Genomic DNA, 57,671 nt, shown 5'->3' with positions numbered 1-57,671 from the left:
CACGTCTTTTGGCAGCCGGCGGCGGTATAGCGCAGGGTTCGCCACCAAATGTGTTTACGACAGACAACGTTAGCGGTTCTACGGGAACGGGAGCTGGTTCTGGAACTGCCCGTCAACCCGACAGGACCAGTTTCCAGTCGCTGTTTGGAAATTTTAACATTTCTTATAAAAATATGTTTTTCCTAGACGGATCTTACCGTTCCGACTGGTACTCGCAACTTTATTTTAACGAGGGTTCCCGTTTATTTCTGACCTATCCCTCTGTGGGCATTTCGGCAATATTGACGGAGGCTTTACCTATAAAATCCGATATAATGTCCTACTTAAAAGTACGGGCCAACTTTTCACAGGTCGGAAATCCACCCCGTCTTTACGAAGGAGGGCCACAGGTGTATCAGATTGCCACAGGAAGTATCAATCAGAATACCCCATTACGGTATGCGCTACGTCCGGAACGTACGGATGCATGGGAGGCTGGATTCAATTTCAAGTTTCTGAAAGACAAAATTAATTTAGATGTCACCTTTTACAATACGAATACCTACGATCAGATTTTTACGATTGGACAGTCTGCCACAAGTGGCGGAAATCAGTCCTTTTTGTTAAACGCTGGACGCGTGAATAATAGGGGTATAGAGGCCAGCCTTGGATATACTGGTACGCTAGGTGCCGTGAACTGGAATAGTAATGCTGTTTTTACACTGAACAGGAACACTGCAAAAGAACTATATTCGACCGTCGGAGCGGATGGACAGCGTATCTCAACAGATACAATTAATATAGCAGGGGCGGGAAGTTATCAGCAAAAGATAGCTGTTGGTGGCAATATGAGCGCAATTTATATTACATCAAAACTGGCAGCGGATCAAAATGGCTACCTTTCCTTGAATCCCGGTGTGTCTGTGGACAATCGCGGATATTTTTATGCAGGAAATGCAGATCCACGCCACACGATCGGTTTCAACAACAGCTTCGGATATAAAAATTTTAATCTAAGTTTCTTGATTTTTGGACGTTTTGGTGGTGTCGGCGTATCTGCTACGCAGGCCATGCTTGATGCCTATGGCGTTTCGCAGACAACTGCTGAAGCACGCGATCTTGGCCATGTGCTGGTTAACGGTGCTCCATATGCAAATGTAGAACAATATTACACACAGATGGGAAGTGGGACAAATGGCGTCTTGGCTTATTATGTATATAGTGCCACAAACATACGCCTGCGTGAAATTGCTTTTGGTTATACGATACCCAAGCAGTATTTGGGTAAATGGATAAAAAGTATAAATGCCTCCATTATCGGTAATAATCTGTTTATGCTCTACAACAAGGCTCCATTTGACCCGGAGAGCACACCTTCATCAGGAACATACTTTCAGGGGCTTGATTATTTCAGGCAGCCCAGTTTGAGAAGTCTCGGGTTTAGTATCAAAGCACAATTCTAAATTTAAAATGATGATGAAAACATATAATAATTCAAAGAAAGAAGGAAGACTTTCGTGGAAAGCAGTTCAATGGTTATTACCACTCTTGATTGGTGTACTTCTTGTTTCATGTACGAAGGATTTTGAAAAATATAATACCAATCCGAATGCTTTACCGGCAAACGAGATCAATCGGGACAATGTGTATCTGGGTGGTTTTTTTAAACAGATGGAAGAAAGTGTGATTCCTGTTGGCGGGGCTGGTACCGATGCGGCAAATTCGTATCAGCTGATTGAAAACCTCGTCGGCGATATCTTTGGCGGGTATCATGGCATGGCAAATCGTTATAATGCAGCTGGTGACCATACTACCTATAATTTCAATGCTGTAAACTGGAATAGCGCACCTTTTAACCAATACTATACGAAGATCGTAAGAAATTACGATACCATAGCACGATATGCTGTAGCAAGTCCCGATGTTCTTGCGGTGGCGAAAATTATTAAAGTGCAAGCTGCACATCGTACAGTGGATATGTTTGGTGCAATACCATATTTTAACACAGGTACGGTATTAGGTGCTTTGGGCTCGGCCTATGACCCTATGGACAAGATATACCAATCTTTTTTTAATGATCTGGATTCTGCTGTTGTGGCGTTAAAACCTTTCGCAGAAATCGGCGCAACGCCTTTACGCTTCTTTGATGCAGTATATCGTGGAGATTATAGGCTGTGGATCCGTTTTGCCAACTCATTGAAACTTAGACTGGCCATGCGAATGGTTTATGTCGATCCCACCAAAGCAAAAAAATATGCAGAAGAGGCAATGCAGGACGAGTATGGTGTTATTACCGAAAATACTGACAATGCAACGATGCAGGGGATAGAAGGGACAACTTATAATAACCCATTACAAACCCTATCGGAAGCTTACAATGAAACGCGGCTCAGTGCGATTATGGAATCTTATCTGACAGGTTATGCAGATCCCCGTTTGTCACGGCTGTTTATGCCATCGACTCGCACCGGTGATCCAGCTGGTCGATTCCGTGGCATCCGGTTGGGGATTAATATGCCAGATAATTCGCTCTATAAACCTTTTTCTGTCGTGCGATCAGATTTTAATATAATCTGGATGCCAGCAGCTGAAGTATTCTTCCTCCGTGCCGAAGGGGCAATGCGGGGATGGAATATGAAAGGTACTGTGCAACAGCTTTATGAAGACGGCATACGTAAGTCCTTCGACCAGTGGGGGGTTACAGGTGCAGATACTTATATGCAGAACAATGACCGCCGGCCTTCACCTTATCAGGATCCTGTTGGGGGAAATAGTGTCGGAGCAGGGGCGGGGTTATTACCTACACTTACCATCGCCTGGCAGAATGACGTGAGCGAAGAACAAATGCTCGAGCGTATTATAACCCAGAAATGGATTGCGATGTACCCGAATGGTCAGGAGGCTTGGTCTGAGTACCGTCGGACAGGTTATCCAAAGTTATTTCCTGTGGTGCTAAACGAAAGTGGGGGAACGGTCAATACGGCTATACAGGTTAGACGCCTGCCTTACCCAACGAGCGAGTACCAGACTAATCAGTCTAATGTAACGCAGGGAATCGCTCTTTTGGGCGGGCCAGACAACGGCGGTACTAGGCTTTGGTGGGATCGCAAAGGAAATTAAATGAACTTGTTATTCACTATTCAAATAACACATATTATGAACAGAATCTATCAACATATAAGGAGCTGGTCTAGTTGGATGATCTTCTTGGGGGCAATCACTTGCATGATTTCAGCTTGTAAGCAGGAGCAGCAGGAATTTGACAATCTTATTTTTATCAGGCAGATTGCAAACAGCCCAACGCTCACATTGGCCCTGGACAGTGGCAGTGGCACTGTGGCACTCACCGTTGGATCTTCTTACAGCATGGATGCTACGGAGGATATTAGCGTAGAGATTCTTGGGCAAGAGTACCTAAATGAATTTAATAAAAAAAATTTTACAGAATATCAGCTTGTTCCTAAATCGGCGGTCGAACTATCGAGTCCCTCTGTGACCATCGCAGGCGGGACCGCATTGGGAAAGGAAAATGTAATGGTAACGGTGAAAGAATGGCCTGAGTACATCGATGGGGTACAATACGTGGTTCCGGTAAAGATTAATCCGGGTCGGAGCCAGGTATTGTCCGGTTCTGATGTCGCACTGGTGCTGGTGACCAAAACAACAGTCGGATTTGCGGCGCAGAATGCTGCATTCCCGATTCCGGTAGCGCTCTTCGGTCCAGAGGCCAATGGAAAAGCGTACGATAACTTCACCTTTGAAGGTCGCTTTAATATGACGCAAGCATTGGCTGTACCAGGAAATTGGCGGGCGGATATCTTTAATGGCAGCGGGTTACAATTTCTTGTTTTTGCAGATGGTAAGATTGACGTCCGTTTTCCAAACTCAGCATTTATGACGACAACGGCGACCGCCACACTGAATACCTGGTACCATTTTGCCATTACTTATGCCAGTGGTGTTGTTACCTTATATATCAATGGCATAATGGCCGGACAGACACCTTATCCAGGATTGAAGCTGAGTGATTGTGCAATTACACCCTATGCGACAGGAACTGGTACAATGGTAAGTGAATTTAGAATATGGAACACACTTCGAACGGCAAAGCAATTGCGGTCTTTTGTCTGTGCAGTAAACCCTTCCGACCCGGGTCTGCTGGGGTACTGGAAGCTTAACGATGGAAATGGAAATGAGGCGATGGATAGTTCAGGAAAGAATAATCAACTGACCTCGTCGACAGACATCTCCTGGGTACCAGGAGTACGCTGTCCACAGTAATTTCTGAATATGAATAGAAATTTGATCTTGCGTAAAAAATTGTGATATGAAAAGAAATATTAAAATCATTGTATTGTCGCTGTCTTGCTGTGTGTTTTTTCAGTATTGTAGCAAACAGAATATGGCGGAGCCGATTGTATTTGCTGAAACACAGCCGGTCATTGGCAGTGATGTCTACTATGAAGGTTTGCGCGCTTATAAAAAAAGCGACCATGCGATTTGTTTTGGCTGGTGGGGCGGGAGCGGTGCAGGTGGAATAGGCCCTGATATGTCGACCCGTTATCTGGGGCTACCGGATAGTATGGATATTGTAAGCTTGTGGGGTGGTCTGCCCAAAGATGAGGCCAACTGGGAAGAACTGCGTTACTGTCAGCGCGTAAAGGGGACACGCTTTGTTTTGCCTACGTTTGGATCTGGAGTGGACCAGATAAGAAAGAAAAATTTTCCTGAAATGGAAGTGCTGCAAAGTATTGACAGCGTGGCCAAATCTATAGCTGATACTGTCAGAAAATATGGATTAGATGGATTTGATCTGGATTATGAACCTAGTTATGGGGATGGTGGTATATTTGGGCATGGTCCCAAAGATGAGGGGGGGGATATTTATACCCAGCGACTTTTTAAAGCACTTTCACAATACATGGGGCCAAAATCAACAACAGGTAAGCTGTTAATTATAGATGGCGAAAATGAAAAAGGTATTGAGCCTTACATTGATTATTTAGTGCAACAAGCTTATAACTCGAAAAGTTATCAGGCACTCCAAAGCCGCTATGAATACTATGGTTTTAATGGTGTGTTGCCTTCAAAGAAATTTGTGGTGACAGAGAATATGCAACAGTACAGTGCGAAAGGCGTGGCATTTATGTTGGACGGTGCTGACATTGGAAGTGTATTGGGTATGGCGAGCTGGAATCCGATGCAGGGTAGAAAGGGCGGTTTTGGAGCATTTATTATAGAGTCCGATGCGAAGTCCCGTCCGCCAGAGTCTTATTACTATCTGCGTCGCGGGATTCAGATTCAAAATCCCGCAGTCCAATAATCTAAATCTAACAGCTGTTGTTAATAGGATCCTTTAACAATATTTAAACGTTGGTCTTCAGGATCGACAAGATCTGCTGGACAATTATAATCAAGACTATCAGTCAAGCTATATCGCTTTTCCGGCCAATAGCTTTGTGTGAGGGTATATTTTGCCAGATGCTATCGCGATAATTGGATGTAATTATTTGCATAAAAATTCAAAACCCCGCTCTACCGGGGTTTTGAACTTACTTAAAAATAAACATATAATCTGATTCCTCGATTATTATATAAGTAAAAACGATTGGAATGCGAACTTGTCCCGAAAAAAAAAATAATTTTTTAATTTTCTTCTTTTATATAACACATTTAAATCTTGAGGAGAAACTATTCTTTTTGTAAATGACTTCAAAAGTAGGCTTGCCGCGCTGTAAACTCACAGTAAGGTATTTTTTTGCCATCGGTATATTGAATCTGATCGACTACTTGATCTACCATTTGTTATGCTGTTATTTTACAACAAATAAAATGATTGTCGATATAATGGGATGTTTTAGAAAAGTCCAGAGGCTCCGTTATAACGGAGCCTCTGGACTTTTCTACTATAACATAATAAAAAAGGTTTTTTATAAAAAATGTTCCAAAAGCTGTTCAAATCGCGTCATAGACAATTTAAACTGAATCATTCACACATATAACTTAAGAATTTTTGGCAAGGACATCTCCAGGTCCATCATTTTCTATAAATTACACTTTCATATGATAAAGACGGTTAACTTCATAAAATGTCCCGTAAAATATAAAATAATTGTTAGTTGAACACTAGTAATGGTACCAATCTTTTTATGATGCTTCTGCACGCACGTAAACGGCATTCGCTGCTAACCGTTTCTGTAATGGAATAGATAATCGACTTTTCCACTGCGGGTCCTTAAAATTGTGGAAATTTGCAGAAAACGGATCACTTGCCATAAAATGTGTATCTTATTAAAAAGGAGCTCCTTTATTTTTGGATCATTGAGGAAGAGCCAAAGGCAATGGTTATTGATAATAAATAATGGAATGGAATTTATTGTCAAGGTTACATTTACGTACTTTTCAAGTCACGCATTGCTAACATAAATTGGAGAATGGCCTTCACAAGATATGAATGCAGAAACTTTTCAGAATTATGTCAAAGACTAAGTTTCATGTTAAATTTTGTTTCAGAGTACTGTACTTACGAGAATATATATTGTTTATTTTGATATGAAAGCCCATTAGTCCCGCTTAAGCGGGACCTTTGAACTTCAATTATGAAAAATCATGAAAGTTTTTTATAAAAACCTGTCCAATTTGTCTTAGGAGAACAATTTGAACATAATTGTTTATAGGAGAAGATAATGATGTGGGCAATAACGACTCCCGATCTTTATAAGCAATCCTTCATTGTAATATTATAAAACGTTTGTAGGCACAAAATGTCCCTGAAAAATAAAATAATAATATGATTTGTTCAACAAACTAACTTTTTAAGATTTTTATGGAGTTGACAGAGTTTAAAGAATAGGCATCTCTTAGCTTTTTGTTGGTGATGTTGTGCACCCTGTATTGATGGTTATAGTAGGGGCAGTTGTGAGTTATGTGACAAGCCGGTTGCTGAGCAACGGAATGATTTGCAAATAGAGGTTACATGATAATAAATACAGCTGTCTCGGCTGTCAGAGACAGCTGTATTTTAATCAATATATAGCGAACGATTGCATTGAATCAATTTCAGATCTATAATTATTTTTTATATTTTCTTTTAACTATGATTGAACCACCTTGTTCTTTAAATTCCAGATCATTTACTTCCGTTATAAATTTGAGGACTTCCGATAAAGGACTTTGTCTACTTATCTCGCCATAGAGTGCAGATTCTTCAATATCATCCGAAAGCTTGAAATTAATACCATACCAGTTTGATAGTTCATTGCTCACCTCAGCGAAAGATTTTCCTGTTAAATTGAAATATCCATTCTTCCAATCTAGTTCCAATTCAGGTTCTTTCAGAGTAACAACTTGACCGCCTTCCTCTTCTTTATATTGTTGATTGGGTTTCAATACTGTTTGTAAATTTTCGGTAATCTGCTTTCCCAAAGGAACTTTACTTTTCTGCAAAGCAATCATTCCTTCTAGAAGTGTAGCCTTAAAATGTCCAGTAGTGCCTCCTGCGCTAAATTTAGTCCCCAGCACTGCTATTGAGAATGTGGCTGTTTTTACAAAAAAAGGAATTGATTTCTCTTTCTTTTTTTGTGTTGATATTTCAAAGTACCCTTCGCCCATGAGTAGTACATCTCTAAATGAGTCGTTAAATGCAACAGGATAGGTAATAGATGAATTTGCATTTAACCATACTTTACTACCATCAGACAATATAATATTTATGACTCCTCCTGCTCCAGTTTTAACAGTATTGTAAACCGCTGATGAGGCTTTGTTTTTAGCTAAGTACTCGATTGCACCATCATTATGCTTTACGATCTGATAAAAATGGGTCTTTAAAGTATCGTTGGGTAGCAGGTCCTCCATTTTAATTTCCCGATTATCCTCTAATAAAATCCTAGTATTTTTGTTCTCAAGCGGCATGGCGTCAATAATAGAAGTTTCTGGAGATTGCAATAGGAAATAAGTTCCTATTCCTATAGCGAACAACAGTGTTGCTGCAATACTCATTCTCCGTATATATAATATTCGGATGTTAGATTTTATGTTAGGAATTACCTCTATACGGTTGTCCAGTTCAGAAAGTATGTTTTCTAATATGTCGTCAGCTAATGGTTCCCTTCTTTCTTTTAATGTATCATACCACAGCTCAACTAGTTCCGATTCTTGTTCATCACAATTTTCTTCTCTATATTTTTGTAAAAGTGTCTGAATGCTTTTCATAGTTGATCCTTTTATGCCAGTGCGTTTAAAAAAAATGAGCCTTCCACTATACATTGGGCAACCAATGTGAAAAGAAACCATATGGTATACTGTGACAAGCGCTCTCTTAATTCTTTTAATACTAGTGAGAGCCTGTTTCTCACGGTTTTTTCAGCTATTCCTAGCTCTGCAGCCACTTCATCAGTTTTTCTGTCTTCCAGTATCCGTAGGCGGAAAATCTCTTTACCCTGAGGTATGCTTTCACTGATCAATTCAAATATACGTTCAAGAAAAGAGTCATGCATTGCGTTATGGTCAGTTCCTTCTGTATACTGTTCCTGCTTTTCTGCAAATTGCTGATACTTCATTACATGTTGCTGATGGAGAAAATAATCTATAATCTGGTTCTTAAGCGCACGATGGATGTAGCCGGAAAAATTTTCGATGCTGTTTGCAGCGGCTCTCCCGGTCCAAATTTTAGAAAAAAGTTCCTGCAGAATATCGTCGACCAGCTCCCTGTCACCAAGACGGCGAAAAGCTACCGTATAAAGTGAGCGCTTATATCTATCATATAATGTAGTGAAAGCAAAAGCATCACCAGTGGCCATTTCCGCCAGCAGCTCGCTATCGGTTTTCAGTGAACAATTGTCTCTTTGCATAGAGGCTTACAATCTAGTTGGTTAAGTCGTAAATATAATGCATATTGGCGAAATATAAGAAAAAAAATAGGATTCTAAAGTGTCATTAATCAATAACCCTCTCCTTATCACAAAAAACATAATAGAAATGACTCATGAAAACTTATCATTGCATTGAAAACCAGATAGCTTCTTTAAGAAATAATGTGAGTTTATTTGTGAAATAAATAAGACGAATCTAAATACATTTTTTTATTATAGTTAATAATGGTCATAAAAAGATTTAGATCTTCTATTTCTAAGATGCCAAATAATAAGGAATGTTTTTTCTTCTTCCGGAAGGATTGTATTGAAATAACTTAAATTTAGAAATGGATGCAATAAACTGAATAAGGACAGTCATTAATTTCATTAGACTCAAAAAAGGAGGTGAGCAATGCTCTTTAAAAAGCAATAGTTTCAAACGAATGTGTAATACTCATTTTCGATATACATATTGAAAGATCATTTGTGGGAAAACAATACCAAATTGACCAGGTCGTTAAAAAATTGGTAAAAAATATCTAATAAAAATGTATCAGCTGAGTAGTCAGATGAACTGTGACACTGAATCAGATTTTTATGAGACTTAGGTGAATGATCTTTATTAAAAATACAGCCATATTTTATTCTTTAAAAAAGCACATGGGAATATATTGCAACTCTAAAAGCTCTGATTGGGGATGGTTCCGTGATGGAATTTAATCAATTAATTTCAAGATATCTTTTGAATCATCTAATGGTAATATCCTTAATTCATATAATCGTAATGGTTTAATCTCCATAGCTGCTATCCCCCTTTTTTTAATGATATCTTGTCGATTGAAAAAAATTGTATTGAAATAGTTACTTCGAATAAAGAAAGTGCTGACAGCAAGCTCTAACACTAATTTTTCTCTAAAATTATTAATCTCTCTCTACAAGCACCTGCCGGAACTTGGTTTTTCTCCTCTTATTGTGTGAAAGAATATCGATCAACCTCACAGCAATTAAGGGACATTCACATTATTGAACCGTCCTTACCTTATATCTGTTCGCAAAAACTGAACTCATACTGTTTTGAGCCGATAATAAATTGATATATATGTATTTACAGACCGATGAACAAACCATAGCTGATTTAAAGCTATTTGGAAAACAAAACGAAGAAGGTATTTATGATAACTATAACCATGTCCATACTCGAGGAGGGGAAGTCTTATTGGAACAACTATTCCGAAATCCATTAGCCGATCCTGACAAAATCAATCAACGGATACAGATTATTGCTCATTTTGCAACTAACGATTTGAAATTTCTCTTTAGTACCTCATTATTTGATGTTGTCGAAAAGTACTTGGCGGATTCCGCAGAACAAGCGACAGTTGCAACTGGCCGTTCTATTCTTGGTGAAAAGGAAATACAAAATGGGGTATATGCAATTATAGATTTGCTGCACAAAACAAAGGACTTTATTGAAAAGGACGTCATCAAAGCGGCCTTGGCATATAGTGAAGAGCGGGGAGCCATTGCACAGTTGTTAGCAGATGACGCTTTATTACCAGCACTCCGTGAAGAGAGTAAAGGAAAGCTTTCTTATGGTGCTGTGACTGCCTATGATAGATTATTCCGCAAAAATCAACGACAATCACTAAAGAAGTTACTTGGTCATCTTTATTACCTAGATGTTTACTTGTCGGTTGCACAAACCGCAATAAAAAGGAAATTTGTTTTTCCCACGATTACTACAAGTAAGAGTAGTCAACTTAAATTGGAAGGAGTATACCATCCGACTTTAAAGAATCCGGTGGCTAATGACTTTCACATGGATAATTCGAAAAATATGGTTTTCCTTACCGGAGCTAATATGGCAGGCAAGTCGACAATGCTTCGCACGGTCAGTACTGCACTATATATTGCTCATGTTGGATTTCCTGTTGCTGCAAGTGCTATGGAATTTTCTGTTTTGGATGGATTATATACAACGATCAATTTGCCAGATAATTTAGGGATGGGCGCGAGTCATTTTTATGCGGAAGTATTGCGGGTAAAGAAAATTGCGGTAGAGCTTAGTAAAGGGAAAGCGCTTTTCGTCTTATTTGATGAATTGTTTCGAGGTACAAATGTCAAAGATGCACATGAAGCGACTGTGGCCATCATGTCTAAATTTTCAGATCATTATAATAGTTTATTCATCATTTCCTCTCATATCATTGAAGCGGGTGATATACTTCGACAAAAACACAATATCGGTTTCCAATATCTACCAACAAGGATGGTTGGAAAGGTACCCGAGTATACTTACACATTAGAAAATGGTATCACAGACGATCGTCACGGGATGATTATCATCCAAAATGAAAAGATTTTAGAAATCCTACGTGATGGAATAAAGGAAACAGTATAAACGATATTAATTGAATATAACCCTTTTAGTAATTAAATAATGAATTTTAAGATAGATAAGCAAACCTTAGATGAACTCAACCTGTTAGGAAGATTTCAGAAAGATTCTGTATACAACCTTTTTAATCACGTGAAGACCGCTGGCGGGGCTTTGCTGTTTGACCAGATGTTTAATAACCCACTCACCGATGTAGATGCAATCAATAAGCGTTGTCACATCTTTCAGTTTTTTCAATCTGAAAAGATCCAGTTCCACTTTGATGGTGCCATTGTGAAAACGATGGATGAATATATTGATAGTTCATCCAACAGTAATAAACTAATGGTATTTGCTACCATGTTCACAAAAAAAATGCTAGCTAGCCTAACACGCGATGATCGTTATAAAAAGGCCTTGGCAGGCCTGCAGGCGGTAATTATTACTCTTGATAAATGTCATAAATTTGTTCAATCTATCCCAGATACCGCACATCCGTTTCAAGAAGATCTCAATAAAATGAAGGTTATATTTTCAAATAGTTTGATTTTAAAACTTTGTTCTATAGATATCTATCAACCTATCACTGTCGGTACTTTAGCATATTATGACCATTTATTAAAAGGAATTTTGCATTCTGAAATGTCATCTATTTTATCGTTTATATACGAGGTAGATGTTTATGTAGCTGTTAGTGGTGTTGCGACGCGAAAGAACTTCAGTTATGGGAAAGCATTACCAGCGAGCGAGAATATATTTCAGGCTTCAGATCTTAGGCATCCTTGTTTGCAAAACGCTATAGGGAATAGTATCACCATGAATGCGGGCAGCAATGTGCTCTTTCTTACAGGGGCAAACATGGCCGGGAAATCGACATTAATGAAGTCGATTGGTATTTGTATGTATCTCGCACATATGGGATTCCCCGTTGCGGCAAATGGTCTGGAATTTAATGTAAGAGATGGGCTTTATTCTTCCATCAATGTCGCCGATAATATTGGTCTTGGCTATAGTCATTTTTATGCAGAAGTGGTAAGGGTTAAACAGGCGGCAGAAGCGACCGCAAATGGCCAACGCCTTTTGCTCTTATTTGATGAATTGTTTAAGGGAACCAATGTAAAAGATGCATATGAAGGTACTTTGGCCGTAACACAAGGCTTTGCTGCATACCATTCTAGCCTATTTGTCGTTTCTACACACATTATTGAAGTAGGTGAAGCACTCAAAGATCTACCTAACGTTCGTTTTGTCTATATGCCTACTGTGATGGACGAAAATCGGCCGCGATATACTTACAGATTGGAACAAGGAATCACAGAGGACAGGCAAGGTATGTTGATCATCAAAAATGAGGGAATCTTCGAATTGCTTTCCAATTCAGGAGTTAGCAGTTGAGCTTTATAGAAAAAATTTATTTATAAGAATTTAATATACTATGAAATTTATTTGTATTAAGACCAACTGTTTTATTGGTTGTATATTATTATTGTGTGGATGGTTTCATGCTACAGGCGCTATCATAGCGACAGATACGACAATAAGGGTAAATGTGTTTGGTAATTGTGATCAATGTAAAGCAAGGATTGAAAAGGCGATTTCAGGCCAAGGTCTTAAAGAGGCTGCTTGGGATCAACAGTCGAAGTCGCTATTACTACAGTTCGATCCTCAGGTATTTGCATTGGAAGCGGCGATTCAACGTCTACTTGATGCAGGACACGATGTTGCTGGGTTCAAATCTAAAAATGAAATCTATGAAAAAATTAAGGGCTGCTGCAATTATAGGGGCAAAGACAATCACGGAGATTCTCATGAACACAATCATGATCATATTATTAAAGGACAAATATTACAAGAAACTGAAAATGGTAGATTCAGACCCATTCAAGCCGCAAATGTATTTTGGATGGAAGACCCATCAAAGGTTATACGTTCTGATCAAACCGGCCGTTTTCAAATTTTACATCATAAAGGCTTTAAAAGTCTCATTGTAACTCATTCAGGCTTGCAGCCCGATACAATCGTTATTTCTGATTTGCACGCACCGATTATGGTGTTGGCTAAAGGCCATGTTCTCGCCGAAGTAACGGTCTCTGCCCGAAATAGCAGTACTTTTATCAATAAGATGAAAGCCAGTCGTATAGAAACTATTACTAGCAAAGAATTAACAAAGGGAGCTTGCTGTGATCTTGCTGAAAGTTTTGAAACCAATGCGTCGGTTGATGTCGTGTCTACAGATGCCGTTACCGGCGGCAAGCAGATTCAAATGTTGGGTCTCAGCGGTATTTATACCCAACTGACAGTTGAAAATCTTCCCGGTCCACGGGGATTGGCGACTCCTCTAGGGCTTAATAGTATTGCTGGTGCATGGATAGAGTCAATCGAACTGAGTAAAGGTATTGGTTCTGTCGTAAATGGTTTCGAAAATATTGCAGGACAGATTAACGTAGAACTCAAAAAACCAGATCTTTCTGAACGCTTATTTTTGAATGCTTATGCAAATAGTTCCGGTCGTTCGGATCTCAACCTTAGTCTTGCCCACCGTTTCAATGAACGCTGGTCTGGAGGCTTATTGCTTCATGATAATTTTATGTATAACAAGAATATTAATTTCAGTGAAAATGGTTTCCGTGACGTCCCTGTGGGTAATTTGTTTTCCGGAGTGAGCCGTTGGAAATATGAAGATGGTAAAGGCTTCTATCTTCATTTTGGAATTAAGTTTCTAAGTGATAACCGCACTGGAGGACAGGTTGATTTTGATCCTAAAACTGATAAGCTGACTAAAAATAGATATGGATTAAACTTTGATATTGAACGGTATGAAGCTTTTACTAAGATAGGTTATTTATTTCCAAACAATGAATATCGCAGTATCGGCTTACAATTGTCCGGTACAGTTTTCAATCAGAAATCATATTTTGGCCTTCGTACGTATGATGCTAAACAGAATAATGGTTATGCGAATCTTATTTATCAAGATTTGATCGGGGATTCTCCCAGTCATAAGTATCGAACAGGATTGAGTCTCTTATACGATCGGTATGATGAAGATTTTCGTATGATGGAAACAACAAGTATAGCGCATTTTAAGCGCGCGGAGATAGTGCCAGGGGGATTTGTAGAATATACCTTTAGTCCAAATGAAAAATTTGATGCTGTCCTTGGTTTACGTGGTGATTACAACAGTCTGTATGGTTGGTTTGCTACGCCACGAGGCCATATTCGCTATCAGCCTGTTTCTGGCACGACACTGCGCTTAAGCAGTGGTCGTGGCCAACGTACAGCAAATATATTCGCAGAAAATACTGCTGCACTTGCTAGTTCTCGCATGGTGAATATCCTTGTCGCAAATAGCAATGAAAAGGCATACGGCTTACTTCCTGAGGTAGCCTGGAATACTGGATTCAGTTTTGACCAGTCCTTCAGGATATTCGACCGCGAAGCATCTTATAGTATCGAATTGTTCCGGAATACCTTTACAAATCAAGTGGTCGTTGATTACGAAAATCCGAGAGAGCTCGCCTTTTATAACCTCAAAGGAAAATCCTTTTCAAACAGTATGCAGACCGAACTAAAATTTATGCCTATGCCGCATTTCGAAGCGCGCATGGCTTATCGATTCTTTGATGTAAAAACGACTTACGGCGATCAATTGCTTGAGCGTCCGCTGCTCGCTAAGCATCGTGGTTTTTTAAATCTTGCCTACAGTACACACGGAACCGGCTGGAGTTTCGATTACACGTTGAGTGCAACGGGACAAAAGCGTTTACCTTCCACAGCATCAAACCCGCTCGAATATCAATTACCTGATTATTCCAGGGCTTTTGTGACGATGAATGCACAGGTAAGCAAAATTTTTGGAAAAGAACGTCCATTTACCTTTTACGTTGGTGGTGAAAATCTCACTAATTTTTTTCAGCCAAATCCAGTGCTGGCTGCAGATCAGCCATTTAGTAGTTTTTTCGATACGTCATTGCTTTGGGGGCCAATTACTGGGAGATTGTTTTATGCAGGTGTACGTTACAGCATCCAATGATCACTCACGCAGGGATGTTTCTGAAGAAAATATAACAGTTCGAAGGGACATCTAAGGAAATAATCCGTCTTCAATTATAAAAGGAAACTATTGAGTTTGTTGATCATCTTAAATTATAAAAAAATATGATATTAAAAGTAGAGCAATTGTCACATCGTTATGGTAGTTCCTGGGCTGTACGAGATTTAAATTTGGAGATTTCAGGTGCAGGAATCATCGGACTATTAGGATCTAATGGTGCCGGTAAATCGACAACCATGAATATTATTTGCGGTGTCTTGAATCCCACTAAGGGTAAGATTTTGATCAACGGAATAGATTTAAGCAAAGATCCAGTTGCTGCTAAGCGCAACATTGGATTTTTACCCCAGACTCTTCCATTATATACCGATCTTACTGTTGATGAATATTTAATCTATACCGCACAGCTTCGTTTAGTTGCTAAAGATAAAGTCAAAAAAGCAGTCGAAGAAGTGAAGGAACGATGTGGTATTGCGCATATGAGTTCACGTCTTATCCGCAATCTTTCCGGAGGTTATCGTCAACGCGTGGGTATAGCTCAAGCCATTATTCACAAACCTCGTTTGGTGGTGATGGACGAACCTACCAATGGGCTCGATCCTAATCAGATCATTGAGGTGCGCAAGCTGATCCGTGAACTGGGGCAGGAGCATACAGTTTTACTTTCATCGCACGTACTCTCGGAAATAAATTTGCTGTGTCGCGATGTTATCATGATCGAGTCTGGCCAAATTGTATTCTCAGATAGTATGCGGGCATTTAATAATTATGCAAGCTCATCTGCCATCTTGCTGCTGATGGAAAATCCTCCGGCAGAGCAAGAGCTGCTTAATATCCCCGGAGTCCGAATGGTTGAAAATTTGGCAGATGATCGATTTAGATTGGAATTTGAAGGTGGTGACGATGTGATTGAAAGAGTAATGTCCGCAGGATTAGCAGGAGGTTGGTGCATCCGCGAAATTGGATTCGACAAAAGCTCTCTAGACGATATTTTTAACAAATTGTCACATATCAATTAAATAGTAAATCAATATGGTTTTTCATATAACAAAAAACGAACTACGTAACCTTTTTTATTCTCCAATCTCCTGGTTCGTGATGATATTGATCCTTGTATTGTGTTCAGTCAGTTATGGCTATATGATTGAGGCTATCGCGGAGGCACAAGAATCATCAATTCACCGCAATCCTAATTGGTCGGGGTTTAATAATATGCACGGCACATTATTTGTTTTTTCGGGAAGTCATCCTGATTCGGTATTTAATTTGGTGGTTAGTAAGTTGCTCTTCCTTTTTCCTTTACTTTCCATGACGATTATTAGCCGGGAGTTTAACAATGGCACACATGGTTTATTATATTCGTCTCCTATTAAATTATGGCAGCTGGTACTGGGTAAATATTTGGGCATTGTTCTATTCGCTTTCTTATTAGTCCTGATTATAAGCGTGACATTTATTGCGGCGGGCTTAAATGCAGATAATGTAGACTATGGTCTGCTTTTCACAGCAGCTTTGGGTTATTTTTTGATGTGCTGTACTTTTGCAGCGATAGGTATGTTTATGTCCAGCCTAACCTCGTACTATATTATCTCTGCCATCCTTACCTTAATAACACTTGTTATTTTTAGTCGTCTCGGTGAGCTTTGGCAAGATGTTGATATTGTTCGCGATATCACCTATTCGATATCCTTGATTGGTGTAATAGATAAATTTCTCTTTGGGCTGATTACCACAAAAGATGTTGCCTATTATCTGATCGTAATTTCAATGTTCGTGCTTCTTACCATTTTCAGATTACAAAGTAATAGAAATGCGCAGCACTGGTCTAAATCTGCCATCAAGTATGTTTCAGTGATCATGGTCGGTTTGGGACTGGGTTATGTAACCTCGCGGCCTAAGTTAATTGGTTATTGGGATAATACACAGGTTAAAATCAGTACCATCGATTCAAAAGCCCAGGTAGCACTCAAAAGGCTTAATAAGGGGCCATTGGAAGTTACATTATACACCAATCTCATGGATGACTATGTCGATTATGGAATGCCGGCTACACGCAATGCCGGTTATTTAGATAAATTTTGGTCCAAATATCAGCGATTCAAACGGGATATCGATTTTAAGTATGAATATTATTACGATTACAATCCTGTATACGATAACTTGACATTAGCACCGGCCAAGAACTATTTTATTGATAAATATCCGGGCAAAAGTCTAAAAGAAATTGCCATTGAGAAAGCTGCAGCGCGTGATTTTGATATTGATATGTTCAAAACGCCAGAAGAGATGCGCAAACAGATCGATTTGGATCCGGAAGGATATAGCTTGGTCATGAAACTCAAATATGACGGGCGTACCGCGACGCTTCGCACATTTAAATCACAGGGCGTATGGCCAAAGGAAGATAAGATCATCGTGGCGGTTAACCAATTGGTAGATGGGTATCATCCTAAACTTGCGTTTGTCACTGGACATCTCGAACGTTCTGTTTTCAAAACAGGAGAGCGTGAATATACGGAACATACCCGCTATTTAGCATCACCACATACGCTTGTAAATCTTGGCTTTACAGTTGATAGCTTATCGTTGGAAAAAGATTCGATACCCTCCGACTTAGCAGCCTTGGTGCTAGCCGATCCCAAAGTTGAGCTTTCTGAAACAGAGTTTGCAAAATTAGAACGGTATATCGAAAATGGTGGAAATATGATTATTACGGGCGAACCAGGTAAACAACAGGTGCTGAATCCGTTGCTTCAAAAATTAGGAGTGCAGTTGATGTCAGGACAGCTTTTACAGCCTTCGGAAGATGAAACAGCCGATAAAATTCGCTGTCAGTTACCCGGAATACACGAGGATATTACTTTTCTTATGGATGGAGCTACCGGCATTTCTTATAACAATGAAGGTCAGTTTAAGATTACACCGATGGCTAAGACAAGAGCAGGTAAGACCTGGATTAGTCGATCAAAAAATGTTTTTGATTCAATAGCACCTGTTTTTAGACCTGAGCTGGGTGATATAGACAGTAGTATGTCTACGCTAGTTTTGCTTACGCGTGAGAAGAACGGACGTGAACAACGTATTCTTGTGGCTGGTGATGCGGATTTCCTCAGCAACGATGATATTGGGAAAAGTCTAAGTCATTTGGTCCCAGGGATATATCATAGTATGACCGATGGCCGTAATGATATTCAAATTGGTAGGCGCGAATCAATCGACAATAAATTGTCCATTAGTCTCGCGACTGCACAAGTTCAAAAGATAATTATGGTGTGGATACTACCTTCATTGATGCTTCTGCTCGGTACAGTTATCCTAGTACGGCGAAAAAGAAAGTAGGCTTTCTAATAAGACAATTAAGGAATAATAAATGTTTTGACACTTTAATTTCATAACTGATGACACTAAGGAATATTTTAGTTTTTACAGGAATTTTTATAATTCCAATAATAACACTTGCTCAAGAAAAAGTGGTTACAAAAAAAAAGCCTGTGCTGATTTCTGGGCAGATGGGTACCGATGCCTTTGAAGGTTCAAAAATATACTTAAAGTATAAAGGAAATAAAAGAAGCAGTAAAATTGACTCGGCATCGATCGTGGATAGGACTTTCAGCCTTTCTGCAGATGTTACAAACGTGCAAAAAGCTTCGCTTTATCTCGATCATACCGGAAAGCAGGGATTTGAAAAAACTATTGCCTCCTCCAATACCAATAAGGACAATATGTTTCCCTTATTGCTTGCCCCAGAGGAGAATTTTACCATTTCTATTAAAGAATCGCTTGGAGAAGCCAGGATCATTGCTTCTGAGATAAATAAACAACGCACGGATTACATTGATTTTATACTAAGCCGAAGTCCTAATAGAACGAAACAAGAGAGTTTGACGGCACAGCGTCTTTATATACGCCAATTTCCTGAATCATATTTTTCGTTAGATGCTTTGGGCGCTATGCTTGTCAGTCAAATAGTTCCAAGAGATACTTTATATGAAATGATGGATTTGTTAGAAGCAAAATCTGCTTATAAAAATGTGGATGAATATGTTATCCTTTATGTCAGTCTTAAGGCAGATAAAGTTAAGAATGATACAGGGAAGATTGCGGCCGGATTCGAATTACCCAAGTCTGATGGGCAGATCGTGAAACTAGATGACTATAAAGGAAAATATGTATTGGTTGATTTTTGGGCGAGCTGGTGCGGTCCATGTCGTGCTGAAAACCCCAATTTGGTTAAAGCTTACGAACAGCTGCATTCCGAAGGGCTGGAAATCCTTGGTATCTCCATTGATAAAGATCGCACAGCATGGCTGAAAGCTGTGCAAGAGGATGCTCTGCCCTGGACTCAGGTTATTGATAAAAAAGATGGTAAGACCGTTAGTGATCTGTACAATGTGTTTGCTATACCCGCCAATTTTTTGATTGATCCTACAGGCAAGATCGTAGCTCGAAATCTCCGTGGAGAGGATTTGGTTAAGCAGTTGAAAAAATTTCTTAATGACTAATTATTTGTTGATATGATTTTTAAAATAGCAAAAAACGAGCTGCGTAATCTTTTTTACTCACCTATCGCTTGGGTATTGGTCGTCATTTTCTTTGGACAATGTGCGATTGTATATTCCTCTATGCTTGAGTCTTTTGCAAGACAGCAAAGTGCATTTTTACGACTTGATGCGAATTGGACAGGTTTTAATCGGCCGTTGACTTATGATATATTTTTCCTTTACAAAGATGCGGTTTTTAACCAAGTTGGACAAAATCTCTATCTGTTTATACCTTTGTTGACAATGGGGCTGATTAGCCGGGAATTTAATAAAGGAACACTTACCTTGCTAAACTCCTCACCCCTGAAATTGTGGCAACTTGTCTTTGGGAAGTTTTTGGCAACGGTCTGTTTCGGCTTATTGTTAATAGGCATTTTGGGATTTATTTTTTTTATCGCTGGATTTAATATCCAGCATATAGATTATGGCATGCTATTGGCCAGTGCACTGGGCTTCTTACTGCTTATCTGTGCTTATGCTTCGATTGGTTTGTTTATGTCAAGTCTGACATCTAATTATATTGTTTCAGTTCTTGCCACCTTTATTATGTTATTTATCTTAAGCCGTATTGGCGAGATGTGGCAGGAGAAAGATTTTATACGTGACCTCACCTACTTTCTCTCGATGCAAGGGCATACGGCAAAGTTCAATCAGGGCTTGATCACAACCAAAGATATTGCCTATTATTTAATTATTATGGGCATGTTTCTGTCGTTTACTCTTTTGCGTCTGTACAGAACCAGAGGTGTGAATGAGCACTGGTTAAAATCCGGCAGCAGATATATTACAGTGATAATGGTTGGTTTGGCGCTGGGTTATGTAAGCTCAAGGCCTGCATTAGTAGGATATTGGGACACCTCAGCGCTCAAAATTAACACCATTGATCCAGAGGTGCAAGCCTCTTTAAAAAAGCTAGACAAAGGGAAACTCAAAGTCACATTGTATGTCAATATGAGTGACTTGATGGATGCAATGCACGGGATACCGGAAAGCCGAAATAAATATTTAACTGAATATTGGGAAAAATACCAACGTTTTAAGCCTGATATTGAATATCACTATGTTTATTATTATGATGCAGATACGACCTACGATAACTATAATCTCAAACCATTTAAGACAAATCTCAAAGCTTCTGCGAGATATGTTGCAGATTTTGCCAAAAGGATAAAAATGGATTCTACGATAATTAAAACACCGATCGAGATACGCAAAACTATGGACCTCAGACCCGAAGGGAATCATATTTTGATGCATTTGGAGTATAATGGACGCAGTGCGATATTAAGGACATTTGCAAAGCAACCCATATGGGCCCCGGACAATCTTTTGATGGTTGCCATCAACAAGCTTGTGGATGGCTTTAACCCCAAGCTGGCTTATGTTTCTAGCGGTCTTCAGCGATCTATTTATAAGAATGGTGAGCGTGAATACAGTGATCATAGCCGTAAAAAGTCGGAAATGGAAGCGCTTGTCAATCTAGGTTTTACTTCGGATTCCATCGATCTTTCCATACAAGACATTCCGAAAGGTCTGGCAGCATTAATAATTGCCGATCCAAAGGTGAAATTTACTGTAGCAGAGTTACAGAAACTTTCGGATTATGTGGATAGTGGTGGTAATATGATGATTATGGGTGAGCCTGGTAAACAAGATATTTTAAATCCTTTCTTACAGAAATTAGGTGTTCAATTGCTACCGGGGCAGCTAGTTCAACCTTCTAAGGATGAAACTGCCGATAACTTGTCTGTAAATATTCATGGAGAAAAAATGGAACATGATCATCATTCCCATGGCCGGCAAATGGCACAATTTAAACGTGCAACAGCACTCTCATATACCGATACCACTTCGTTCAGCGTCATGACCCTGGCAAGCACTATTGCTGGCCAGAGCTGGCTGACGCAGGCTCCGGTCGTCTTCGATTCTATACCACCAGCATTCGATCCAAATGGTGGTGATATCGATAAAAGTTTGCCAACATTGCTTATGCTCACTCGTAAACTAGGGAATCGTCAACAACGTATTATGATCGCTGGAGACACTGACTTTTTGAACAATAAGCTATGGTCACGTAATGTCGGTCTGATGAAAACATTGTTCCACGGCATGACCGATGGGCGGAATAATATTCACATACATTCCCCAGATCCTGTCGATACTAGACTCAACATCACGCTTGCAGAAGCGCGCTTTCAAAAGATGATCTTGGTTTATTTGATTCCAGCAGTCATTTTCTTGTTCGGTACAGTCCTTCTGATCAGAAGGAGCCGTCGTTAGTAGGATTAGAAGATTTAGATAAACTGTAAATTGATATAATTAAAAAATTACAATAATGAGAACAAAAGCAATTTTAACATTGATAGGAGCTGTTTTGACGCCCTATCTTTTGTCTGCACAGGAAGACAAAAAATTACCACAAAAAGAGGTGTCTATTAGTAGTTCGTTTTCCGAACTGCCTTCTGGCACCAAGATTTTTTTACTTATTGGTAAAAGCGACGGCATTTATAGAGATTCCAGCATTGTGGACAATGGCGTCTTCTCATTTCGCACGACCTTGAGCGAACCAGCAGTTTCATATGTCATGAAATCTGTGAAAGGGGAGATGCCGGACCGAAAGATGCTCATACTTTCACCTGGAGAAAACATAAAACTTACCGGAAAGGGTTTTATTCAAAATGCCGAGATTAGTGACTCGCCAATTCACGAGGAGGAAAAACAATTTACAGAGTTTGTTACAAGCCGGTCACCAAACAAGTCAAATGAGGAAGCCACTTCGGCACTGAAACAATATATAATGGAAAATCCGAAAAAAATATTTTCCCTTTATGCTTTAAAAAATTTAATTGAACTAAAAACCCTACCCAATGCAGAGATTGTGGTATTGCTAAATGGTATGGATCAGAGTATTAAGGAAACTGAGGCATGGAAATCATGCTCTAACAAAATTTCGGCAACCTCTAATACCGCCATCGGAGAAGATGCCCCAGCTTTTATACAGAATGATGTTAATGGTAAACCTATCAATTTGTCTGACTTTAAAGGTAAATATGTGTTGATTGATTTCTGGGCATCATGGTGCGGTCCTTGTCGTGCCGAAAACCCTAATGTGGTTAAGGCTTATGAAAAGTTTCACGGTAAAGGATTCGAGATTTTGGGTGTATCATTGGATGCAAAAAGAGACTCGTGGTTAGAGGCAATTACTGAAGACAAACTAAACTGGACCCATGTCAGTGACTTAAAAAGATTTGAAAATTCTGTAGCAAAGCTATATGGTGTGGATGCGATTCCGCAAAATTTTTTAGTTGATCCGAAAGGAAAGATTGTAGCAAAAAATCTACGTGGAAAGGATCTTGAAAATTCACTGGCTAAGTTTTTTGGAGAATAACAATATTCCGAATTAAAATATGTATATAACTTTAAAGCGTAAAAAAAATATGAAATATTTAATGAGTGTAATAATCGGAATATTAATTGCGCCCTTTGCACACTGCAGTACGCAGGATTCTGTTAGCTATATTGACAAAGTAAAGATGACCTCGGTTTTGGAAGCCGCGCTGGGCAAAATGGTCAATGGGCATCCGGAATGGGGCGCTAAAGCAATGCGATCGCGCCTGAATGCGGCCGAAGGGAATAAAAAAGTTGCTGTTGATATTAAACTTCCGAAGCCTCACAAAAAATTTATGAAACCTGTGGATATGTATAATCAGCGCGGTCAGGGTGTCCTTATGGTCGGCAAATATTTTGATTGTGGCAAATGTGATAAGCTGCACGCTATGGTGATTGCTACAGCAGTTGTATTAACCGAAGATGGCGTATGTCTGACCAATCGACATGTAATGGAAAGCATGATGGCCAAAACTGCCTCTGCCGAAGCTGATAGTGCGTATTTTTTAGCAGGATTGAATGGCCAGGTTTATCCTATTCTGGATGTATTGAGTTATGCTCAGGATGCCGACTTAGCTGTGATCAAAATTGATCCTAGAGGTAAAAAGCTATCCCCTGTTCAATTGGGTGAATCTTTACATGCGGGTGAGGATGTCAGGACGCTTACCCATCCGATGGCGAATTTTTATTATTATAGTGAAGGTGTAGTCGCCCGCAATACCCAGGATGAGAGTAAAGGATGGGAATCACGACGTATGGATATTACAGCCGATTATGCCGTTGGCTCTAGTGGCGGACCTATATTTGATGAAAAGGGAAACTTGGCTGCATTGGTATCCACCACACAATCTTTGGGAACACCATCAAATAGGGGTATTCCTGGCAGTCACCAGATGACCATCCACAGCACCATACCTGTCAGTTCAATTCGCAGATTGTTTAAATAAGTCATCTATTAGCAGAGTACTGAGGTCAGATAACGTATTTATCGTATTCAAATATACATTAATGTAGTGCAAGCCGTTTAGAAAAGCAAATTCTTGCGGCTTGTACTTTTTATTAATTGACTTTAGAAAATTTTATCCATTCATTTTAAATTGGCCCCTTGTATTTTATTTCAATGATCGTCAGTATATTAATGTGCTAATTAAACATTTAAAGTACGGGTTTTTGAGATAAATTAGGAAAGATATTGAGATTTTTGTTTAATTATCAATTTTAATTGTAGTTACATTTGAACGCAGATGGCCGAAAATTAGTGCCTTAATTGGGAAAAGTTGACGATCATTAAAAGGAAATTAAGCTGAATCTTTTAAATCCAAAAACATTACCTTCTACACAACAATTATAGTCTATAAAACTGAATTCAAAACCTAATTATACAGTTTTATTTACCTTACCAGGAATATATTTGGCAGAAATATGAATAGGATATAATTAGTATTATTCAATACGCAGAAAGCATTAATTTATTAAGATTAAATTGTGAGGGACAAAAGTTCAGCTGAATCGACTTCTACTAAAATTAGATCTTGCAAAGATACTAACAAAATTATAAATTATTTTATTTCTACCTATATGTGTAAACTAATCAAAACCTTTAAATTATGAAGTACTTACGGCTCATATCTATTCTGATGATGGTATTTTGTCTGCAGAGCCTCGTTTTTTCGCAATCTGTTTCAATTACTGTAAAGGATGCACCTTTATCCAAAGTGCTATCGGAGATTAGAAAGAAGACGGGAATAGATATCATCGGTGAAAAAAAGTTAGTAGATGCAGCTAAGCTAGTAACAGTGAACGTGAAAAACATTCAACTGTCCGAATTACTGCGACAGCTTGAAAGACAACAAGAACAAACGATAGGCTTTTCTTTACGGGATAATACAATCATGTTAAGAAAACTTGAGATCCGTCCGGTAACAAAAACAGCTGATAGGCAACAATATGTCTGTTTTGCTGGCACAGTGACCGATTCATTGGCTAGGCCTATTCAGGGTGTCACGGTACGAATTACAGGTATATCGAAGGTGACCGCCATCGCTAGAAAAGGAAACTTTAGCTTCGGAAATGTTGAATCTGATGCGACGGTCGGCTTCAGTTGTGTGGGCTATTTTCCTTTTGAAGTCAAAGCTTCTGTCTTATCATCCATACCAGTTGGGCAGATCAGAAGTTTTGGATCAACCAAAGTATTGCGGGTCAGAACTTGCGAGTATAAGGTTATCCTTTCTTTTGCAGCCGACAGACTGGAAGAGGTTGAGGTAAATACGGGAATGTTTAGTCGTAAGCAGGAGAGTTTTACTGGCGTAACAAAAACTTACAGTGGTGATAAGCTCCGTGAAGTTAATCGAACCAGTCTTCTGGAAGCATTAAATACCTTGGATCCTTCTTTTAAGCTGATTCGTGACAATAATCTAGGTTCAGACCCAAATCAGACACCCAAGATTGAGTTTCGCGGTACACGGGGTGTTCCCGAAGTACCCGATGGTACCGCTGGTAATAGTCAGGCGTTACGGCTGCGTTACGAACAGGATCCAAATCAACCCTTATTTATTTTAAATGGTTTTGAAGCGACTCTCAAAGATATCATTGATCTGGACATCAATCGGATCCAATCCATTACTTTATTAAAAGACGCTGCCTCAACCGCGCTTTATGGCCCCAAATCCGCCAATGGTGTAGTGGTTGTTGAGATGATGCGTCCAAAACCGGGAAAGCTCCAAATAGGGTATACAACCACCGGAACTATTGAAGCACCCGATGTTTCGGGTTATAATTTGATGAATTCCCAAGAGCTTTTGGCCTTCGAAGAAGCTTCCCGAAACAAAGATGAAAATTTTCTTGAGACATATAAAGAAAGTGTCAAACACGATTTCAGAGCCAATCAAGTTGCTAAGGGTGTTAATACCGATTGGTTGAATGTACCGCTCCGTAATGCTTACTCGATGAATCATTCGTTGAATATTGACGGTGGGGATGAGGTATTCAGCTATTTGGCTGGAATTTCTAAGCAGAATAATAAGGGAGTGATGAAAGGGTCTTCAACGAGTAGCATGAGCGGTATTATGCAACTTAGCTATCGTAAAGATAAGTTTAATATTAGCACTAGTTTCAGAATTAATGATTCTAAAAGTGAAGGTTCTCCTTATGGTTCTTATTCGACCTATACTGGTATGGCGCCCTATTTTGCCAAATTTGATGCGCAGGGCAACCTGAACACCGATAGATACCTGGTAGATGAAGAAATTCAGTTCGTTAGATTTCCTAATAACTCTGAACGCTACCAGGTTGCCAATCCTTTATTCAATGCACAATTACCCTTTAAAAATGTAACGAATATATTGCAGTTTACCAACAATTTACAGCTTCAGTATGATATTTTTCCGTGGTTGCGCTTTAGCGCGGGTGGTCAGTTTCAAAAGAATCAAGGTACCGCTGATTTTTTTCTCTCCCCTTTGAACACGATGTTTGATGATAAGCCCGTATTGGAAAAAGGTAATTATAGTTATAGCAAAGATAAATCTACTTCCTATGACGGTAATGCGATGCTGACATTTAATCGTGTCATTGCTAATAAACATATTATTAACGCCAATCTTCGAGGTAGCGTTACTTCTAATTACTCGGACAACCTCAATATAGCAGCAATCGGTTTTGCCGGATCGGCCGACCCGCTTATTTTTCTGGCCAATGGATACGCACCTTCCAGTAAACCCAATGGTCAGGAAACTATATCGCGTAGTTTGGGGCTGACTGGAAGTATCAATTATTCCTACGATCGCCGCTACAATATGGACTTTTCCTATAATCGCAGCGGTTCGAGTAGTTTTGGGGTTGAAAATCCTTTTAAGGATTTTTATTCTGTTGGACTGGGATGGAATATTGGTAATGAAAAATTTTTGAAGAAATTCCAATTTGTTGATATATTCCGTTTGTCTGGCAATGTTGGTATCACTGGCAATGAAAGTGCCGGTGGATTTGGATCACGGACCACTTACCGGCTGAACAATGAGACCTATCGTCTATCTGAAACAATCAATCTAGTGAATTTGGCCAATCCGAACCTAGAATGGGCTAGTACGTTAAAGTACAGTTATTCCCTGACGAGTTCTTTCTTTAAAGGGCTTTTCGGTTTTACACTGAGTGGTTTCTATGATAAGACGGATCCAATGATTGTACAGTTACCTAAGCCACCTTCATTGGGGATTAGCCAGATTCCAACCAATATTGGTCGACTTACCACGCATGGTATGGAACTTACTGGTAATGTACGCCTTATTCAGAGCAAGGACTGGACTTGGAATCTGGGTCTGCAGTCGACGGTATTTCTTAGGTCAAAATATAGTGGTCTCGGCGATAAACTAGCCGATTTCACCGAAGCTGCCCGAAAATCCAATTTTCTATTGCGTTTTAGTGATGGCGGTGGGCCTTACGATATCTGGGCCGTACGCTCTGTGGGGATTAACCCAGCTGATGGTCAGGAAATTTTGCTGACAAAATCGGGTGCTTACACCAGCAATTTTAATGTAGAAAACGAGGTGATGGTAGGCACTAGTCGACCTAAGACTGAGGGCGTAATTAATACACAGGTTCGCTATAAGCTATTTACTCTGTCACTCCATTGCCGATATATAGTGGGTGAAACAAAATTCAATACTGCTCTTTACAATAAAGTAGAGGAAGCCTATGACGTCTACCCCGGGGACAAAAATTATGACCGCCGGGCCTTCTATGATCGCTGGAAAAACCCTGGGGATGATGTTGCTTTTCTCGGAGTAGGTATACAGCCTCAAGGAATGTCCGATCGGTTTTTACTTAGTGAAAATGCGTTGTTTTTTGAATCGGTAGGCATCAATTACGATTTTAATACACTGTTAAAAAAGGTGAAAATGTCCAAATTAGGTATTAAGCGATTGAACGTGTCCCTCAACTTGAATAATCTATTCCGCTTTCAGTTTTCAAATATTAAGCTAGAGCGTGGTCTGGAATATCCTTTTTCACGTAGAGTTTCTTTTCAGATAAGTACTTCATTTTAATCCCATAAGCCATGAAAATAAAGATCTTTAATTATGTAGTATTTACCTTACTCTTTTTGACTTCGATGTCCTGTTCAAAATTTTTGGACGTCCAGCCCCGAGATTCGATCTTTGAGGAAGAGGCTTTTTCTACTGCCGTGGGTGCGCAACAGGCTTTGGACGGGATCTACTTGAGGATGTCAGATAAACAACTTTATGGAGAAACACTAACGATGTATTATGCAGATGCTCAGGGGCAATACTATTTAGAAAAAGATATTTTGCCTTACACGTTCATAAAAAGGTTCTTGAATACAAACAATGTGGTTAAAGAAGCTTATTTGCAGAATTGGACGAGTGTGTATAAATTAATACTGGATATCAATAACTTCTGCCAAAACCTAGAAGAGTCAGTTCCTGCAGGAATGACGGAAGAAAAACACCAAAATATGTTAGGCGAAGCCTATGCTGTCCGGGGAATGCTCTATCTAGATCTGCTCCGGCTATATGGACCAGTACCTGCAAAGGGACTTAAGGCACCGGCAATCCCTTATGTAAACAGTGTAGGATTTGAAGTAAGATCGATAACGCCATTTGATAGCGTTATGACGGGTATTATAACAGATCTTAGCTTGGCGCGCGAAAAGTTGAAGACAGATCTGTTGCTCGACCCTTCACAAAGCTCTTCATTTGTTGAGCGCAAATGGCGTCTCAATTACTTTGCAACTAGCACTCTATTGGCACGTGCGTATCTGTATGCTGGTATGAAGACCGAAGCATGGGATATCTTTGAGGCAGAGAAGGATGTCATCGACGCAAAATTCCCATCAATTACTGGAATTGTAATTGGCGATCGTGTTTTTAGTTCCGAGGTGCTGTTTGGCATCGAAAACAGAGAGCTGCATAACACACACCTTAAACTTTTCAATTCCACAATTTTAGAGGCTAATATTCTGAGACCAGATCCTCAAAAATTAGGGCAGGTTTATCCTGAATCTAATGACTATCGTGAACGAGCCTGGTTTGAACAAGGTACCGAAGGTAATAAAAATTATAAGGTATTCAATAAGTATTCGGATAAGGACATAAAGCCAGAAATGCTTTATTTTCAGCCCTTAATTCGGAAGTCCGAGTTATCCCTCATTGGGGCTGAGACAGCACCCACGACGGAACTAGGCTATCAAATACTCAACGAGTTCCGCATCACCCGAGGTCTGGATAATATCTCAGATGCTGGGGGAGCAGCAGGTCTTCAAAAAGCAATATTACAGGAATATGAACGCGAATTTTGGGGCGAGGGTCAGTTCTTTTTTGTAAATAAACGGCTAGATAGCCCTTTAATTCCAGATGAATTAGGATCACTTACGATATCTATGTCGAGTGCAAAATATGTGATGCCCATTCCTGACGATGAAAGAAAATATAGATAGACATATGGAGAAGACAAATAAAATAAACGCAAGGCAATTATCCATAATAATTGGATTAGTATTGTTAATGATTGGTTGTAAAAAGATAGAGCCGATCCATTATATTGGAGAATCAGCAATATTTTTTTCTAATGCAGGAATTAAGAATACGGCTTGGAGTGATTTTTCCGATACCTTGACGGTCAGCTTTTTCAATGACCCTCGATTTCAGCGCGATACGGTAGATTTGAGTGATCCGAAATTCGAAAGTGGAAGGCTCTTTAGTGCAAACATCCAATTTGCTGGCAACCTATGGGTATATTTATCAGATCGGGTATCCTCCAATGACCGTCCATTTGAGGTCTCGTTGTCTGGATCTGGATTGAAAACCTGTATCGTGCCTTCCAGCGATCAATGGTTTATACCGGCAGATTCGGTGCGCGCGATCCTTGATCTGAAGTTCGTTCGTCCACCACTGACAGATACCAGTACTTATCTGTTAAAGGTGTCGTTGAAAGACAATCAACAATTTAAAGGGACGCTTCACGAACACAGCTCCTTTGTATACCGTTTTGGAAACATCCCCGTCCGACCGTTATACTGGGATGAGGCATTTGCGGGTAAATTTTCCTTCAATAAGGCCCTTGCCATGGCTGCTGCATTCCGGGAAGCGAGTGAATTGGAGCTAGATCCTTTAAAAAATATCTATCTTCCTCTTTTAAAAGAGATACCTCCCACATTATTTTCCGAAGCTTCGGTAGATGATATTTATAATATGATTAATTTGATGAGCAAAACGGGTAGCACAACCAAACGTAATATTTATCGAATGGCTATTAAGATTACCCAAGATTATTTGGCTCGTAAGGCCTCTATGGGGACTCCTGTGTCGGAGGCTGATGGCACAGCAATTGTTTTTCCTAATTCTTAAAGATCGTTAACAATGAAATATCTAATAATAGTATTGTTCACTGGATTGCTCAATTTTTCCTGTAACAAGGATACGGGTAATTATGACTACCTAGAAAGAGCAGATCTTGTCGTACTTGATAACAAAAGCCTAGTCAATCTCAAAGTTGGCGTACCTGATACGCTATTTCCCTTAATACAGAATGATGGTGAAACAATAAAACCGATGGACTACAGTTATCAATGGGCCGCTTATACTAACACCCCCAACGATTACCATCAGTTGGATGTCCAAACACCTTTTTTAACTAGCGCAGATCTGGTCAATGCAGGAATGACTGGATCCTTTAATGTAGCCTTTCGTGCAACTCAAAAAGAAAATGGGGTCACAGTACAATCGCTGTATCGTGTGTTGGCGGTCAATGCTACGCAAGAGGGCTGGTTATTGCTCTGCGAACGTGATGGTCATAGTGAAGTGAGTTTTTTAAGTGGAATAGGGAATTATGATGCCCTTATTGCGGTATCAAATGGCAAAGATATAGCACCTTTTTTGACAGGAAGGCCAGTGTCTTCTGCTGCAAATCATGGAGGTATATCGCAACAAAACACTTTACTTGAAGGTAATTTTTTACTACTTTCGACAACGGATAGGATTTTAATACTCAAAGGGGAGGATCTTTCCTATCAAAAAGGTCTTTCGGATAGAGTAACTATGGAACTCAAACCTATGCCACATTCGCCGGTAAGGTTATTTAATGGTATAAATGCGGATGCGTCGAAAGAAAATAATATATATTCTTTTGGCTTTGGCAATGCCTCTGGTTTCGATCCTTTTGACACGGCTATACCGATGAATGACTATACCATTGTTCAAAATGTAACACAAGGCAAGTCACTTCCACAAGATATTTTCCCGGTTTCGCCTATTCTTATTCCTACGGGTCGAGTACCAACAAATAGGCCAGTTCTTTTTGACCTTGAAAAATCGCTTTTTATTAACAGTGGAAGATTTCTTGGAATGAGTGTAGGTACCGAACCCGTCCCGATAGTATTTGATAAACCATTTGATTTATCTGGATTTGAACTGATGTCCGGAATATCTTCACTGCATAGCTCCGGCAATCCTCTGATCACGGCCTTAATGCGAAATAAAGCCCGAGAATATTATATCCTGAGTTTTCTGACAAATGGTATTTTGTTGGGGGCAAATAAGATAAATGATCAGCGTTTGGTCGAGGCGCAGTATTTTGCCATCGACCAAAGAACCGAATATTTGGTTTACAATGTCGGTAGCCGGATTTACGGATATAGCTATAGACTGAATAAGTCGCGCGAATTACTGAATTTTGGTGATGAAGAAATTTCGGTTTTAAGTTTTGAACAGATCTCATTAAAAGGTCCTATAAGCGATACGAATCGAAGAGCTGTCTATCAACGCTTGCAGGAGGGATTGGTTGTATGCACATTTGACAAGAATAATCCCGGTTCAGGTGGAACATTTCGGCAGTATCGTATTCCGTTGGGATCCCAGCCGATTGAAGAAATGACCAAACAAAGTGGTTTCTCGCGTATACAGGACATTACCTTCAATAGAATTTTTTAAGATAGGATTATTAAGTCAAAATTCCTAACAACTAGCATTGCTGGTTGTTAGGAATTTTTTCTATATAGTTCTGCGTATTCAAGATATCCTTTGGATTTATTACATATATAATCATCATGATTTTATATTCAATTTTTCTGATACCTGGCAGTTTTGCACACCTTATTTTGTAAAGTACATGTTATTATCGTCCCAGATGCAATCGTAATATTTAAATAAAAAAACTACATGTTCATTATTATTTAGATAGTAGCTATATTAAAATAAAGTTTATTCATAGTAAATATTATATATAAATAATGCTAATTAAATGGTAATTTAATTAGTCTTTGCTTTGCCTGTTTTCTATGATGGGAATAAGGAGTAATTGTTATTTTTGTTTATTTTCATGGGATTACATTTGTAATCAGTTAAATAATTCCTTGAGCTTTTCTTCTAATGCCACACCGTGCAAATTTCTTGCAACAATGATTCCCTGCGGATCTATCAGGCAATTACCTGGAAGACCCATATAATACGAAGAAAGTACATTTTCACTTTTAAAATCCACTACATTAGTAAATACATCTAATCCCTCTTCTCTTACTACTTTTAGCCACTTTTGATGGTCTTTCTCTTTCTCTTTAGCTATAGCTAGCACAGAAAAATTTTTATTTTTATATTTTTTATAAATGTCAATGATGTGTGGTAATTCTTTCCTACAAGGAACACACCACGTGGCCCAAAAATCAATCAAAACGTATTGGCCTTTGAATTCCGATATGGATACCTGATGACCGTTCTGGTCGCTGAGGGTAAAAGATGGTGCAGGCATGCCTACAGCGCTCTGTCTTTTTCTTTTTAAGTTTGATATTACCCTTTTTCCATCCTCACTGTTTCTGAGGGTAGATGATAATCCGGCAAAATAGGATTCAACCAAAGCAGACTTGACTCCTTCTTTATCCATTAGATTTATCTTTTCCACATAGATCAGGCTCTTGGGATCATTGGGGTTCGCCCTGATAAAGTTTTGATATTTGGTTATCAATGCGCTATCAAGAAAATGCGGTGTTGTAGAAATTGATAAAAAGCTGGCTTTAGACACACTGAATTCTGTTCGTTTGATGGGGTTGGGGATATCTAAAAAGTTGGTTGTAGATTCTATTCCTATTAACTTGATAATCAAGGTCGATCCAATGGTTATAAATAATTTTGTTTTAACAAGCATATCAATTTAGTTTTAAATTTGTTTATTCGACTATATTATAGTAGTCGGCCAAACTGGAAAAGTGTCCCCTGTTAAATTTATAATTACTCACATTTTGTGCTAAGAGAATATAATAATGACAAAAGCATTTGCGATTTTTTGGTTGTTTTTTGAATTTATCATATACAATGAACAATAACACAGTTTTGTTCACATTTAAAAGATTTAAACGACCTGGCAATCTTGTCGATAACTTGAGAATCTTGATTTCTAGTTCGGCAATCATTTCGTAATCTGAAATTTGAGTCCGGACAGGCGGCTTCTGTAAGATGTGTTATTAAAAAATTAATGAGCTAATCACAGTAAATTAAATAAATTATTTCCAAGAGACCGTTGGCTAGGCAAATGATAATAAAGTTGAATTGTTTTTTTGCCTATATTGGGTAGTCTAGCAAATGGCAAGCGAGTTAAATATTTCAATGAAAGCTTTCTTGGTGACCACTTGAATATGAACTTGTTACTTTCTCTATTAGATTCTTAGAATAAAAGTCCAATGGTTAAATATTATACTTGTAGATTTTATAACCGTTTATAAGATCTAACACCCGATATATGGGTCAAAACAACTGAATTTTTTTTTAAAAAAGTAGTCCTTGATGATTTAAATGAGCAGGCGGAAAAATTTTGCAACGAACTTATTGAGGCTTATTTATTTTTTCAACAGTTTTGGTGTATTTCAGAAATTTGTCCCATTCCCAAAAGAAAAATCAATTTTATAAATATCTAGACCTTTTGTAAGCTTTTAATTAAAGTTTCAGATTTAAAGGACACTTTTCGTCATAACCCGTCAAGTTAAGAAATAAATGTACTTTTTAACCAGCGGATCAAGGATATTATAATTATGTAAGATGTTAACCCAAAAAGAAATATATCTAATGTGATATTCAGCAGGAGGAGATGATGCCGCCTACCAAAGAAACGAACATGTGGCTTCCTGGTCAAAAAAATTAGATATTCTGCAGACCTCAGGACCAGCATTCGATATTCACGAAGTATATACTTTCTCGAGAATGCCTCATTGGAGGGAATAAATAGATGCAATTGCAGTACCACAGATGGCATCGTTCAAAAGAAATCCACTTCCAAGTCCGGCTATTATGATTCCAGGATGATAGACTTCATTCAAGATTTTATTGGCTTGGATTGCCTGCTGAAGATCGCGTATAAAAGATTTATAGTATCGATATTTAAGAATACAATTAGATTGAAAAAATTCAAAACCCCGTTCTACCGGGGCTTCGAATTTACTTAAAGAATAAAACACATAATTTGATTTTACAATCATTATATAGTATATGACGATTGGAATAGAAAGTTGTCCCGCGAAAATTTTTTTATATGAGATCCATCACGATTTACTATTAAGGTGAAACCGTTCTTCCTGTAAATGATTGCAAAAGCGCATACAAGTTGTTAAAGCGAGCGTCGTTTTATTATTTTACTTCTAAATATAAATTGTTATAATAATAGTTACTTGTACTCTTGAAAAATATTCCATGCTTTCAATGGTACTCTTCTCTTCGAATAATGGTGTTTTAAATAACGTTAATCATTATCAATAACGAATTCTTTTCTAATGAATAAAACTTTATCAGTTCAAATTATGAATGTATTACATACGATAGGAGCAAAGCACTGACAAATTCATGAGTATGTTTCTAACCTTCTGTTCAATATGGATCTGCTTTACACTTGGTGATGTTGTGCACCCTGTATTGATGGCTATAGTAGGGGCAGTCGTGAGTTATGTGACAAGCCGGTTGTTGGGGAGGTTACGAAAGAGAAAATGATTTCTGGATGCGCTCCAAAATTAGGAGCGTATCCAGATTGTCCATCTGAATTATCAGGGGAAAATTTGATGAATTATGTGTGCCATTTGAAGTCCCGAAATTCGATCCGCAACATGAAATATTTAGGTTTGGGCCACTTATTGTTCCAAATAAGCAGCTTGCCTCATCAGTAATGCGCGATATTTATTAAAGACAGCAGACTTGGATAAAAAGCCTTTATATTTTCCTGTTTCATCGATTACGGGAAGCATCCACACATCTTCTTTTTTCATTTTCTGCATAACCACTTCCATATTGGTACCCATTTCAATAATGTCTATAGGTTGCTGTGCCAGTTCGCTCATTTTCATTTTTAAACCATCGACATTCTCACCTAGCAAAATTTCCAGTAAGCGCTCACTATAGATAAGTCCTATAAATGTTCCATCATAATCTACAACAGGAAAAATATTTCTTTTGCTGTGGATAATGTCATGATTTCTATCTTTGGCAAATTCATCAGGACGCATGATTGTGAAATTATTTTCAAGTAGATGACGTAGTTTCATCATACTGAGAACTGTTCTGTCTTTGTCTTCGTACGTTAATAAGTCGCCCTGTTCCGCTAATACCTTGGTGTATATCGAATGTTTCTGTACTGCACGGTTAATGAAATATGTTGTGGCAGCGACCAGCATAAGTGGAACCATCAGTGCATATCCACCCGTGATTTCTGCGATAAGAAATATCGCTGTAAGAGGGGCATGCATAATACCGCTCAATGCTGCAGCCATACCAACCACCGTGAAATTAGCAACATTTAGATCTACAAGACCCGTTAGATTCATTCCATATGAAAATGCGAAGCCGATAAGGCCACCCATGATAAGGCTTGGGCCAAATATGCCCCCATTGCCACCACTGTTTAAAGTAACCAAAGCTGCCATAGATTTCGCAAATACGGTAGCGATAGTAAATGCAACAACAAGCCAGCCTATATCGCTATATTGAGAAAACATACTGTTGCTCAGGATGTCCTGATGACTTCCGTCCAATATTTTTTGTATCGTAATATAGCCTTCGCCATAAAGTGAGGGAAATAAGAAAATTAAGATACCAAGACTTATTCCACTTACCCATACTTTACGGTATGGATTAGTTATTTTTGAATATAGATTCTTCAGCCAAGTTGTTAATCGAGCAAAGTAGATTGAAAATCCTCCAATAATAGTTGCTAATCCAAAGTAATAAATTAGGGCGTGAAACTCCCAGTCATCAGTTACCAAGTGGAATAGGGGTTCGCTGTATAAGGAACGCGAAACAGCTGCTGCTGTTGCCGTAGAAATTAAAAGTGGAATAAATACGGGTATTGAAAACTCAGGAAGGAGAATTTCAATAGCAAAAATCATTCCGGCAACCGGGCTGTTGAATGCTCCAGATATTCCAGCGCCCGCCCCACAAGCTAGTAAAAGCGTTACTTCTTTATAATTAAGACCGAAAAAACGTCCCGTATTTGAGCCTATTGCGGCTCCGCTATATGCTATCGGCGCTTCAAGTCCTGCAGATCCGCCGAAGCCAACCGTGATGGCACTGGTAATAATTTGAGAATAGATATTGTGTGGCTCGATACGACTTGATTTGCGGGAAATAGAATAAATAATCGGAGTGATACCATGCTCAAATTTTCCTTTTTTAATGAACCGCCTTACATAAATAACACTTAATAAGATACCTATTAATGGGAATAAGAGGTAGATGTAATACTTATATTGTGATTGAACTTCGTTCTGTAGCGACGAAGCGATCCAGTGAGTCATTCCTTTAAGTGTTGCGGCGGCAAAACCACCTATAAGACCTACTAAAAGAGCAACAATGACTAAAAAGTTTTTATTTGAAATCTTTTGGGTTCGCCATCTATTAAATCGCTCGAGCTGAAGATATAATCTTCCTATCATGACATTTTTAATTTGCTGTTCACATGTGAAATTATTGTGACTGTGCAAATGTAAGATTTCAAGATAAATCCTGGCAAGTATTTATAATTTTTTTATTATCTGTAATCGGTTTTTTAGTGTAGCAGTGATCATGAAGATTTTATACTTATCATCTGATGACTGATAACCGCTAGATTTTGATAGCATTCAATGATATACTTTTTGTATCAATCATTGCGTATTTCATCTTGAAACAAACAGTCATATAACAATTTGCTTTTCTGATAGCTTATGGTTCATCTTAAGACGATTACGTATTGGAGTGGATTGCAGAAAACAAAATGCGCTGTTAATTGTTTCTTATATGCGATCAAAAGAGTGTACCACTACACTCTTTCTTTAAGTAATAGTTTACGAATAACGGTTTTACCGTTATTCGTGTTTTTTTAGATAATTCTTCAGTTGTTTAATTCAAAGTCTTGGATTGAAGATCTTTAAGTAAATGAGCAAGCTCATCTACTTTTTTCTGATTTTTGTTAATCAGGTTTATGCTTTCTGATAGATCATTGTTTAAATCGAATAATTGAGCACTTTGCTCTTTATTTGGAGGTATATACTTCCAATTATCTTTGACAATGGCTAAATTATGATAGCCCTCCTGTATTAATATAGATCTACCTTTTGCAGATTTTCCGAGAAAAGTGTCTAAAATATCTTCACTATCTGTGGCCTCTCCATTAGGAATGGATTGATGAAAAAACTTCGCAAAACTAGCAACAAAATCCATCTGACTAACAAGGGCATGTGATATACCCGGTTTAATGACGCTTGGCCAACTGATTATAAAAGGCACACGTGTGCCGCCTTCATAAATGTCTGTTTTCCATCCGCGTAGAACACCAGCTGGTTTATGTTGACCATTGAGCTCAACAGCTCGATCTGCATATCCATCATCTAAAACAGGTCCATTATCACTGCTAAAGACTATCATTGTATTTTGATCGAGTCCCAGTTCTTTTAATTGTTCCGTAATTTTACCGACCACCCAATCCATTTCCAATATAGCATCGCCACGATACCCTAATTTACTTTTACCTTTAAATATCGTGGCAGGCATTCGAGGTACGTGTATATCATTTAAAGCAAAATATAGGAAAAATGGATTGTTTTTGTTATGGTTTATAAAATCTTGAGCTTTAGTTAGAAATGTAGAAGCAAGTTCCTCATCTGTCCATCGGGTTTGTTTTCCTCCGCTCATATACCCGATCCGTCCGATCCCATTTACAATAGTATGATTGTGGCCAACTGATGATTGTAATTTTAAAAGCTCAGGGTGTTCTTTACCCGTTGGATCTTGACCAACTTTATTCCTGTAGTCTACACTTATAGGATCGTTAGCATCAAGTCCAATAATGCGATGGTTTTCCATAAAGACGGTAGGTACGCGATCTGCAGTAGCAGGGAATATAAACGAATAGTCAAAACCAACCTCATTTGGTCCGGGTTTGATATCTGCATTCCAGTCTTTACTGATTTTATCCCCTAATCCAAGATGCCATTTTCCAACAATACCAGTTTCGTAACCAGCATGCTTAAATACCTTCGGTAATGTTAACCGGTCTGTAGGGACAATAAGGGGTGCATCACCCGGTAATATATTTCTCCCAGTTTGTTTCCAGGGGTATTCTCCTGTCATCAATGCGAATCGGGATGGAGTACAGGTGGCAGAGGTACTGTGCCCTCGGGTGAACCGGATTCCATTTTTAGCTAATTCATCTGTATGTGGAGTTGATATTTCTTGTGCACCATAACAGCTTAAATCGCCATAACCTAAATCATCAACATAAATGAAGATTACATTTGGAGTTTTATTTTTATCTTTTTTTTGGCCATAGACATGGTTACTGCAGATAAAGAGAAAGGATAATAAAACAATATTTCGCATAATTGATAATAATTGTTTTTAAAATGTTTTTTATTATTTGATTAATGAATAGTTACTATAAAATAAGAATCGATAACAATATGTTACCGATTCTAAATTTTTTGAACTAAAATTAATCTGTTAGCGTAGAGATATCCATATCTGGCTTTGGAAGATTAAGTTGTTGAATTTCTTTTTTGCACTTATCAACCATTTCTTGGGTCATTTCGTATGTATAATTACCATAATCATCATAAGTGAATTTTCCAACATGGAAGAAGCCATAGAGATCAAAGAAATCTGTGAGATCAAGTTTTGCGACCTGAGATGCTGTTTTTACAAAATTCAATTGGTGTACAGCAGGGTTGTTTCCACGATCGCCCATTACTTGACCGCCACCGCGTCTGCTTCTACGTTCAGGATTCTGTTTGCGGAAGGCTTCAAATAAATCGGGGTAAAAATTAGGATTTTTACCTTGATTTGCGAAATACAGTTGAAGTTGCCAGAAAGGTACTAAGCGATTGAATACATCTGGATCCTGTAGGTAACTTATTTTACCATTAATGATACTTTCTCTGGATTTTTTGTAATTACCTTGTTCTGAAAGACGGCTTTTATTGCCATAAGAAGTTGTTACATAAAGGGAGAAAATATTATTACTTACTTCACCCAATCCTCCCCAGTTTAAGTAAGGTCTTAATTGATGCACGTGTCCTACTTCATGTGAAAACCCCCAACATGGATCCCCTTTGATTACGCGAGCTGGGTCTACAACAAGCGGCATTGCATTGCCAGGATCCGTACCCATATAAGCAACTCCATCTCCGTCACGGAACATGTAATAATTATAATTTACACGCGAGAGAATTTTGTTTTCAGGGACTTTGTTATATTTAATAAGTCCCATAATACGATGCTGTCTGTAAATAAGAGAATCATAATTACTGATCAGCTCGACACCTTTTCCATAAGCATACTTTTTAATATCGGCAGCAGGGTAGGCAATCTGAATGTGTCGACCTTTGGCATCAATAACCGGATATACAGCCTGATCTACCAACTTGTTCCAATCTTGGTCATTGTTTTTCGTAATATCAAAGTAACCATTAACTGGGCTACCAATAAAATGTACACTGATTGCTTTTTCTTTTTTAGGATTTTCGGAGAAATAATCGATATAAGCCAGACCGTCGAAATCTTTGACATCAATGATGTTGATACCATTTTTGAGTTTAAATTCTTGCTTTACAATACCCCATCCCTTTGGGTCTTTGGTCGGATCCATTCCTTCGGGAGCTCGGCGGTTCCAATTTGGAATGATCAATTTAACTTCATTATCTGCAGCGATATGATCAACAGATATGATATGGCGGCCTATAGGCAGATAAATTCCGGTTATATTTTCATATTTGCTGTATCCATCACCGATCATTAAGTTATGGCCTAAGGTTGAAGGGCTAAGGATAGCATTGTATTCTGCAAACCGGTACTTTTGATCATATTGATTATTTAATAAGGAGGTGGCAACCTGTTTGACCTGTGGATTTTTAATTTTATCAAGATCAGATTTTTTGATTCCTTTTTTTAGCTTAACGGCTAAAGGAGTTTCGAATACTTGTAAGTCTTGATAAGCGTCTGCATAGTCTTTAGCAGATTGCGCATGTAGACTACTTATCGTACCGGCAAGCAGTAATAAAGTAATGAATTTTAGCTTCATATTTAGATGGTTAGTTGAAGTGCTAAAATATCAAATTGTGCTAACATTAAAGCATTTTTCAATTGTAAGATTATTGTTAAGATTGTAGCTTCAACTGGCAATGTTTTTAGCGATTTGAAATAGCTTATAATCAAGAAAGCCTTTCAAAATGAATTGAAAGGCTTTCTTGATTATATTGAGATAAATTTTAATGTTTAGTGGGCAGATAAATTTTTAGCTTTTTCTTCATCAAAATTAGCTTCTAACTCGGCTAATTTCTTTTTACCATAAGCCAGTCGTGTGATCACAACGAACAGTACTGGAACGATAAAGATTGCTAAAACTGTCGCTGCAGACATACCACCAAATACTGTCCAGCCAATTGTTTGGCGAGAAATGGCTCCGGCACCAGTCGATAACATCAAAGGAATAATACCTAAGATAAATGCAAAAGATGTCATGATAATAGGACGTAGACGAAGCTTAACAGCATCTAATGTTGCCTCATATAAGTTCATTCCGATATCTACACGTTCTTTAGCAAACTCAACAATTAGAATCGCATTTTTAGCCGCTAAACCAATAATTGCAACTAAACCAATTTGCGCATAGATATTATTATCTAATGCTGGAATCAATGTTAATGTTAAAATTGCTCCAAATACCCCTAGTGGTACCGATAATAAAATTGAGAATGGAACAGACCAACTTTCATAAAGCGCAGCTAGTAGCAAGAATACAAACAGAATACATAATCCAAAGATCATAATAGTCATATTTCCAGATTTTGTTTCTTGTAAAGCCAATCCTGAGAAATCATAACTATAACCGTTCGGCAATGTTTCTGCAGCAACTTCCTGAAGCGCTCTGATGGCATCACCGGACGAATAACCAGGCGCAGCACTACCACTGACCTCTATACTTCTAAAGATGTTATAGTGATTGATAATAGCTGGATTCTGAACAAGGTTCCAAGTAACCAATGAACTTAAAGGAACAGATTCACCGCGAGCATTATTAACATATAATTTGTTGATGTCCTCAATGTTCATACGGTAATCTTTATCCGCCTGAGATACAACCCTAAAGTTACGTCCGTATCTTGTAAAATCATTAATATAAGAAGATCCAAGGTATGCAGATATAGTGGTATATATTGTCGAAACAGGAACCCCCATTTTCTTCGCTTGCTCTCTATTAACAGATAACTTGTAATTTGGAGTTTTTGTGTTAAATAGGGTATAGGCCATACCGATTTCAGGTCTCTGATTTGCTGCAGCTAAGAATTTACCAACTACACCTTCGAAGACTTTGATATCTACGGTCTGTTGATCTTGAATCATTAAACTGAAACCACCAGAAGTACCAAGACCAGGAATCGCAGGAGGAGTAACAGCGAGTACACGTGCTTTACTATAGCCAGCATATTTACCCATGATACCACCCGTAATTTGGTTAGCAGTACGCTTTCTATCTTTCCAAGGTTTTAGAGAAACGAAAACTGTCGCTACGTTAGGCTGGAAAGCTCTGTTCAAAATATTGATACCGGCAATAGCCGTAATATCTTTAATCTCTGGATAATCTTTACGTAATTCTTGCTCTACTTCATTTAAAATTTCTTTTGTACGTGTTGTAGACGAACCTTCTGGCAAGGTAATACCGGCAAAGAACATCCCATTATCTTCACCAGGAATAAATCCAGTTGGTTTTTTATTAAACATATATCCTGTACCAATGAAGATACAAAGTAAGATGATTAACGCCATAGGAGCCTTTTTGATACAGTATTTTACACCATTCGAATATTTGTTCGTTACTCTTTCGAACCAGATATTAAACTTGTAGAAAAACTTATTAAGACCTTTCGCTTCCGAGTGAACTGCTGTTGGTCTTAACATGATCGAACATAATGCCGGTGTTAATGACAGGGCAATAAATGCAGACAACATAACCGAAACGGCAATTGTTATGGAGAATTGTTGATACAATTGACCCACCATACCTGGGATAAATCCTACAGGAACGAATACTGCAGAAAGAATCAAAGCAATTGCAATAACCGGAGCTGTAATGTCTTTCATGGCACGACGCGTTGCATCTGCCGCAGACATCTTATAATGATCTATATAATGCTGCACCGCCTCAACCACAACAATCGCATCATCGACCACAATACCAATAGCAAGCACGAATGCCAATAAAGTTAAGTTATTGATTGAGAAACCGAATAATAAGAAGAAGATAAATGTACCAACAATAGATACAGGAATCGCTAATACAGGAATTAGTGTTGCTCTCCATGACTGTAAGAAGAAGAATACAACTAAAGTTACTAATAGTAAAGCTTCAATCAAGGTATGAATAACTGATTCAATGGAAGCATTAACAACAGAAATTGTCTCATAACCGACAACATAGTCAACATCATCAGGGAATGATTTTTTTAATCTTTCCAATGCAGTATAGATACCCTCTGCAGATTGCACAGCATTACCTCCTGGAGTTTGAGAAACCATCATACCAGAAGAAGTCATGCCATTTACACGCGTACTTGTTGCATAACTGAATTGACCCAATTCTACTCTCGCTACGTCTTTTAATAAAACAATTGATCCATCTGTATTTGATTTCACAATGATTTCTTCAAAATCCTGTACCGAAGATAAATCTGAATCCGTAATCACTGGGTATTCAAATACCTGATCTGATTTTTGCGGAGTAGAACCTACTGATCCTCCCGGAATTCTTAAGTTTTGTTCAGCAATTGCTGTAGAAACATCTGCAGGAGTTAGATTTAAATTCGTTAATTTATTGGCATCTAACCAAACGCGCATGGAGAATGGCTGTCCAAAAGCGGTAACCTCACCAACACCAGTGATACGTAATAACGCATCTTTGATGTATAAATTGGCATAGTTATCTAAAAACTTAGCATCGCGGGTACCTTTTGGTGATACCAGTGAAACGAGCATTAAGATATCTGTATTCGCTTTACGTGTTGTTACTCCTAAACGTTTAACAGCTTCGGGTAACGCTGGTTCAGCAATACCCACACGGTTTTGAACGTCTAATGTAGCGATATCAATATCAGTACCTACTTCAAAAGTTACGGTTATCTGTGATTGACCATTCGATGTACTGTTTGAGGACATGTAAAGCATGCCCGGTGTACCATTAATTTGACTCTCAATAGGAGTCGTTACTGTTTGTTCAACAGTTTGAGCATCCGCGCCAGTGTAGTTTGCTGTTACTGAAACAGTTGGTGGGGCTACGGATGGATATTGACTGATCGGCAATGACACAATTGAAATTCCACCTACGATCATAATCAATAGGGAAATCACAATGGCAGTGACGGGTCTTTTTATAAAAACTTCTGAAATCATATGTTTTTTTGTATCTTATAAAGTCTGTGAAAATTATTTTTTTGGTGCAGCGGCATCAGGTGCAGCAGCAGGAGCCTCAGCAACTTTTACACCTGTTTGCACATTCATGATACCATCAACAACAATTTTCTCACCGACTTTAAGGCCTGATTTTACAACTACTTTATCTCCTAATTTTAAACCTAGATCAACTTTACGTTGTTCAGCTTTACTGCTGTCACCAACAACATAAACGTTAAATACTCCCAACTGATCTTGAACAGCTTTATAAGGAATAACAATTTCTTCAGTTGCTGAATTCGTTTTGATGTTTAAAGATAGATTCATTCCAGCTCTCAAGACATTACCAGGGTTGTCAAAATTAGCACGCACTCTTATCGTTCCTGTCTGTGGATCAACTGCACGGTCAATAGTGGCAATTCTTCCTGGTGCTGTATACTCCGTTCCATCCGGTAATACTGCGCCGATCTGTGCTGCAGAACCTGATTTTTGTAAGTTTACAAATTGAGGAATATCACGCTCGCTCACTTGGATTTCAACTGCCACAGGATTGATTGAAGATACCGTATTTAATCGTGTAGTTCCAGGATTAACCAAAGCCCCAAGACGTACATCCGAAATACCTACAATACCCGCGAATGGCGCTCTTATAGTTGAACGATTTAAGTTTGTTTGTGCTGTTGTTACAGCAGCTTGTGCACCTAAGATCTGCGCTTTTTGATTTGCTAGATCTGTTTTAGCATAATCTAAAGTTTGTTTTGCGATCGCATCTTTATCCGCTAATGCTTGGTAACGGTTTAAATCTGTTTGCACACGATCCAAATTAGATTGTGCAATTTTAAGATTTGCTCTGGCTTGATCTAAAGCCGCTGCATAGCGAGTGCCGTCAATTTCATATAATTTTTGACCTTTGGATACCGATGCTCCATCAGTTACAAATATTTGCGTTACATAACCAGAAACTTCAGCAAATAAATCAGCTTCATTCAAGGGTTTTACAGTAGCTGGATATGTTTGGTTTCCTGTGACAATTTCTTCTGTGGCAGTTGCTATGGAAACAGGTACAACACGCTCTGCTTGCTGTGCAGCCTGTTGTTTCTGAGCATCTTTATTGCCACATGACTGCCAGATTAGCGTAGTCCCAATAAAAAAAGCTGCTAATAAATGTTTTTTATTCATGATATTCTTGGTTTCTTAATGTTGTTTATTTTGTATCTACAGTTCCTAATGCTTTTTGAACATCTAGCTTACTCGATAGAAGTGCATAAAGTGCATTTAAATAATTCAATTGACTTGTTTTAAGATCAGTCTCAGCTGTCATTAAGTCTAAGTAAGTTTTAATACCTTCATCATATTGTAACTTAATCGTATCATAGACTTCCTTAGATAAGTCAACATTATCTCTTGATGTTTTCCAATCAATTAGGTTGGCATTATATGAAGCTGTTGCAAGTGCATATTCTGTGTTGACTTGATTTTTCAAATCTTCCATGCTTAAATCAATTCTACTTTCGCGTAGTTTGGATTGATTGATTTGATGCTTTCTTTTAAAACCTTGAAAAATTGGAATAGATACAGATAATCCAGCTACAGAGCTTGGGAAATTGTCATTATACAAATCCTTAAATTTGTTATTTCTGTAATTAAATGCATAGTTATAAAATGCGCTTACATTTGGGAGGTAGGTCCATTTATAGTATTGCGTTTCTAATTCTTGCATTTTCTTGGACGTTTCCAATTGTTGGAATTCAATTCTATTGGTTACGCTAGCAGATGAAGTCGTGTCAATCAGAATCTGATTTTCCATATTCGCATTCTCAAAAGATAATGTAATATCAACTTTATGATCAACTGCTATTAAATTTTTTAAATAATCATATTTATAACGGCGTAGTTCAATAGTCCGTTTTTCGTCCGCATTTGCATTGCTTAACGCAATTTGAGCTCTTTTGAAATCGGTTTTGTCAACCATACCAACTTCGTAGCGTACTTTAGCGTCGTTATATTGTTTTTGAAGTCTAGCAATGTTTTCACGAACAATTTTGATCTGCTCTTCACTCGTTAAAATATCATAGTAAGCTTTACTCACTTCAACCACTGTGTTGATTTTTTGACTTTCAGTGTTTTGCTTATTGGATTGACGGATAAGTGTTGCTGCTTTTGAAGCTTGCATAAGTGCCGGATTCAAAATCTGTTGATCAGCCTGTAAGGTTAAAGCACTAGCATTCTTCTGTCCTAACGCAATGTTCTGTCCACCTATAAAAGAGGTGGGAACTTTAACATTGTAGTTGTAAGAACCATTAGCGTTTACCTGTGGCAACCAGCCAGACAAGGCAATGTCGATATCTTTTTCGCCAATTTCCTCATCAATTGCAGCCTGTTTCAGACTTATCTTGTTGCTAAGGGCATAGTCAATGAGTTGCTGCAAATTTGCTTTAGCAGGTAATGTCTCATTGCCTGTTTGTTGGGCATAACTAACATTGTATATTGTAGTCATGGCTGCCAAAGAAAAGGCTATTTGTCTAAACTTCATAAAATTATTTATTTTTAACTCCATCCCAAATGATGTTTACAACATCTTCGATGCTTTCATTTGATTTTAATTTGTTGTGTTTCACTCCTTTAATTGCTGATACAGCAGTTCCAAAGAAGACGCAAGCTAATGCTTCTACATTGGTGTCTTTTAATTCGCCTTTATTGATTCCTGTTGTTAAGAATTTAAGTATATTACTCTGACCACTAATAGATTCATTTGTTTCATAACTGTTCACCTTATAATAAGGAGATGAGTAAAATTGTTCAAAAAAACTGAACATTTCTACATGTTCTCTGTAAAATTTTACAAAGCCTTTCCATATATGAAAAAAAGTGTCTTTATAAGTCAATTTATCATCCAGCGATCCAAAGATTGCTTCATTTAAAGTGTCGCCACAGTATTGAAACAGGCTAACGATCAAATCATCTTTCGATGGGAAGTAATGATAGATTGTACCGATTGCGACATCAGCTTCCTGAGCTATCTTGCTCATCGCTGTGCCATGAAATCCATGATCTTTGATCAACCGAAGTGTGGTCTCAAATATGGAAATCACTTTAGAATTATTTTTTGTGTATTGAACGTTCATTCGGTTCCAAATGTAGAAATTTTAATCAAATCTAAATGTCAAAATATTGTAATGAAAAACTATATTTTATTCATTGCAGACATCTATTTATGCGCATTTCCGATGTTAACATATTTTAACATTTAGTTGGTTTGCTAATCAATTTGCATGGCCTATATTTGTACCATCATAATTTAGGTTTATAATTGGTTAGTAAAGGTTTTCATTCTCCCCGTTTGAAAACCTTTCTTTTTTTACCTAAATAGGTACCAACACAAAAAAAGCCTAGTTGATTAACTAAGCTTTTCTTTAAATCATGGAATGTCCTACTTGCAATTTTTTAAACTCATCTGAACTTCTTCTAGACTGAATATTTTATCTTGCTTACCAAAATTTGTGGTAATATAGGTTAAAACATAGGCGATATCGATGTCGGTCAAGATTTCATTCGCTGGCATTTTAGTGTTAAATGTTTTGCCCGCAACTACAATTTCTTCTTCTAGTCCATTCTTAACAATACAGGATAAACGATCTCTATTTTTTGTTAAAAATTCTACATCGGTTAATGGTGGATATAATAGGCCTAAGCCTTCACCCTTATCGCCATGACAATTTTTACAATGATTAATATATATTTTTTGTCCATTTACGGCATATTGTGCTGTCTTTATATCTTTGCCTGACTGGCAACTGCTTATCGAGCATAAAGAATATAGAGCGATCAATACTCCTAAAAGATATAGTTTTATCATTTTACTTTTCTTCGAGTAGGATAGCAAGTTCTTTTTGTAGTTTCGCAACTTGCTCATCATTAGTACCGTCATAAGCACCGCGTATTCTTTTTTGTTTATCTACTAATACCAGATATCCTTGATGATCGTATCCTCCTGGCGCATTTTTGTCTTCTGCTGTGTAGACCAGGTATTGGTTTGCAATTCCATAGATATCAGCTTTTGATCCCATTACAAAATTCCAATGATCATTGCTAACACCCAATTTATTGGCATATTCTTTTAAGACATGTGGCTGGTCATATTTGAAATCAATGCTATGTGATAAAAAGTAAACTTGATCACTATCCTTATATTGCTCGTATACTTTCAACAGATTTCTATTCATAGTAGGGCATATACTTGGGCAATGAGTGAAAAAGAAATTAGCGATATACACTTTGTTATCAAAATTCTTATCCGTTATATAGACACTATCTTGGTTTAGAAATTTGAAAGGGGGGATGGTATGGTATAGGGTATCAATAACCGTCTTACCATCTATAATTTTCTCTACTGGTTCACGTTGACCATAAATAGGAAGTGTAACTGTATTAGACTGACAACTAGATATTGTAAATGTTGTTAGTGCAATAAGAAAAGAAGCACCAATCTGAATTGATTTTAACATATTAATACTTTTTTAAGATTTCTTGTTTCTCTTTTGATACACGATCAAAGACTGCTTTCATGTCTTTTACTTTAGTCAATTCGCGATTAGCATAATCTACTGTCGTTGAATCGGCACTATAGTCTTTCATCCAATCCATCATATGATCTGTTGCATCTTCGAGATTGCTTTTTAACTGAGACAATTCTTGTCGAGTATTTGTTGTATCTAGATTAGGTTTAGCTGTTTTTATAGCACTAAGATTTGTGAGGATTGAATCGATAGTAACTGCATCTTTATCAAAAATACTTACTTGCGGCATGATCTCATCATGAATTTTCATGGTTTCTTCTTGTGTTTTCGCTAAATCATTTTGATTATTTGTATTTGAGCTATTGGCACATGAAGTTATTGCAAAAGCTGACGCAACTAAAAAAGCTAATTTTTTCATATTGAAATATTTTGTCTGTTACTGACAAAGATACCAAATAGATAAAGAAGATAATAGCTTATTATACTCTGGTGTATGTAAAATTCAGGTCACGAATATAGATTTCATTTTTCGCAATGGCACAAATTTCATTTTGATCGTTCACAATTTCTACAGAAAATGTCTTAATAATCCGACCTCTGTTTTTAAGTGTATCCATGCATTCATTAAAATCCTCGTCAGTTATTTTGATCGAAAATCTAAGATTGGTCAAGCCAGGCTTTTTATATTCAATGGATGCTGATTTGAGCCAAGCTACAGTTTTTTTAAATCCATGCGATTGTAAGCGCTGATCAATAAGAATCGCATAAAAAGGATCAACTGCTGAAAAAATTGTTCCACCAAATATGGTACTATTTGAGTTTTTATTGAAAATACTTTTGATAATTTTTACATCCACACCTTGAAAGTCTGTATGAATTTTTTTGACCCATATGCGTTGGAATAAAAATGGCGGGTAAATTCTTAATAACCACTTTAGGGATTTGGGACTATACAACATGGTGCAAATGTAATACAATAAATTAAAATTCGTTTGCTAATTGATTTGTAAAAATGGTTCCACAATGATATTTTTATAAAAAAATAAAATATGGCTAACCAACCCGAAATGTCCTCAAACAAGAATGTTTGGATTATTATTCTTGTTGCCTCATTGGGGTATTTTGTTGATATATATGACCTCATTATCTTTTCAATTGTTCGTGTAAAATCTTTTGAAGAAATCGGTGTTTCTCCTGCGGATATGCGTTCTGAGGGGGAGTTTGTATTAAATATGCAGATGGGCGGATTACTGATTGGAGGCGTGATCTGGGGGATCATTGGTGATAAGTTTGGACGATTGAAAGTCTTGTTTGGTTCGATTTTGTTGTATTCACTGGCGAACATATCGAATGGTTTTGTACAAGATGTGATGACGTACGGCATCATTCGTTTCATTGCCGGTATTGGTTTAGCTGGTGAATTGGGAGCCGGTATTACCTTAGTTAGCGAAAGCATGCATAAATCAAAACGTGGGTATGGTACCATGCTTGTTGCTACAGTTGGTGTCTTAGGCGCCGTTTTAGGATATTTTATATCTGAACAATATGATTGGAGAACTGCTTACTTTGTTGGCGGCGGTATGGGATTGTTGTTACTGTTAATGCGGGTAGGAGCACTCGAGTCTGGCTTGTTTAAAACAGCAGAAGAGAAAACAGTAGTGAAGGGCAAGTTTAGTATGCTTTTTACTGATAAACGTCGTTTTAAAAGATATTTATACTGTTTGTGCATCGGATTACCGATTTGGTTTGTGGTAGGCGTACTGGTTACTCAGGCTCCAGAGATTGGTAAAGCGCTACATGCGCCAGTTGTTCTTAGTGCTGGAAAAGGAGTTTTGTTCACCTATCTGGGGATTTCTTTAGGGGATTTACTGGCAGGTTTATTAGCTCAGGTTTTGAAATCACGAAAGAAAGTCGTTTTACTGTGTCAAATAATTATCCTCGTAAGTTCTTCATGGTACTTATTAAGTGATGGTTTGTCTGAGACTAAATTTATATGGCTTTCCTTTTTTATGGGACTTGGTATAGGTTATTGGGCAACTTTTGTCACCATATCTGCAGAACAGTTCGGGACGAATTTGCGAGCTACAGTGGCCACTACTGCACCAAACTTTGTTCGTGGAGCACTGATCCCTTCAACAATATTGTACGGTGTTCTTGTCAATCACTTGGGTATTATTACAGCCGCATTTATGATGATATTTTTATTATCAGGAATTGCTATATATGCATTAACACAGCTCGAAGAGAGCTTTGATAAAGATCTGAATTATCTGGAAGAAGAGTAGGCAAAAATTAGCGCTTTGGACATTTGCCGCAACGATTCCCTTTTTTATATTTCTTACAACATTTTTTGAAACAAGCACATGAAAAAGGAGAAAACGGACTTGATGCTTTTGTATCAGCACAAAAATCTATTTTCTCCTTTGAGAATGTATCTTGAAATTCTGTTCCTTGCAATTCTGAAGTATTCATAATGCAAAGATATATATTATTTATAAGCAGTCTAAATAAAAAACGTTAAATTACATCTTTTTTAGTAAGTTGTCAATTACTTTAGGGTATTGCTGATGTTCTAATTGTTGTCCTTTAAACTTAATTACCTCTAAAGTGTCATGAGGCTCTACTTTAAAGCGGCCTTGATAAATTACTTCTCCTTCATCAAAATGCTCATTTGCAAAATGAATTGTTATGCCATGCTCTGTTTCTTTATTTGCCAATACGGCTTTATGAACATGATCACCATACATACCTTTGCCACCATATTTAGGTAACAGCGCTGGATGGATATTAATAATCTTATTGGGAAAAGCTTGTAAAAGATTATTAGGAACTAACCAAAGGAATCCTGCAAGTACAATTAAGTCAATGTTTAAGTTTTTTAACATTTTAACAATTTCGTCCGATCTGAAAAATTCATTTCGGTCAAATACGTGGACAGGTATTTCAAAATTATCAGCTCTTTGGATAACATATGCATCAGCATTATTGCTCAATACGATAGCGATTTCGGCATCTTCAGAATATTTAAAATACTCCATTATTTTTTGGGCATTGGAACCAGAACCTGAAGCAAATATGGCAATACGTTTTTTCACAGTTTAATTGTGTTAAGTGACGTTCTAAAAAAAGTTAATCAACCAAACTTACGTTATTTTTTGTAAATAAACTAACAGCTTGGTGTTATGTGTACAATTTGACTCGTATATTTAACCTTTGGCAATACTGTTTTATTTTTAAGCTTATGAAAACATTTACATTAATACTAATTACTTTTTTACTTATACCAACAAAGCGGGTCAGTGCTCAGGCGCCTAGACAGATCCCATATTTTTCTCTTCAAGAGGTATTTACCGGTAAATCTTTTAAAACGTCCGATTTACCAAAGGAGGGACTTATCATTTTTAATTACTATGACACGGGCTGTAGTCATTGTCAGAAAATGGGGGCGGGGATAGCGGAACAGCTACAGGCGTTTAAAAACATTAAATTCTACTTTGTTGCCATGAATGATGTCGAATATGTGGAAGGATTTATAAATATGTTTGCAAAGAAATTGAGACCTCATCCTAACGTATCTTTTATTTTGGATAAAAATGGACAGTTTATCAGCTTATTTAAACCTACACAAACACCTTCACTGTATATCTACGATGCAAAAACACACAAATTATTAAAACATTTAGATGGTGTTGATGATGTTAAGGTATTGCAAGTAGCTTTGCAACAGCTAATCAAATAGTTTTGCTTGTCTTCTAGTTGTAATTTTTAAATACAAGAGTCTTTTTTTGATACAACTAATTATAAATATTTGCTATTTTTGCGACATCAAATCAAGATATGAGCGACTCAATTAAACACGAGTGCGGTATTGCACTTATTCGACTGTTAAAGCCCCTTTCTTATTACCAGGAAAAATACGGTACGCCTTACTACGGCATAAACAAATTGTACTTATTGATGGAAAAGCAACACAACCGTGGCCAAGATGGTGCGGGTATTGCGACCATAAAATTCGACGTAAAGCCAGGAAATCGGTACATTTCTCGTTACAGAGCGATGGGATCCAGTGCTGTGGCTGATATCTTTGAATATGTACAAAAGAAGTTTGCATCTGTACACAAGGCATATCCGGAGGAATCTAAAGATACACAATGGTTAAAAGATAATGTTAGTTTTACCGGAGAGGTATTGTTAGGTCATTTGCGTTACGGTACTCATGGTAAAAATAGCATTGAAAGTTGTCACCCTTTCTTAAGACAGAACAACTGGATGTCTCGCAATTTGGTTGTTGCCGGTAATTTTAACATGACAAATGTTGACGAATTATTGCAACAGTTGTACGAGCTAGGTCAACACCCAAAAGAAAAGGCAGATACAGTTACTGTATTGGAAAAAATTGGACATTTCTTAGATGACGAAAACCAGGATTTATTTGACAAGTTTAAGAAAGAAGGTTATTCTAATATTGAAATCAGTTCTCTGATTGCAAAAAACTTGGATGTTCCTAAGATCTTAACGCGTTCAGCAAAAACTTGGGATGGTGGTTATACGATTGCAGGTATATTTGGTCATGGAGATGCATTTGTTATGCGCGACCCTGCCGGTATCCGTCCTGCTTTCTATTATAAAGACGATGAAGTGCTTGTTGTTGCTTCGGAAAGACCAGTTATTCAGACTGCATTTAATATTCCTATTGATAAAGTGCAGGAAATTAAACCTGGACATGCGTTGATTGCAAAAAAAGATGGGACAGTTACCGAAGAAATGTTTAGAGAGCCTGTTGAGCAAAAATCATGTTCTTTCGAGCGTATCTATTTTTCAAGAGGTTCAGATGCTGATATTTATAAAGAGCGTAAAAAATTAGGTCGCCTTTTATGTCCGCAAGTATTAAATGCAATTGATAATAATATTAAGAACACGGTATTTTCTTTTATTCCAAATACGGCTGAAGTATCTTACTACGGTCTGATGGATGGTATCAATACCTACGTTAGAGATTTTCAAAAGGATGCCTTATTAAATAGAGCGGATAAGATTGATGACGGTGAGTTAGAAGATATTTTAAGCATTCATCCTCGTTTTGAGAAATTGAATGTGAAAGATGCTAAGTTACGTACATTTATTACTCAAGATGCTGATCGTACTGATATGGTACAGCATGTATACGATACAACTTACGGAATTGTTAAAGATCATGAAGATACAATCGTTGCGATTGATGATTCAATTGTAAGAGGAACAACCTTAAAACAAAGTATCTTAACAATTTTAGATCGTCTGAATCCGAAGAAGATTGTAATTGTTTCATCAGCACCGCAAATTCGTTACCCAGATTGTTACGGTATCGATATGTCTAGAATGGGTGAGTTTGTTGCTTTTGAAGCAGCTATATCGTTATTAAGACAACGTGGTTTAGCACATATTATTGATGAAGTATATCAAAAATGTTTGGTTTCGATAACAGCAGATATTGACGAAATAGAAAATTATGTCAAAGCTATCTACGAACCCTTTACAGATGATGAAATTTCAAATGAAATTGCGAGAATCATTACGCCACATCATTTGAAAGCTGAAGTAACAGTGATTTTCCAGACTTTAGATAATTTACATATTGCCTGTCCTGATCATAAAGGTGATTGGTACTTCTCTGGTAATTATCCGACTCCTGGAGGAAATAAAGTTGTCAATAAAGCATTTATGAACTGGGTAGAAGGTAAGAACGTAAGAGCTTACTTCAGCAGTTAATAAGAGCAAAATACATATTATAGAAAAGGCCCGATATTTATATATCGGGCCTTTTCCATAATATGTATTTTAAGTCAATTTTAATCTAAAATAATCGATTGTATACCTATTCGTTAGAACTGCTACAAACGTTTCAAAACAAAGTAAAATCCTACTGCTGTACACGCGAGAACGGCAGAGGTAGCCCACCAAAGTGCTGTGAATCCAAAGGATCCAACTATATTTGTCCCTAAAAGCGGTGAAAAAATATTCGCAGCAGAGAAGGCTAATGAATTGAAGCCCATATAAGCTCCCTGTGTTTTGGCTGTTGACCTGTTTATGGTTACAGTTGCCATAAAAGGCAGTGTTAACATTTCGCCGATGCCAAACACGAAAAAAGTAACATAGAGCATGAATACTCCTGCATGTATATTGAACATGGCATAAGATATAGAACAGAAAAGCGTTCCGATTACCAATGTTTTTGTGATGGTCAATTTGTTTTCTGCAATATGTACAATAAACATCTCTAAAAGAACGATAATTAAACCGCTCCAGCCCATTAAAAATCCGATCTCATGTTCATTTAAGTGATGCACTTCACGATAGAAAATAGGAAGTGTCGATATGAGTTGGAAAAAACATAATGAGAATATACAGCAAAGGATATTAAAGATGATAAATGGACTATCTTTATATGGATTTCGTTCTTTTTTATGCTGCGATGTCGTGGTAACAGGTGCTGTTTTTAAAGTTTTTAAATTGTTTTTTTCCTTCTTATAGAAAAATAGAAAAAAGACAACCGCTGCCACTGCTGCCGCCATTGCATTTCCGTAGAATATCCAGTTAAAGGATATCCCTGCTAAAAAGCCACCAACCGCAGGTCCAATTGAAAACCCCAAATTAACCGCTAATCGATTCAATGAAAAAGCACGTGTTATATTTTCAGGTTTTGCATAGCTTGCGACCGAAACCGAGTTGGCAGGTCTGAATGCGTCAAAGACAGCACTCAAAATAAAGATCATAATACCTAAAGACTCGACAGTCCTGAAGTAAGGAGTGATCAGAAATAGGGGAGCTGCTAATGTCAAACTGAGTAGCTGGACTTTAAAACTCCCAAATCGATCTGTCAGCCAACCTCCTACATATGAACCGCAAACAGATCCAAAGCCGAAACACATCAGAACAAGACCAACCTGCTTAATGTTGAAATTAAGAGCCTGGGTCATGTAAATTCCTAAAAATGGGATTACCATGCTTCCCATTCTGTTGATAAGCATTACAATTGCGAGCAACCATGCGGAGCGCGATAACCCTTTGAAGGATCCGATATAGATGGATAAAAGTTTTTTCAAGTGAATATGTAAAAAAAGCCAAAGGAATAAATCATATCCCTTTGGCTAGATAAAAATGTTATTTTTAAACTAATTGGGATGCTTCGATAGAATTGTTAATTTCATAAGTTGAGGCTAACATATTCTTTTTACCTGTCGAAGGTTCAAAAATAATATCAACTCTTCCTAAATTTATTCCTGCAAAACCCACTTGGTTAACGGCTGTCTTTGTTCCCTTTAAGTTTGTTACAAAAGTAGGTTCTTTCAAAAAGGTATGCGTATGTCCACCAATGATTAAATCGATATCACTAGTCTTGGAAGCTAATACGAGGTCGGATACCTTCTCACTTTCGTATTGATAACCTAAATGAGATAGACAAATGACAAGGTCACATTTATGCTTTTCCTTTAATTCTTTGACCACACGGTTCGCAACAAGAATTGGATCCAAGTATTTCATGCCTTTGAAATTATTCGGATCAACCAGCCCTTCAATATCTACCCCTAAACCAAAAACACCAATCTTCACTCCACCTTTTTTGAAGATGGTATAATCTTGTGTTTTTCCTTCCAGCACTGTTCCTGTGAAGTCATAGTTTGCCGTTAAAAAAGGAAATTTGGCGTGATCCAGATATTTGATAAGCCCATTTAACCCATTGTCAAATTCGTGATTACCAAATGTACCCGCATCATATCCCAATTTGGTCATTAAGTCAAGCTCTAATTTCCCTCCAAACAGATTAAAATAGGGAGTACCTTGGAACATATCGCCTGCGTCCAACAAAAGAACATGATCTTCCTCAGCCCTTACTTTTTTGATAAGTGCACTTCTGCGTGCAACTCCTGCCAATCCTTGATATCTACCGCCATCCATAGGAAAGGGTTCAATTCTGCTGTGAACATCATTGGTATGTAGAATGGTTAATTTTATTTTTTTTGAACCTGCAAATGATGAGAATGGTAACGTACCAAGGGTTACTGCTGCAGAAAGGCCTGCGGCAGTCTTTATAAAGCCTCTTCTATTTAATGATTTTAACTCTTCCATCTAATTGCATATTAATTTTTTGACCATTTTTTGTAAAGCTGGAAATATAGTCCATCAAGCTTTCCCTTACTTTTTGAGGATAATCAGTTCTTTTAAGCGCATGTGTAAATAAATCTAAATTGTCTCCTCCATTCGCTAGGTAATCATAGGTGACTACTTTATAGGTTTTATTTTTATCTATATCTTTTCCCTGTACCTGAATATTTATTGGCTTTTTGTCTTGGATAGATAATGTAATTCCTGAAACAGGTTGCCCCCCTGTTGCCGCTATAAAGTTGGCGAGTTGTTCAATTTGTTCACCGCTCAGCTCCATCACTGTAAGTTGATTTTCAAATGGCATAACCTCAAAAACACTCTCTACAGTAATATCTCCCGCTTTTATTTCATTGCGAATACCGCCCTTTGTTGCAAAAGCGATATCAGCCTTGTTGTTGATTTTTTCACTGGCAACCAATAAGGCTTGTGTAAAGAAATTTCCCATTAAAGTTTCAGGAGTCTTTTCTTTAGTCAATGCAACTTCCGAGAAGCCGATTACCCGGTTCATCTCTGCCTGCATTTGCTTTTTATAGGGACTATAAATAGCTACGATCGCGGTATCCTCAACGGTGCTTTTATTGATCTCGTATTGCTTAAAGTCCTTTTGGACAGGACTTAATTTTTTGCTGCAAGATGTGCTAAGTAAAATAGCTAAAAACCCGAAGGTTACATATTGAAGTTGATGTATAGTAAGTTTCATCATGTAATAAGTGTTTTCGGTACAAATGTAGATAATAAAAGCCTAACATTTTTGTTAAGCTTTTATTATCAATATGCAAAAGAAGGCGCTTTTTCTAATTGGCAACCTCTGGTTTTTTAATGTCTTTTCTGACCACAGCATCTCTTTGATTTCTCAATCGTATTGATTTCCGACGATCTGCAATGGTAGTTTTTGTGATTTTTGCAACCATTTTATTATTCTTATATA

The 57,671-nt window shown here is 37.8% G+C and carries 42 protein-coding genes (2 of these 42 cut by a window edge); 20 read left to right on the top strand and 22 right to left on the bottom strand.

Annotated features, from left to right (window positions below):
* From EDF66_RS20785 to EDF66_RS20770, 4 genes are all read left to right on the top strand, one after another.
* Positions 1–1,442, top strand: partial view of a SusC/RagA family TonB-linked outer membrane protein gene (locus tag EDF66_RS20785; RefSeq protein WP_132844794.1) — the 3' end only. 1,915 nt of this gene lie to the left of the window's left edge; only the last 1,442 of its 3,357 coding nucleotides appear in the window; its start codon lies beyond the left edge, outside the window; the stop codon is at positions 1,440–1,442.
* 7 nt (positions 1,443–1,449) lie between these two features.
* Positions 1,450–3,099 (top strand): RagB/SusD family nutrient uptake outer membrane protein, encoded by a 1,650-nt coding sequence (locus tag EDF66_RS20780; protein WP_132844792.1) that lies wholly within the window; start codon positions 1,450–1,452, stop codon positions 3,097–3,099.
* Complete coding sequence (locus tag EDF66_RS20775; RefSeq protein WP_132844790.1) at positions 3,100–4,260, top strand: BT_3987 domain-containing protein; 1,161 nt, start codon at positions 3,100–3,102, stop codon at positions 4,258–4,260.
* A gap of 121 nt (positions 4,261–4,381) precedes the next feature.
* Complete coding sequence (locus tag EDF66_RS20770) at positions 4,382–5,302, top strand: glycoside hydrolase family 18 (RefSeq protein WP_165902480.1); 921 nt, start codon at positions 4,382–4,384, stop codon at positions 5,300–5,302.
* Positions 5,303–6,126: 824 nt separating this feature from the next.
* Here EDF66_RS20770 and EDF66_RS26470 read toward each other — a convergent pair.
* From EDF66_RS26470 to EDF66_RS20760, 3 genes are all read right to left on the bottom strand, one after another.
* Entirely contained in the window at positions 6,127–6,255 is a 129-nt protein-coding gene (locus tag EDF66_RS26470; protein ID WP_259194652.1) for a hypothetical protein, read from the bottom strand.
* A 795-nt stretch (positions 6,256–7,050) separates the two neighbouring features.
* Entirely contained in the window at positions 7,051–8,193 is a 1,143-nt protein-coding gene (locus EDF66_RS20765; protein WP_165902479.1) for a FecR family protein, read from the bottom strand.
* Between the two features lie 11 nt (positions 8,194–8,204).
* Positions 8,205–8,780: an RNA polymerase sigma factor gene (locus EDF66_RS20760; RefSeq protein ID WP_165902478.1), complete on the bottom strand. Its 576-nt coding sequence runs from the start codon at positions 8,778–8,780 to the stop codon at positions 8,205–8,207.
* A gap of 1,153 nt (positions 8,781–9,933) precedes the next feature.
* Here EDF66_RS20760 and EDF66_RS20755 point away from each other — a divergent pair.
* The 13 genes from EDF66_RS20755 to EDF66_RS20695 all read left to right on the top strand — a co-directional run bounded on the left by EDF66_RS20755 (position 9,934) and on the right by EDF66_RS20695 (position 32,129).
* On the top strand, positions 9,934–11,235 hold the full coding sequence (locus tag EDF66_RS20755; protein ID WP_132844783.1) for a MutS-related protein: 1,302 nt from the start codon (positions 9,934–9,936) through the stop codon (positions 11,233–11,235).
* A gap of 39 nt (positions 11,236–11,274) precedes the next feature.
* Complete coding sequence (locus EDF66_RS20750; RefSeq protein ID WP_132844782.1) at positions 11,275–12,606, top strand: MutS-related protein; 1,332 nt, start codon at positions 11,275–11,277, stop codon at positions 12,604–12,606.
* Positions 12,607–12,646: 40 nt separating this feature from the next.
* Positions 12,647–15,244 (top strand): TonB-dependent receptor plug domain-containing protein, encoded by a 2,598-nt coding sequence (locus tag EDF66_RS20745; RefSeq protein WP_132844780.1) that lies wholly within the window; start codon positions 12,647–12,649, stop codon positions 15,242–15,244.
* 125 nt (positions 15,245–15,369) lie between these two features.
* Entirely contained in the window at positions 15,370–16,284 is a 915-nt protein-coding gene (locus EDF66_RS20740) for an ABC transporter ATP-binding protein (protein ID WP_132844778.1), read from the top strand.
* Positions 16,285–16,297: 13 nt separating this feature from the next.
* Positions 16,298–18,604, top strand: a complete 2,307-nt coding sequence (locus tag EDF66_RS20735) for a Gldg family protein (RefSeq protein ID WP_132844776.1) — start codon at positions 16,298–16,300, stop codon at positions 18,602–18,604.
* 59 nt (positions 18,605–18,663) lie between these two features.
* Complete coding sequence (locus EDF66_RS20730; protein WP_243656105.1) at positions 18,664–19,767, top strand: TlpA disulfide reductase family protein; 1,104 nt, start codon at positions 18,664–18,666, stop codon at positions 19,765–19,767.
* A gap of 12 nt (positions 19,768–19,779) precedes the next feature.
* On the top strand, positions 19,780–22,086 hold the full coding sequence (locus EDF66_RS20725; protein ID WP_132844775.1) for a Gldg family protein: 2,307 nt from the start codon (positions 19,780–19,782) through the stop codon (positions 22,084–22,086).
* Between the two features lie 55 nt (positions 22,087–22,141).
* Positions 22,142–23,194 carry a TlpA disulfide reductase family protein gene (locus EDF66_RS20720; RefSeq protein WP_243656104.1) on the top strand — a complete coding sequence of 351 codons (1,053 nt, stop codon included), beginning with the start codon at positions 22,142–22,144 and terminating at the stop codon, positions 23,192–23,194.
* A gap of 61 nt (positions 23,195–23,255) precedes the next feature.
* Positions 23,256–24,140, top strand: a complete 885-nt coding sequence (locus EDF66_RS20715) for a serine protease (protein WP_165902477.1) — start codon at positions 23,256–23,258, stop codon at positions 24,138–24,140.
* 660 nt (positions 24,141–24,800) lie between these two features.
* Positions 24,801–28,229: a SusC/RagA family TonB-linked outer membrane protein gene (locus tag EDF66_RS20710; protein WP_132844771.1), complete on the top strand. Its 3,429-nt coding sequence runs from the start codon at positions 24,801–24,803 to the stop codon at positions 28,227–28,229.
* 11 nt (positions 28,230–28,240) lie between these two features.
* Positions 28,241–29,638: a RagB/SusD family nutrient uptake outer membrane protein gene (locus tag EDF66_RS20705; protein ID WP_132844769.1), complete on the top strand. Its 1,398-nt coding sequence runs from the start codon at positions 28,241–28,243 to the stop codon at positions 29,636–29,638.
* Positions 29,619–30,548 carry a hypothetical protein gene (locus tag EDF66_RS20700; protein WP_132844767.1) on the top strand — a complete coding sequence of 310 codons (930 nt, stop codon included), beginning with the start codon at positions 29,619–29,621 and terminating at the stop codon, positions 30,546–30,548. The genes EDF66_RS20705 and EDF66_RS20700 overlap by 20 nt, the downstream gene beginning before the upstream one ends.
* A 12-nt stretch (positions 30,549–30,560) precedes the next feature.
* Positions 30,561–32,129, top strand: coding sequence for a PKD-like family lipoprotein (locus EDF66_RS20695; protein ID WP_132844766.1), 1,569 nt, complete (start codon positions 30,561–30,563; stop codon positions 32,127–32,129).
* A 406-nt stretch (positions 32,130–32,535) separates the two neighbouring features.
* On the opposite strand, the gene EDF66_RS20690 is transcribed toward EDF66_RS20695, so the two are convergent.
* The 13 genes from EDF66_RS20690 to EDF66_RS20630 all read right to left on the bottom strand — a co-directional run bounded on the left by EDF66_RS20690 (position 32,536) and on the right by EDF66_RS20630 (position 49,560).
* Positions 32,536–33,336 (bottom strand): peroxiredoxin family protein, encoded by an 801-nt coding sequence (locus EDF66_RS20690; RefSeq protein WP_132844764.1) that lies wholly within the window; start codon positions 33,334–33,336, stop codon positions 32,536–32,538.
* A 1,054-nt stretch (positions 33,337–34,390) separates the two neighbouring features.
* Entirely contained in the window at positions 34,391–34,660 is a 270-nt protein-coding gene (locus EDF66_RS20685; RefSeq protein ID WP_132844762.1) for a hypothetical protein, read from the bottom strand.
* A 642-nt stretch (positions 34,661–35,302) separates the two neighbouring features.
* Positions 35,303–37,099, bottom strand: coding sequence for a chloride channel protein (locus EDF66_RS20680; protein ID WP_132844760.1), 1,797 nt, complete (start codon positions 37,097–37,099; stop codon positions 35,303–35,305).
* 445 nt (positions 37,100–37,544) lie between these two features.
* Positions 37,545–39,023, bottom strand: coding sequence for a sulfatase family protein (locus EDF66_RS20675; protein ID WP_132844758.1), 1,479 nt, complete (start codon positions 39,021–39,023; stop codon positions 37,545–37,547).
* 112 nt (positions 39,024–39,135) lie between these two features.
* A complete protein-coding gene (locus EDF66_RS20670) occupies positions 39,136–40,719 on the bottom strand; it encodes a M60 family metallopeptidase (RefSeq protein ID WP_132772673.1) in 1,584 nt (527 codons plus the stop codon).
* 194 nt (positions 40,720–40,913) lie between these two features.
* The gene (locus EDF66_RS20665) at positions 40,914–44,084 is read right to left on the bottom strand and encodes an efflux RND transporter permease subunit (RefSeq protein ID WP_132844756.1); all 3,171 of its coding nucleotides are present in this window, start codon (positions 44,082–44,084) and stop codon (positions 40,914–40,916) included.
* A gap of 33 nt (positions 44,085–44,117) precedes the next feature.
* On the bottom strand, positions 44,118–45,263 hold the full coding sequence (locus tag EDF66_RS20660) for an efflux RND transporter periplasmic adaptor subunit (RefSeq protein WP_132772676.1): 1,146 nt from the start codon (positions 45,261–45,263) through the stop codon (positions 44,118–44,120).
* A 25-nt stretch (positions 45,264–45,288) separates the two neighbouring features.
* On the bottom strand, positions 45,289–46,617 hold the full coding sequence (locus tag EDF66_RS20655) for a TolC family protein (RefSeq protein ID WP_031288119.1): 1,329 nt from the start codon (positions 46,615–46,617) through the stop codon (positions 45,289–45,291).
* Between the two features lie 4 nt (positions 46,618–46,621).
* Positions 46,622–47,209, bottom strand: coding sequence for a TetR/AcrR family transcriptional regulator (locus tag EDF66_RS20650; protein ID WP_132772678.1), 588 nt, complete (start codon positions 47,207–47,209; stop codon positions 46,622–46,624).
* A gap of 305 nt (positions 47,210–47,514) precedes the next feature.
* The gene (locus EDF66_RS20645) at positions 47,515–47,940 is read right to left on the bottom strand and encodes a c-type cytochrome (protein WP_132772679.1); all 426 of its coding nucleotides are present in this window, start codon (positions 47,938–47,940) and stop codon (positions 47,515–47,517) included.
* Position 47,941: 1 nt separating this feature from the next.
* On the bottom strand, positions 47,942–48,589 hold the full coding sequence (locus EDF66_RS20640) for an SCO family protein (RefSeq protein ID WP_021189714.1): 648 nt from the start codon (positions 48,587–48,589) through the stop codon (positions 47,942–47,944).
* A gap of 1 nt (position 48,590) precedes the next feature.
* A complete protein-coding gene (locus tag EDF66_RS20635; RefSeq protein ID WP_132844755.1) occupies positions 48,591–49,019 on the bottom strand; it encodes a transposase in 429 nt (142 codons plus the stop codon).
* Positions 49,020–49,080: 61 nt separating this feature from the next.
* Complete coding sequence (locus EDF66_RS20630) at positions 49,081–49,560, bottom strand: DUF4442 domain-containing protein (RefSeq protein WP_021189716.1); 480 nt, start codon at positions 49,558–49,560, stop codon at positions 49,081–49,083.
* 90 nt (positions 49,561–49,650) lie between these two features.
* Between EDF66_RS20630 and EDF66_RS20625 the strand changes: the two genes are divergently transcribed.
* A complete protein-coding gene (locus EDF66_RS20625) occupies positions 49,651–50,886 on the top strand; it encodes an MFS transporter (protein WP_243656103.1) in 1,236 nt (411 codons plus the stop codon).
* A 7-nt stretch (positions 50,887–50,893) separates the two neighbouring features.
* Here the strand turns inward: EDF66_RS20625 and EDF66_RS20620 are convergent, their stop codons facing one another.
* Together EDF66_RS20620 and purN are read right to left on the bottom strand one after the other, a co-directional pair.
* On the bottom strand, positions 50,894–51,073 hold the full coding sequence (locus tag EDF66_RS20620) for a hypothetical protein (protein ID WP_132772682.1): 180 nt from the start codon (positions 51,071–51,073) through the stop codon (positions 50,894–50,896).
* Between the two features lie 50 nt (positions 51,074–51,123).
* A complete protein-coding gene (gene purN / locus EDF66_RS20615; RefSeq protein WP_132772684.1) occupies positions 51,124–51,696 on the bottom strand; it encodes a phosphoribosylglycinamide formyltransferase in 573 nt (190 codons plus the stop codon).
* Positions 51,697–51,842: 146 nt separating this feature from the next.
* Here purN and EDF66_RS20610 point away from each other — a divergent pair, with 146 nt between their 5' ends.
* Together EDF66_RS20610 and EDF66_RS20605 are read left to right on the top strand one after the other, a co-directional pair.
* Entirely contained in the window at positions 51,843–52,340 is a 498-nt protein-coding gene (locus EDF66_RS20610) for a TlpA family protein disulfide reductase (RefSeq protein ID WP_132844753.1), read from the top strand.
* A 98-nt stretch (positions 52,341–52,438) separates the two neighbouring features.
* Positions 52,439–54,349, top strand: a complete 1,911-nt coding sequence (locus tag EDF66_RS20605; RefSeq protein ID WP_021189720.1) for a class II glutamine amidotransferase — start codon at positions 52,439–52,441, stop codon at positions 54,347–54,349.
* Positions 54,350–54,471: 122 nt separating this feature from the next.
* Here the strand turns inward: EDF66_RS20605 and EDF66_RS20600 are convergent, their stop codons facing one another.
* The 4 genes from EDF66_RS20600 to EDF66_RS20585 all read right to left on the bottom strand — a co-directional run.
* The gene (locus EDF66_RS20600; RefSeq protein WP_132844751.1) at positions 54,472–55,683 is read right to left on the bottom strand and encodes an MFS transporter; all 1,212 of its coding nucleotides are present in this window, start codon (positions 55,681–55,683) and stop codon (positions 54,472–54,474) included.
* A 64-nt stretch (positions 55,684–55,747) separates the two neighbouring features.
* Positions 55,748–56,707, bottom strand: a complete 960-nt coding sequence (locus tag EDF66_RS20595) for a metallophosphoesterase (protein WP_132844749.1) — start codon at positions 56,705–56,707, stop codon at positions 55,748–55,750.
* The gene (locus tag EDF66_RS20590) at positions 56,682–57,446 is read right to left on the bottom strand and encodes a 5'-nucleotidase C-terminal domain-containing protein (RefSeq protein WP_232789236.1); all 765 of its coding nucleotides are present in this window, start codon (positions 57,444–57,446) and stop codon (positions 56,682–56,684) included. The genes EDF66_RS20595 and EDF66_RS20590 overlap by 26 nt, the downstream gene beginning before the upstream one ends.
* A gap of 91 nt (positions 57,447–57,537) precedes the next feature.
* On the bottom strand, positions 57,538–57,671 hold the 3' end of the coding sequence (locus EDF66_RS20585) for an EamA family transporter (protein WP_132844747.1). It continues 934 nt past the right edge of the window; only the last 134 of its 1,068 coding nucleotides appear in the window; its start codon lies beyond the right edge, outside the window; its stop codon occupies positions 57,538–57,540.

Origin of the sequence: Sphingobacterium sp. JUb20, from assembly GCF_004342035.1 — a bacterium.
Classification (GTDB): Bacteria; Bacteroidota; Bacteroidia; order Sphingobacteriales; family Sphingobacteriaceae; genus Sphingobacterium; species Sphingobacterium anhuiense.
This window is presented reverse-complemented; position numbering and strand designations above follow the sequence as displayed.

Bases quoted from the DNA above. Each gene is read 5' to 3' on its own strand.
- EDF66_RS20635 (WP_132844755.1), bottom strand. From the start codon at position 49,019: ATGAAAAAATTAGCTTTTTTAGTTGCGTCAGCTTTTGCAATAACTTCA.
- EDF66_RS20685 (WP_132844762.1), bottom strand. From the start codon at position 34,660: ATGATTGTAAAATCAAATTATGTGTTTTATTCTTTAAGTAAATTCGAA.
- EDF66_RS20650 (WP_132772678.1), bottom strand. From the start codon at position 47,209: ATGAACGTTCAATACACAAAAAATAATTCTAAAGTGATTTCCATATTT.
- EDF66_RS20760 (WP_165902478.1), bottom strand. From the start codon at position 8,780: ATGGCCACTGGTGATGCTTTTGCTTTCACTACATTATATGATAGATAT.
- EDF66_RS20745 (WP_132844780.1), top strand. From the start codon at position 12,647: ATGAAATTTATTTGTATTAAGACCAACTGTTTTATTGGTTGTATATTA.
- EDF66_RS20595 (WP_132844749.1), bottom strand. From the start codon at position 56,707: ATGGAAGAGTTAAAATCATTAAATAGAAGAGGCTTTATAAAGACTGCC.
- EDF66_RS20670 (WP_132772673.1), bottom strand. From the start codon at position 40,719: ATGAAGCTAAAATTCATTACTTTATTACTGCTTGCCGGTACGATAAGT.
- EDF66_RS20720 (WP_243656104.1), top strand. From the start codon at position 22,142: ATGAGAACAAAAGCAATTTTAACATTGATAGGAGCTGTTTTGACGCCC.
- EDF66_RS20725 (WP_132844775.1), top strand. From the start codon at position 19,780: ATGATTTTTAAAATAGCAAAAAACGAGCTGCGTAATCTTTTTTACTCA.
- EDF66_RS20705 (WP_132844769.1), top strand. From the start codon at position 28,241: ATGAAAATAAAGATCTTTAATTATGTAGTATTTACCTTACTCTTTTTG.
- EDF66_RS20630 (WP_021189716.1), bottom strand. From the start codon at position 49,560: ATGTTGTATAGTCCCAAATCCCTAAAGTGGTTATTAAGAATTTACCCG.
- EDF66_RS20710 (WP_132844771.1), top strand. From the start codon at position 24,801: ATGAAGTACTTACGGCTCATATCTATTCTGATGATGGTATTTTGTCTG.
- EDF66_RS20770 (WP_165902480.1), top strand. From the start codon at position 4,382: ATGGCGGAGCCGATTGTATTTGCTGAAACACAGCCGGTCATTGGCAGT.
- EDF66_RS20660 (WP_132772676.1), bottom strand. From the start codon at position 45,263: ATGAATAAAAAACATTTATTAGCAGCTTTTTTTATTGGGACTACGCTA.
- EDF66_RS20610 (WP_132844753.1), top strand. From the start codon at position 51,843: ATGAAAACATTTACATTAATACTAATTACTTTTTTACTTATACCAACA.
- EDF66_RS20680 (WP_132844760.1), bottom strand. From the start codon at position 37,099: ATGATAGGAAGATTATATCTTCAGCTCGAGCGATTTAATAGATGGCGA.
- EDF66_RS20620 (WP_132772682.1), bottom strand. From the start codon at position 51,073: ATGAATACTTCAGAATTGCAAGGAACAGAATTTCAAGATACATTCTCA.
- EDF66_RS20675 (WP_132844758.1), bottom strand. From the start codon at position 39,023: ATGCGAAATATTGTTTTATTATCCTTTCTCTTTATCTGCAGTAACCAT.
- EDF66_RS20695 (WP_132844766.1), top strand. From the start codon at position 30,561: ATGAAATATCTAATAATAGTATTGTTCACTGGATTGCTCAATTTTTCC.
- EDF66_RS20690 (WP_132844764.1), bottom strand. From the start codon at position 33,336: ATGCTTGTTAAAACAAAATTATTTATAACCATTGGATCGACCTTGATT.
- EDF66_RS20755 (WP_132844783.1), top strand. From the start codon at position 9,934: ATGTATTTACAGACCGATGAACAAACCATAGCTGATTTAAAGCTATTT.
- EDF66_RS20740 (WP_132844778.1), top strand. From the start codon at position 15,370: ATGATATTAAAAGTAGAGCAATTGTCACATCGTTATGGTAGTTCCTGG.
- EDF66_RS20590 (WP_232789236.1), bottom strand. From the start codon at position 57,446: ATGATGAAACTTACTATACATCAACTTCAATATGTAACCTTCGGGTTT.
- EDF66_RS20655 (WP_031288119.1), bottom strand. From the start codon at position 46,617: ATGAAGTTTAGACAAATAGCCTTTTCTTTGGCAGCCATGACTACAATA.
- EDF66_RS20605 (WP_021189720.1), top strand. From the start codon at position 52,439: ATGAGCGACTCAATTAAACACGAGTGCGGTATTGCACTTATTCGACTG.
- EDF66_RS20735 (WP_132844776.1), top strand. From the start codon at position 16,298: ATGGTTTTTCATATAACAAAAAACGAACTACGTAACCTTTTTTATTCT.
- EDF66_RS20665 (WP_132844756.1), bottom strand. From the start codon at position 44,084: ATGATTTCAGAAGTTTTTATAAAAAGACCCGTCACTGCCATTGTGATT.
- EDF66_RS20730 (WP_243656105.1), top strand. From the start codon at position 18,664: ATGACACTAAGGAATATTTTAGTTTTTACAGGAATTTTTATAATTCCA.
- EDF66_RS20640 (WP_021189714.1), bottom strand. From the start codon at position 48,589: ATGTTAAAATCAATTCAGATTGGTGCTTCTTTTCTTATTGCACTAACA.
- EDF66_RS26470 (WP_259194652.1), bottom strand. From the start codon at position 6,255: ATGGCAAGTGATCCGTTTTCTGCAAATTTCCACAATTTTAAGGACCCG.
- EDF66_RS20750 (WP_132844782.1), top strand. From the start codon at position 11,275: ATGAATTTTAAGATAGATAAGCAAACCTTAGATGAACTCAACCTGTTA.
- EDF66_RS20715 (WP_165902477.1), top strand. From the start codon at position 23,256: ATGAGTGTAATAATCGGAATATTAATTGCGCCCTTTGCACACTGCAGT.
- EDF66_RS20700 (WP_132844767.1), top strand. From the start codon at position 29,619: ATGAAAGAAAATATAGATAGACATATGGAGAAGACAAATAAAATAAAC.
- EDF66_RS20780 (WP_132844792.1), top strand. From the start codon at position 1,450: ATGATGATGAAAACATATAATAATTCAAAGAAAGAAGGAAGACTTTCG.
- EDF66_RS20645 (WP_132772679.1), bottom strand. From the start codon at position 47,940: ATGATAAAACTATATCTTTTAGGAGTATTGATCGCTCTATATTCTTTA.
- EDF66_RS20765 (WP_165902479.1), bottom strand. From the start codon at position 8,193: ATGAAAAGCATTCAGACACTTTTACAAAAATATAGAGAAGAAAATTGT.
- EDF66_RS20775 (WP_132844790.1), top strand. From the start codon at position 3,100: ATGAACTTGTTATTCACTATTCAAATAACACATATTATGAACAGAATC.
- EDF66_RS20625 (WP_243656103.1), top strand. From the start codon at position 49,651: ATGGCTAACCAACCCGAAATGTCCTCAAACAAGAATGTTTGGATTATT.